The sequence below is a fragment of the Guptibacillus hwajinpoensis genome (assembly GCF_001039475.1).
Lineage (GTDB): Bacteria > Bacillota > Bacilli > Bacillales > Guptibacillaceae > Guptibacillus > Guptibacillus hwajinpoensis.
The window spans coordinates 57,672-114,718 of the sequence record NZ_LELK01000001.1 but is presented as its reverse complement, the minus strand read 5'-3'; the positions used below and the strand labels follow the sequence as shown (position 1 = coordinate 114,718).

Annotated in this window: 67 protein-coding genes, 1 tRNA gene, 2 pseudogenes, 2 riboswitches and 1 other annotated feature (2 of these 73 cut by a window edge); of the genes and pseudogenes, 10 read left to right on the top strand and 60 right to left on the bottom strand. The window is 39.5% G+C overall.

The genetic code is table 11. From position 1 onward, the window contains the following. The 20 genes from nusB to AB986_RS00555 form a co-directional block, all read right to left on the bottom strand. Positions 1-139 carry the 5' end (the start) of a transcription antitermination factor NusB gene (gene nusB / locus AB986_RS00650; protein WP_048308962.1) on the bottom strand. It extends 248 nt beyond the left edge of the window, so the window shows 139 of its 387 coding nt (coding positions 1-139); its start codon is at positions 137-139; the stop codon falls past the left edge of the window. Between the two features lie 128 nt (positions 140-267). Then, positions 268-663, bottom strand: coding sequence for an Asp23/Gls24 family envelope stress response protein (locus AB986_RS00645; protein WP_048308960.1), 396 nt, complete (start codon positions 661-663; stop codon positions 268-270). 10 nt (positions 664-673) lie between these two features. Next, on the bottom strand, positions 674-2,041 hold the full coding sequence (accC, locus tag AB986_RS00640; protein ID WP_048308959.1) for an acetyl-CoA carboxylase biotin carboxylase subunit: 1,368 nt from the start codon (positions 2,039-2,041) through the stop codon (positions 674-676). Between the two features lie 11 nt (positions 2,042-2,052). Next, positions 2,053-2,538 (bottom strand): acetyl-CoA carboxylase biotin carboxyl carrier protein, encoded by a 486-nt coding sequence (gene accB, locus AB986_RS00635; RefSeq protein ID WP_048308958.1) that lies wholly within the window; start codon positions 2,536-2,538, stop codon positions 2,053-2,055. A gap of 364 nt (positions 2,539-2,902) precedes the next feature. Next, positions 2,903-3,457, bottom strand: coding sequence for a SpoIIIAH-like family protein (locus AB986_RS00630; protein WP_048308956.1), 555 nt, complete (start codon positions 3,455-3,457; stop codon positions 2,903-2,905). Position 3,458: 1 nt separating this feature from the next. Continuing rightward, positions 3,459-4,097, bottom strand: coding sequence for a stage III sporulation protein AG (spoIIIAG, locus tag AB986_RS00625; RefSeq protein WP_048308954.1), 639 nt, complete (start codon positions 4,095-4,097; stop codon positions 3,459-3,461). A gap of 5 nt (positions 4,098-4,102) precedes the next feature. Further along, the gene (gene spoIIIAF, locus AB986_RS00620; RefSeq protein WP_048308953.1) at positions 4,103-4,717 is read right to left on the bottom strand and encodes a stage III sporulation protein AF; all 615 of its coding nucleotides are present in this window, start codon (positions 4,715-4,717) and stop codon (positions 4,103-4,105) included. Between the two features lie 11 nt (positions 4,718-4,728). Beyond that, entirely contained in the window at positions 4,729-5,901 is a 1,173-nt protein-coding gene (spoIIIAE, locus tag AB986_RS00615; protein WP_048310753.1) for a stage III sporulation protein AE, read from the bottom strand. 33 nt (positions 5,902-5,934) lie between these two features. After that, positions 5,935-6,324, bottom strand: coding sequence for a stage III sporulation protein AD (gene spoIIIAD, locus AB986_RS00610; RefSeq protein ID WP_048310752.1), 390 nt, complete (start codon positions 6,322-6,324; stop codon positions 5,935-5,937). Between the two features lie 12 nt (positions 6,325-6,336). Then, positions 6,337-6,543 (bottom strand): stage III sporulation protein AC, encoded by a 207-nt coding sequence (gene spoIIIAC, locus AB986_RS00605; RefSeq protein WP_048308951.1) that lies wholly within the window; start codon positions 6,541-6,543, stop codon positions 6,337-6,339. 19 nt (positions 6,544-6,562) lie between these two features. Next, positions 6,563-7,075 (bottom strand): stage III sporulation protein SpoIIIAB, encoded by a 513-nt coding sequence (spoIIIAB, locus tag AB986_RS00600; protein ID WP_048308950.1) that lies wholly within the window; start codon positions 7,073-7,075, stop codon positions 6,563-6,565. A 1-nt stretch (position 7,076) separates the two neighbouring features. Then, entirely contained in the window at positions 7,077-8,012 is a 936-nt protein-coding gene (spoIIIAA, locus tag AB986_RS00595) for a stage III sporulation protein AA (protein ID WP_048308948.1), read from the bottom strand. A 75-nt stretch (positions 8,013-8,087) separates the two neighbouring features. Beyond that, a complete protein-coding gene (locus tag AB986_RS00590; protein WP_048308947.1) occupies positions 8,088-8,348 on the bottom strand; it encodes a DUF2619 domain-containing protein in 261 nt (86 codons plus the stop codon). A 100-nt stretch (positions 8,349-8,448) separates the two neighbouring features. Beyond that, entirely contained in the window at positions 8,449-9,102 is a 654-nt protein-coding gene (locus AB986_RS00585) for a TetR/AcrR family transcriptional regulator (RefSeq protein WP_084006356.1), read from the bottom strand. 15 nt (positions 9,103-9,117) lie between these two features. Then, a complete protein-coding gene (locus AB986_RS00580; protein ID WP_048308946.1) occupies positions 9,118-10,137 on the bottom strand; it encodes an ABC transporter permease in 1,020 nt (339 codons plus the stop codon). A 4-nt stretch (positions 10,138-10,141) separates the two neighbouring features. Continuing rightward, the gene (locus tag AB986_RS00575; protein WP_394174715.1) at positions 10,142-10,834 is read right to left on the bottom strand and encodes an ABC transporter ATP-binding protein; all 693 of its coding nucleotides are present in this window, start codon (positions 10,832-10,834) and stop codon (positions 10,142-10,144) included. Between the two features lie 273 nt (positions 10,835-11,107). Then, positions 11,108-11,665: an elongation factor P gene (efp, locus tag AB986_RS00570; protein ID WP_048308944.1), complete on the bottom strand. Its 558-nt coding sequence runs from the start codon at positions 11,663-11,665 to the stop codon at positions 11,108-11,110. Between the two features lie 18 nt (positions 11,666-11,683). Further along, the gene (locus tag AB986_RS00565; RefSeq protein WP_048308943.1) at positions 11,684-12,751 is read right to left on the bottom strand and encodes a M24 family metallopeptidase; all 1,068 of its coding nucleotides are present in this window, start codon (positions 12,749-12,751) and stop codon (positions 11,684-11,686) included. 20 nt (positions 12,752-12,771) lie between these two features. Next, positions 12,772-13,191, bottom strand: a complete 420-nt coding sequence (gene aroQ / locus AB986_RS00560; protein ID WP_048308941.1) for a type II 3-dehydroquinate dehydratase — start codon at positions 13,189-13,191, stop codon at positions 12,772-12,774. A 100-nt stretch (positions 13,192-13,291) separates the two neighbouring features. Further along, positions 13,292-13,822, bottom strand: coding sequence for a YqhR family membrane protein (locus AB986_RS00555; protein WP_048308939.1), 531 nt, complete (start codon positions 13,820-13,822; stop codon positions 13,292-13,294). A 222-nt stretch (positions 13,823-14,044) separates the two neighbouring features. Between AB986_RS00555 and AB986_RS00550 the strand changes: the two genes are divergently transcribed. Both AB986_RS00550 and AB986_RS00545 read left to right on the top strand, forming a co-directional pair. Then, a complete protein-coding gene (locus AB986_RS00550) occupies positions 14,045-14,992 on the top strand; it encodes a DUF1385 domain-containing protein (RefSeq protein ID WP_152670897.1) in 948 nt (315 codons plus the stop codon). Between the two features lie 22 nt (positions 14,993-15,014). Continuing rightward, the gene (locus AB986_RS00545) at positions 15,015-15,404 is read left to right on the top strand and encodes an SA1362 family protein (protein WP_053215987.1); all 390 of its coding nucleotides are present in this window, start codon (positions 15,015-15,017) and stop codon (positions 15,402-15,404) included. Positions 15,405-15,438: 34 nt separating this feature from the next. Here AB986_RS00545 and AB986_RS00540 read toward each other — a convergent pair whose 3' ends face one another. From AB986_RS00540 to AB986_RS00520, 5 genes and pseudogenes are all read right to left on the bottom strand, one after another. Beyond that, positions 15,439-16,341 (bottom strand): patatin-like phospholipase family protein, encoded by a 903-nt coding sequence (locus tag AB986_RS00540; protein ID WP_048308938.1) that lies wholly within the window; start codon positions 16,339-16,341, stop codon positions 15,439-15,441. Positions 16,342-16,421: 80 nt separating this feature from the next. Further along, complete coding sequence (mntR, locus tag AB986_RS00535) at positions 16,422-16,853, bottom strand: transcriptional regulator MntR (protein WP_048308937.1); 432 nt, start codon at positions 16,851-16,853, stop codon at positions 16,422-16,424. A gap of 234 nt (positions 16,854-17,087) precedes the next feature. Further along, positions 17,088-18,860 (bottom strand): annotated as a pseudogene (locus AB986_RS00530) (vitamin B12-dependent ribonucleotide reductase); the annotation flags it as partial. 401 nt (positions 18,861-19,261) lie between these two features. Beyond that, positions 19,262-20,053: pseudogene (locus tag AB986_RS00525) on the bottom strand (ribonucleotide reductase N-terminal alpha domain-containing protein); the annotation flags it as partial. Between the two features lie 412 nt (positions 20,054-20,465). Beyond that, positions 20,466-21,296 (bottom strand): lipoate--protein ligase family protein, encoded by an 831-nt coding sequence (locus tag AB986_RS00520; RefSeq protein ID WP_048308936.1) that lies wholly within the window; start codon positions 21,294-21,296, stop codon positions 20,466-20,468. A 264-nt stretch (positions 21,297-21,560) separates the two neighbouring features. Here AB986_RS00520 and AB986_RS00515 point away from each other — a divergent pair, with 264 nt between their 5' ends. Further along, on the top strand, positions 21,561-21,941 hold the full coding sequence (locus tag AB986_RS00515; protein ID WP_048308935.1) for a rhodanese-like domain-containing protein: 381 nt from the start codon (positions 21,561-21,563) through the stop codon (positions 21,939-21,941). 238 nt (positions 21,942-22,179) lie between these two features. Here the strand turns inward: AB986_RS00515 and gcvPB are convergent, their stop codons facing one another. Genes gcvPB through gcvT form a run of 3 tightly spaced genes read right to left on the bottom strand, consistent with a single transcriptional unit; the run spans position 22,180 to position 26,109 of the window. Beyond that, positions 22,180-23,643 carry an aminomethyl-transferring glycine dehydrogenase subunit GcvPB gene (gene gcvPB, locus AB986_RS00510; protein WP_048308934.1) on the bottom strand — a complete coding sequence of 488 codons (1,464 nt, stop codon included), beginning with the start codon at positions 23,641-23,643 and terminating at the stop codon, positions 22,180-22,182. Then, on the bottom strand, positions 23,640-24,983 hold the full coding sequence (gcvPA, locus tag AB986_RS00505) for an aminomethyl-transferring glycine dehydrogenase subunit GcvPA (protein WP_048308933.1): 1,344 nt from the start codon (positions 24,981-24,983) through the stop codon (positions 23,640-23,642). Before gcvPA ends, gcvPB begins: the two co-directional genes overlap by 4 nt. Positions 24,984-25,008: 25 nt before the next feature. Further along, complete coding sequence (gcvT, locus tag AB986_RS00500; RefSeq protein ID WP_048308931.1) at positions 25,009-26,109, bottom strand: glycine cleavage system aminomethyltransferase GcvT; 1,101 nt, start codon at positions 26,107-26,109, stop codon at positions 25,009-25,011. 154 nt (positions 26,110-26,263) lie between these two features. Next, a riboswitch (glycine riboswitch) is annotated at positions 26,264-26,352 on the bottom strand. Between the two features lie 209 nt (positions 26,353-26,561). Here gcvT and AB986_RS00495 point away from each other — a divergent pair. Together AB986_RS00495 and AB986_RS00490 are read left to right on the top strand one after the other, a co-directional pair. Beyond that, the gene (locus AB986_RS00495; RefSeq protein WP_048308930.1) at positions 26,562-28,241 is read left to right on the top strand and encodes a DEAD/DEAH box helicase; all 1,680 of its coding nucleotides are present in this window, start codon (positions 26,562-26,564) and stop codon (positions 28,239-28,241) included. Next, positions 28,219-29,016: a YqhG family protein gene (locus AB986_RS00490; RefSeq protein WP_048308929.1), complete on the top strand. Its 798-nt coding sequence runs from the start codon at positions 28,219-28,221 to the stop codon at positions 29,014-29,016. Before AB986_RS00495 ends, AB986_RS00490 begins: the two co-directional genes overlap by 23 nt. A 25-nt stretch (positions 29,017-29,041) precedes the next feature. Here the strand turns inward: AB986_RS00490 and AB986_RS00485 are convergent, their stop codons facing one another. The 10 genes from AB986_RS00485 to AB986_RS00440 form a co-directional block, all read right to left on the bottom strand. Continuing rightward, entirely contained in the window at positions 29,042-29,224 is a 183-nt protein-coding gene (locus AB986_RS00485) for a YqzE family protein (protein WP_048308928.1), read from the bottom strand. Between the two features lie 57 nt (positions 29,225-29,281). Further along, positions 29,282-29,779, bottom strand: a complete 498-nt coding sequence (locus AB986_RS00480) for a shikimate kinase (protein ID WP_048308926.1) — start codon at positions 29,777-29,779, stop codon at positions 29,282-29,284. Beyond that, positions 29,776-30,201: a competence type IV pilus minor pilin ComGG gene (gene comGG, locus AB986_RS00475; protein WP_084006353.1), complete on the bottom strand. Its 426-nt coding sequence runs from the start codon at positions 30,199-30,201 to the stop codon at positions 29,776-29,778. The genes AB986_RS00480 and comGG overlap by 4 nt, the downstream gene beginning before the upstream one ends. Continuing rightward, positions 30,152-30,577 carry a competence type IV pilus minor pilin ComGF gene (locus tag AB986_RS00470; RefSeq protein ID WP_048308924.1) on the bottom strand — a complete coding sequence of 142 codons (426 nt, stop codon included), beginning with the start codon at positions 30,575-30,577 and terminating at the stop codon, positions 30,152-30,154. Before AB986_RS00470 ends, comGG begins: the two co-directional genes overlap by 50 nt. Continuing rightward, positions 30,567-30,890, bottom strand: coding sequence for a hypothetical protein (locus AB986_RS22165; RefSeq protein ID WP_048308923.1), 324 nt, complete (start codon positions 30,888-30,890; stop codon positions 30,567-30,569). The genes AB986_RS00470 and AB986_RS22165 overlap by 11 nt, the downstream gene beginning before the upstream one ends. Then, positions 30,874-31,329, bottom strand: coding sequence for a competence type IV pilus minor pilin ComGD (gene comGD, locus AB986_RS00460; protein ID WP_048308922.1), 456 nt, complete (start codon positions 31,327-31,329; stop codon positions 30,874-30,876). Before comGD ends, AB986_RS22165 begins: the two co-directional genes overlap by 17 nt. Then, on the bottom strand, positions 31,310-31,645 hold the full coding sequence (gene comGC / locus AB986_RS00455) for a competence type IV pilus major pilin ComGC (protein WP_048308921.1): 336 nt from the start codon (positions 31,643-31,645) through the stop codon (positions 31,310-31,312). Before comGC ends, comGD begins: the two co-directional genes overlap by 20 nt. 13 nt (positions 31,646-31,658) lie before the next feature. After that, positions 31,659-32,687 carry a competence type IV pilus assembly protein ComGB gene (gene comGB, locus AB986_RS00450; RefSeq protein WP_048308920.1) on the bottom strand — a complete coding sequence of 343 codons (1,029 nt, stop codon included), beginning with the start codon at positions 32,685-32,687 and terminating at the stop codon, positions 31,659-31,661. Next, a complete protein-coding gene (comGA, locus tag AB986_RS00445; protein ID WP_152670896.1) occupies positions 32,662-33,744 on the bottom strand; it encodes a competence type IV pilus ATPase ComGA in 1,083 nt (360 codons plus the stop codon). Before comGA ends, comGB begins: the two co-directional genes overlap by 26 nt. 110 nt (positions 33,745-33,854) lie before the next feature. Then, positions 33,855-34,721 carry an alpha/beta fold hydrolase gene (locus AB986_RS00440; protein ID WP_048308919.1) on the bottom strand — a complete coding sequence of 289 codons (867 nt, stop codon included), beginning with the start codon at positions 34,719-34,721 and terminating at the stop codon, positions 33,855-33,857. 317 nt (positions 34,722-35,038) lie between these two features. Between AB986_RS00440 and AB986_RS00435 the strand changes: the two genes are divergently transcribed. Further along, positions 35,039-35,113, top strand: a tRNA-Gln gene (locus AB986_RS00435). A gap of 6 nt (positions 35,114-35,119) precedes the next feature. Here AB986_RS00435 and AB986_RS00430 read toward each other — a convergent pair. After that, entirely contained in the window at positions 35,120-35,503 is a 384-nt protein-coding gene (locus tag AB986_RS00430) for a Spx/MgsR family RNA polymerase-binding regulatory protein (protein WP_048308918.1), read from the bottom strand. 247 nt (positions 35,504-35,750) lie between these two features. Between AB986_RS00430 and AB986_RS00425 the strand changes: the two genes are divergently transcribed. Next, positions 35,751-35,996, top strand: coding sequence for a DUF2626 domain-containing protein (locus tag AB986_RS00425; RefSeq protein ID WP_048308917.1), 246 nt, complete (start codon positions 35,751-35,753; stop codon positions 35,994-35,996). A 39-nt stretch (positions 35,997-36,035) separates the two neighbouring features. Here AB986_RS00425 and AB986_RS00420 read toward each other — a convergent pair whose 3' ends face one another. Both AB986_RS00420 and AB986_RS00415 read right to left on the bottom strand, forming a co-directional pair. After that, positions 36,036-37,043, bottom strand: coding sequence for an SAM-dependent methyltransferase (locus AB986_RS00420; protein ID WP_236690286.1), 1,008 nt, complete (start codon positions 37,041-37,043; stop codon positions 36,036-36,038). A gap of 75 nt (positions 37,044-37,118) precedes the next feature. Further along, positions 37,119-37,760, bottom strand: a complete 642-nt coding sequence (locus AB986_RS00415; RefSeq protein ID WP_048308915.1) for an MBL fold metallo-hydrolase — start codon at positions 37,758-37,760, stop codon at positions 37,119-37,121. 76 nt (positions 37,761-37,836) lie between these two features. Between AB986_RS00415 and AB986_RS21030 the strand changes: the two genes are divergently transcribed. Together AB986_RS21030 and AB986_RS00405 are read left to right on the top strand one after the other, a co-directional pair. After that, positions 37,837-38,313: a hypothetical protein gene (locus AB986_RS21030; protein ID WP_053215986.1), complete on the top strand. Its 477-nt coding sequence runs from the start codon at positions 37,837-37,839 to the stop codon at positions 38,311-38,313. Positions 38,314-38,460: 147 nt separating this feature from the next. Continuing rightward, a complete protein-coding gene (locus AB986_RS00405; protein WP_048308914.1) occupies positions 38,461-38,646 on the top strand; it encodes a DUF2759 domain-containing protein in 186 nt (61 codons plus the stop codon). A 27-nt stretch (positions 38,647-38,673) separates the two neighbouring features. Here AB986_RS00405 and AB986_RS00400 read toward each other — a convergent pair whose 3' ends face one another. The 15 genes from AB986_RS00400 to AB986_RS00330 form a co-directional block, all read right to left on the bottom strand. Then, positions 38,674-38,979, bottom strand: coding sequence for an MTH1187 family thiamine-binding protein (locus tag AB986_RS00400; protein WP_048308913.1), 306 nt, complete (start codon positions 38,977-38,979; stop codon positions 38,674-38,676). Then, positions 38,979-39,752: an ABC transporter permease gene (locus AB986_RS00395; RefSeq protein ID WP_053215985.1), complete on the bottom strand. Its 774-nt coding sequence runs from the start codon at positions 39,750-39,752 to the stop codon at positions 38,979-38,981. The genes AB986_RS00400 and AB986_RS00395 overlap by 1 nt, the downstream gene beginning before the upstream one ends. Positions 39,753-39,755: 3 nt before the next feature. Further along, positions 39,756-40,451 carry an ABC transporter ATP-binding protein gene (locus AB986_RS00390; protein ID WP_048308912.1) on the bottom strand — a complete coding sequence of 232 codons (696 nt, stop codon included), beginning with the start codon at positions 40,449-40,451 and terminating at the stop codon, positions 39,756-39,758. Positions 40,452-40,822: 371 nt separating this feature from the next. Further along, the gene (gene thiD, locus AB986_RS00385) at positions 40,823-41,635 is read right to left on the bottom strand and encodes a bifunctional hydroxymethylpyrimidine kinase/phosphomethylpyrimidine kinase (RefSeq protein WP_048308911.1); all 813 of its coding nucleotides are present in this window, start codon (positions 41,633-41,635) and stop codon (positions 40,823-40,825) included. Positions 41,636-41,655: 20 nt separating this feature from the next. Continuing rightward, complete coding sequence (gene thiO / locus AB986_RS00380) at positions 41,656-42,741, bottom strand: glycine oxidase ThiO (RefSeq protein WP_048308910.1); 1,086 nt, start codon at positions 42,739-42,741, stop codon at positions 41,656-41,658. A gap of 135 nt (positions 42,742-42,876) precedes the next feature. Beyond that, positions 42,877-43,638, bottom strand: a complete 762-nt coding sequence (locus tag AB986_RS00375; RefSeq protein WP_048308909.1) for a thiazole synthase — start codon at positions 43,636-43,638, stop codon at positions 42,877-42,879. 5 nt (positions 43,639-43,643) lie between these two features. Beyond that, on the bottom strand, positions 43,644-43,841 hold the full coding sequence (gene thiS / locus AB986_RS00370) for a sulfur carrier protein ThiS (RefSeq protein ID WP_048308908.1): 198 nt from the start codon (positions 43,839-43,841) through the stop codon (positions 43,644-43,646). Continuing rightward, the gene (gene thiE, locus AB986_RS00365) at positions 43,838-44,473 is read right to left on the bottom strand and encodes a thiamine phosphate synthase (protein ID WP_048308907.1); all 636 of its coding nucleotides are present in this window, start codon (positions 44,471-44,473) and stop codon (positions 43,838-43,840) included. Before thiE ends, thiS begins: the two co-directional genes overlap by 4 nt. A 320-nt stretch (positions 44,474-44,793) precedes the next feature. After that, positions 44,794-44,908: riboswitch (TPP riboswitch) on the bottom strand. Between the two features lie 55 nt (positions 44,909-44,963). After that, positions 44,964-46,151 (bottom strand): M14 family metallopeptidase, encoded by a 1,188-nt coding sequence (locus AB986_RS00360; protein ID WP_048308906.1) that lies wholly within the window; start codon positions 46,149-46,151, stop codon positions 44,964-44,966. 116 nt (positions 46,152-46,267) lie between these two features. Further along, positions 46,268-48,139: an LTA synthase family protein gene (locus AB986_RS00355; RefSeq protein ID WP_048308905.1), complete on the bottom strand. Its 1,872-nt coding sequence runs from the start codon at positions 48,137-48,139 to the stop codon at positions 46,268-46,270. A gap of 293 nt (positions 48,140-48,432) precedes the next feature. Continuing rightward, a complete protein-coding gene (locus AB986_RS00350; protein WP_048308904.1) occupies positions 48,433-49,404 on the bottom strand; it encodes an ROK family glucokinase in 972 nt (323 codons plus the stop codon). A 27-nt stretch (positions 49,405-49,431) separates the two neighbouring features. Further along, positions 49,432-50,181, bottom strand: coding sequence for an oxygen-insensitive NADPH nitroreductase (gene nfsA, locus AB986_RS00345; protein WP_048308903.1), 750 nt, complete (start codon positions 50,179-50,181; stop codon positions 49,432-49,434). Beyond that, on the bottom strand, positions 50,165-50,377 hold the full coding sequence (locus AB986_RS00340) for a YqgQ family protein (RefSeq protein ID WP_048308902.1): 213 nt from the start codon (positions 50,375-50,377) through the stop codon (positions 50,165-50,167). Before AB986_RS00340 ends, nfsA begins: the two co-directional genes overlap by 17 nt. Positions 50,378-50,476: 99 nt before the next feature. Then, complete coding sequence (locus AB986_RS00335; RefSeq protein ID WP_048308901.1) at positions 50,477-51,940, bottom strand: spore germination protein; 1,464 nt, start codon at positions 51,938-51,940, stop codon at positions 50,477-50,479. A 106-nt stretch (positions 51,941-52,046) separates the two neighbouring features. Beyond that, positions 52,047-53,099: a M42 family metallopeptidase gene (locus AB986_RS00330; RefSeq protein ID WP_048310741.1), complete on the bottom strand. Its 1,053-nt coding sequence runs from the start codon at positions 53,097-53,099 to the stop codon at positions 52,047-52,049. Between the two features lie 112 nt (positions 53,100-53,211). Between AB986_RS00330 and AB986_RS00325 the strand changes: the two genes are divergently transcribed. Further along, positions 53,212-54,102, top strand: coding sequence for a hypothetical protein (locus AB986_RS00325; RefSeq protein WP_048308900.1), 891 nt, complete (start codon positions 53,212-53,214; stop codon positions 54,100-54,102). A gap of 19 nt (positions 54,103-54,121) precedes the next feature. Here the strand turns inward: AB986_RS00325 and AB986_RS00320 are convergent, their stop codons facing one another. From AB986_RS00320 to AB986_RS00310, 4 genes are all read right to left on the bottom strand, one after another. Further along, entirely contained in the window at positions 54,122-54,826 is a 705-nt protein-coding gene (locus AB986_RS00320; protein ID WP_048308899.1) for an HAD family hydrolase, read from the bottom strand. A 94-nt stretch (positions 54,827-54,920) separates the two neighbouring features. Beyond that, a complete protein-coding gene (locus AB986_RS22160) occupies positions 54,921-55,094 on the bottom strand; it encodes a hypothetical protein (protein ID WP_161797308.1) in 174 nt (57 codons plus the stop codon). A gap of 71 nt (positions 55,095-55,165) precedes the next feature. Further along, positions 55,166-56,533: a Na+/H+ antiporter NhaC gene (nhaC, locus tag AB986_RS00315; RefSeq protein WP_236690285.1), complete on the bottom strand. Its 1,368-nt coding sequence runs from the start codon at positions 56,531-56,533 to the stop codon at positions 55,166-55,168. An 85-nt stretch (positions 56,534-56,618) separates the two neighbouring features. Beyond that, positions 56,619-56,813, bottom strand: a binding site (T-box leader). A 113-nt stretch (positions 56,814-56,926) separates the two neighbouring features. Further along, a protein-coding gene (locus AB986_RS00310; RefSeq protein ID WP_048308898.1) for a ThiF family adenylyltransferase crosses the window boundary here: on the bottom strand, positions 56,927-57,047 show its 3' end. The gene runs 899 nt beyond the window's last position; 121 of the gene's 1,020 nt are visible here — the last part of the coding sequence; its start codon lies beyond the right edge, outside the window; it ends in the stop codon at positions 56,927-56,929.

The window sequence follows — 57,047 nt, the reverse complement described above, 5'->3', positions numbered from 1 at the left end:
CGAAGACAAGCTCAGATAGAAACTCGTCACCTTCTCCCTCATTTAATACGTGCTCTAACGCCTCACGTGGATCGGTGTCTGTCACATCTATTTGAAACAATACCTGGATGGCTTTTTCTCTTGCATGTCTTCTTTTCATTGCTATACTCCTTTTACGCTAATATTGCTATACCAATTGATAATAGCATATTGTAGCAGACAAATACAGGTTTTCCACTGTTCAATTCCATTCTCCAAATTAAAAAGCAGGGGGAATGCCCCCCCTGCTTATTCTTCGTTTTCAGTCTCTTTTTTATCAAATGTGATGCCTACAACGCTGACGTTAACTGCACTAATTTCAAGTGCTGTCATCGTTAGTAGAGCCTGTCGAATGTTTTCTTGTACTTTCTCACATACTTCTGGGATTGATAATCCGTAGCTTACCACCACATAAGCATCAAGAATAATACCATCTTCATCAAGCTCAACCTTGACGCCTTTTCGATGGTCTTTACGACCAAAACGCTCGACGACACCTGAAGCGAAATTACCCCTCATTTCAGCTACACCGCCTACTTCAGAAGCTGCGATGCTACCGATGACTTCGATAACCTCTGGAGAAATCTCGACTTTTCCAAGTCCAGTATCGTGCTCTTCCATTTCAAATGATTGAAGTTCATTCATTTTGAACACCTCACTTAGAATTCGTTGATTGTTCTGTTAAATCATACTTCTCTAGGAATTTCGTATTGAAATCTCCACTAACAAATTTCTCATGGTTCATTAAACGCATATGAAACGGTATTGTTGTTTTAACGCCTTCAACTACAAATTCCCCAAGCGCACGCTTCATTCTTGCAATTGCTTCTTCACGCGTATCCGCGTAAGTAATCAATTTTGCAACCATTGAATCGTAGAAAGGCAAAATGTCATATCCAGGATAAACAGCTGAATCAACTCGAACACCGAATCCACCTGGAGGAAGATACATTTCTACTTTACCAGGAGATGGCATGAACTTTTTGTCAGGATCTTCTGCATTGATTCGGCACTCAATGGCCCACCCTTTGAATGTAACATCTTCCTGTTTAAAGCGAAGTGTTTCATCAGAAGCTGCCCTTATCTGTTCTTTAATCAAGTCAATTCCAGTTACCATCTCTGTCACAGGGTGCTCGACTTGAATTCGAGTATTCATTTCCATAAAGTAAAAATTCCCTGTTGGCTCAAAAATAAACTCTACAGTACCTGCACCGGAATAATTAACGGCTTTAGCAGCACGTACTGCTGCGTCACCCATTTTTTGTCTAATCTTCTCGTCAAGAGCTGGAGAAGGCGTTTCTTCTACAAGTTTCTGTAATCGTCTCTGAATTGAACAGTCACGTTCTCCAAGGTGAATCGCATTTCCGTGGTTATCAGCGAGAACCTGAATTTCCACGTGACGGAAATCTTCAATAAATTTCTCAATGTAAACCCCAGGATTCCCAAATGCTTGGGAAGCTTCTTGTTGCGTGATATTAATCCCTTTGATTAGTTCTTTCTCGTCCTTAGCGATGCGGATTCCTTTACCACCACCACCGGCAGTAGCTTTGATGATAACTGGATAACCCATTTCGTTTGCGAGGGCTACGCCTTCGTCTGCGTCCTTGATAATTCCTTCAGAACCAGGAACGATCGGAACCCCAGCTTCCTTCATTGTTGTTCTAGCCACATCTTTTGTTCCCATACGATTAATCGCTTCAGGGCTAGGACCAACAAATGTTACATTGCATTCTCTACAAAGTTCTGCAAAATCGGCGTTTTCAGAAAGAAAACCATAACCTGGATGAATAGCATCCACACCAGTAACCGTAGCAATGCTCATAATATTTGTGAAGTTAAGATAGCTGTCTTTCGCTGCAGTTGGCCCAATACAGTAAGCTTCGTCTGCAAGTCGTACGTGCAATGCCTCTTTATCAGCTTGAGAGTAAACCGCTACAGTCTCAATTCCTAGTTCTTCACAAGCTCGAATAATTCTAACCGCGATCTCTCCTCGGTTGGCTACAAGTAATTTCTTAATTTCCATAATACGATCACCTATGCTTTCACTAAAAACAGAGGCTGTCCGTATTCAACCAGTTGTCCATCTTCAACTAGCATCTCTACGACTTCTCCATTTACCTCTGCCTCTATTTCATTGAAAAGCTTCATTGCTTCAATGATGCAGACAACACTACTTTCTGAAACCTTTTCTCCTGTTTTCACATAAACATCTGAGTCAGGATTAGGGCGAGCGTAGAAAGTACCTACCATCGGCGATTCAATTTTATGTAAAGATTCGTCCACTTGCTTATTTGTTGCTTCTTCTTTCGGTTGTTCAGGAGTAGTAACTGCAGGCTTAGCCGGCTCTTGCACTTCTTTGGCTACAGGCTGTTGGGTTGGTTGTTCCACCGGTGCCTGTGCGTACTGAACTTCATTTTTCTTCAGGACAATTTTTGATCCGTCGTTTTCGTATTCGAATTCATCGATGCTTGATTGATCAATTAATTTGATCAACTCGCGAATTTCTTGAACTTTTAACAAAGTTTCCACTCCCTGTCTCTTTTTTTGCGCTTGCATTTGTGAGGAGGTTTATTCTGTGCAGAAGACACGCTCCAAGTACTATCAATTATAGCATAATTTCAATTGACATTAGTATCTCCTTCAAAAGGCACAAAGAATCAAAACCCTATGTTATGACCATTATATACAAGCTGGTCCTAAGCCTAATCATCATATCATATCTTCAGTTTAGAAGGTAGAATGCATATATTAAGCGTTTTCTCAATAAGTGTAACAAAAAAAGCGTTTACATTTCTATAAAAGTAAACGAATGTTTCTTCTTTTAGTATGATTATACAGGTAAGAATCAGAGATAAATAAAAAAAGATGGAGAAATTCTCCATCTTTATTTCGCTACTGGTTGAAATTCCACTGCAATTTGGTGCCCATCTCCAAGTTGTTCCTGAGCAAGTACCATGATATTGTTAGCTTCTTCATTAGATAGTTGATCCGCTTTTACAATAACTCTCACTTTATCGTTTTCGAGTGTATACACAACAGCATCACTATAACCTTCAGACTTTATTACATTCTCAAGTACCGATTCTTGCTGAGATAACGCCATTAGTTCCTGACGTTGTTCATGTGCTTCGTTCCTAAGATCAGCAGAAGCTTCACTTGCGATAACGGCCGTATAATCTTCAATTGCCGCATCTCTTTGCTCTTGAATTTCAAGTCTTAATGCTGCAAAAGCTTCATCGCTTGATAGGCTTGATGAAACAACATCGCCTTCAGCATTTGTTTCTTCCGCTTCATTACTTGTTGCTTCATCTTGACTTTGCTCTTGATCTCCTACAAAAGCTACATTATCAGTACCAGGTGTCATAATATAGTAGGCCGATAGAACAATAATTAAACTTAGCATTGTTAGTAACCAAACCGTTTGCTTTTTTAAGACCATCTCATGATTCCCCCTTTAGTTTCTTCGGTAAGACCATGACGCGATGACTTTTTACATCAAGTAGCCTCGTCACTGCATCTACTATCATTTTCTTCGTTTCCATATTTTCTGCACCTACTGCAACAACGACAACTCCTCTAACAACTGGCTTTTTTGTTCTAACTATGATTGGTTCCTGTCCTTTATCACTTTGTACAACCACAACCTGCTCTTCACTGGATTGCTCTTCAATTTTTCGTGATCCACCCTCTTTAGGAGATTCATAAGTATATTTATCAGTAGAAGTGCTATTTTTCTCAACAATTTTTTCTTCAGTAGAATCTAAATTTACTATTACTGTTGCTTCAGATACGCCTGCAACTTCATCAAGCGCTTCTTTCAATTGCGTTTCGTATAAATCCTCGTATTCTGACATTGTCGACGGATTAGACTTATTCTGACCGAAAGCAGGTTCACTATCAGACGAGCTTGCCTGTTCCGAAAACACTTCCTGGACCGAATCAGGTGAAGAAAAGAAGTTTCCGGCAAACATAAAGATGATTCCAAGTGCTGCTGCTATAATTAAATAGATAGAGGGCATGCCTTTTTTCTTTTTTGGTTGCTTTAGTTGATCGAGCCAGCTAGTTGGTTTTTCATCCATGTACCCTATTCTCCTCCTTTCACCTGAACTCCGACCTGCTTAGGATATAACGCCCATTCATCTGCTAGAAAATAAGCTACTTTCTTAGAAGTGCTATCAGTAGAATCAAAATCTTCTAGTTCATTTTCTTCGATCTGAAAGGAAACAGATACAGCTTCAATTTCACTTACGGATTGATCACGAGCCGCTTCTTCCACCATCACTGCAATTTGATCAATATTCTTCTCGCCTTCTTCTTCGGTGAGATGAAGCGCAATATTACTTATTTGAAGATTAAATCGCTCTCTCAACTCCTTTTCAACCTGACTTTTCAATTGGACAGCCATTTGTTCTTCAATATATGCAGCATTCGATGCTTGTATTTCACTTTTCTTTGATTCAATTGTATTTTCTAGTTGTGTACTTCGATCAAAATCGTTTAATGTAGCAGATCTTAGCATTGTATTGAAATCTTTCGAAAAAATTGTAAGAACAGGCGAAAGGATGACTGCCATTAACATCAACCCGATAACCATCTTGACATATCGCTGCATACTGGAGTTCGGAAGTAAAAGTTCGAGAACCGTCGCAAGCAGGATGAGTACAATAATATTTGTTACCCAACCTGTAAGAACACCCATTTAATCTCCTCCTATCTCACCATTAGCGTTATGTTTCCTGATGCAATAATGATTGTTACAGCGAGAAAAAACATAAGCGATACGATCGCTAGAGCTGCAAAGATAAACAAAATGCTTTTTGAAATAACATTCAAAGATTGAATAATTGGTCCTCCACCTAGGGGTTGGATGACCGCTGCTGCAATATTGTAAATCAACACGAGAGAAAGCACTTTTAAGGCAGGAAAAGCACAAATCATTAAAAGGATCACTACACCAGCTAGTCCCACTGTATTTTTTAATAGTACAGAAGCACTTAAAACCGTATCTGTAGCATCAGTAAACATTCTTCCTACGACAGGTATGAAGTTTCCAGTTACAAACTTTGCTGTTCGTATTGTAATCCCATCGGCCACAGCAGTTGTTGCACCCTGAACAGATATAACACCAAGAAAGATTGCAAAAAAGACTCCAAGGGTTCCAATTGCTATATTACGAATGAGATTAGACAGTTGCGTCACTTTATAATGTTCACTTATTGTACTAACGATGGCTAGTACTGCTGCTAAAAATAGCATAGGTAGTACAAATTTCTGAATTAGTAATCCACCAGTATTTACAAGGAAAAGAACGATTGGATGAAAAAAGGCAACTGACGCAACACCACCAACAGAAGCCATAAGAGCTAATAACAAAGGAATTAACGCTAGAAGGAATCCCATCATATTTGCTATTGCATTCTCTGTATATTGAATGGCAACATGAAAGCTGTTTAAAGCAAGAATGATTAGAACCATGTACGTAATTCCATATGCAACTGTACTAACCGCTTTGTGTTCAAACGCATTTTGCATATTCTGCAAAAGGATACTAAAGATCGCGAGTAAGATTAGGCTACCGAGAAGCTTTCCATGTACAAGTAGTTCATGAAACAAGAACTTTACTAATCCTAATAAATAGGCTTTAAGTGATAGTTTCTTCTCACCTTTAACAAATTCCATAAACGAGCCTTTTTGGCTTTCTGGTAAAAAGCCACCGTACTCTTCAATTACTTCATTCCAATATGCTTGTATATCTTGTAAACCAAGTGAAGTTAACTGCTTGTCTACAAATTGATCAGGCATCGGTTTGTCTTGACCTGTCTGTGCAGAAACTGAGCTTGCAAAACTAAAAAGGGAAAAAAAGAGGAACAGTAGCATCAACATGATTTTTTGTTTGTGCACGTCTTTCCCCCTCCCTTATGCTGGCAATAACTTGAGAACAGTCTCAATGATTAATGTCAAAATAGGAATCGCCATTGTTAAAATCAACAGCTTTCCTGCGAGTTCGATTTTGGAAGCAATCGCACCCTGTCCCGCATCTCTTACAATTTGAGCTCCGAACTCTGCTATATATGCAATACCTATGATCTTCAAAACTGTTTCTACGTAAACAAGGTCCACGTTTGCCTTTGCTGCTAAACTCTCTAGCATTTGAATAATATGTTGAATTTCTCCTATTAAATAGAGAAATATTAAAGCACCTGTGAACACAGTAATGGTAAATGCAAACACAGGCTTTTGCTCTTTCACAACAATGACAAGGAAGGTTGCGATTAAACCAAGGCCAACAATTTGAATAATATCAATCGCAGACACCCCCTACCCTTGAAAAAGAAAAACGCCCCGTATTTTCTGAAAAAGGTCATCAATTATCGTAATCACCATATAAAGTACAACGATAAATCCAATTAATGTTACCCAGTGGGCGTATTCTTCCTTCCCCATTTGTTTGAGAATTGTATGAAGCATGGCAACAATAATTCCAATACCAGCAATTTGAAAAATTGTATTTACATCATGATTCATCCGCATTTCCTCCCAGTGGCTAAATCAAAAGTATGACAAGTAGAATGCCTCCGAGAACCCCAAGACTCTTAAACATTCGTTCATACTTTGTTTGATTATTTCTTGCTTCATGCTCTTCACGTTCAAGATGAATCAATGCAAGCTTAAGCTGTTTCTGCTCGTGCTCACGATCTTGCTGTCCAATTGTTGCACCAAGCTGCTTCATGATTTCTTTCTCTTCTTGTTTGAAAGCAGTATATTTCCAAACCTCATCCATACTTTCAATCCAGGCTTCATAAGCAGTTGAATGTCCTGCATCAAGCTTTTTCCTAAAGGAATCAAAAAACCACGACACAGGATGTCCAACCTGTCTGCATATATGACCACACGCCATACTGAGAGGCGTCATTCCATAAACGATTTCAGCTTCTAACGACTGAAGTGCCGCTTTTAATTGTCTGAGCTGTCGCGAGCGCTCACTTACAGTTCTAGACCATTCGATCCCTGCCCAGGTGCTAGCTAATATGATGAGAATTGCTCCAAGTAGCTTCATGCTACATCACCTTTTTACTTCTGACTTCTTTCCCTGTTTTATCTTTAATCGCTTTAATGGTACCAGGTCCGTCAGAACGAGATAGCTCAACAATTCGTTCAAAAACACCAGAACGTATTAATTCTTGAATGCTTGGTCTGCGATACAAGTCTTCTAATGTATGACCATGTATAGTGACAACGAGTTGAATACCTGCATTAATCGCTTCAATAATTGCTTCACTATCCTCACGGCGTCCTATTTCATCAACTATGATAATATCTGGACTCATAGAGCGAATCATCATCATCATTCCTTCCGCTTTAGGACAGGAATCTAGAACGTCTACACGATGACCAAGCCGATGTTGTGGAATTCCCTGCACACACCCTGCAATTTCAGATCGTTCATCTACAACTCCTATTTTTGATGACTGAATTCTTCTCATCTCATCTCCTTCGCCCATAATACGAGTTAAATCACGTAGCATAGTTGTTTTACCTGATTGTGGTGGACCAAGAATGATCGTGTTCATCCACCCTCCTGCATAAAGATATGAGATAAGGGGTGTTGCTATGCCAAGCTTTTGCCTGGCAATTCTCACATTGAAAGAGGCGATGTCTCTAATGGCTTTAACATGTCCATTCGTAGTAATGACTTTCCCAGCGAGCCCGACTCGATGACCCCCTTGAATTGTGACAAACCCTTTCTTCAACTCTTCTTCTAAGGCATATAACGAATATTGACTTAGTTTATTAATCATTTGCGTCGCATCATTTTTAGAGACATAGTACTCACTACCGTTTAAGAGAGGGAAAACGGGTTTACCGGCAATCATAATCTCGAGCGGACGATTAATGCGCATTCGAATTTCTTCCATCGATTCTTTATCCGTTCGAGAGAATTCCTGAATAATTCTTTTCACACCTTCTGGCAGGAGACGAAGGATTTCCTCCACATATGTCCCCCCTTTCTATGCTTGTTTCTCCCTACACTAGTATTCCTGACCCATTCTGTTTATGTCTCAACTTATTTATGAGAGCGTTCCGACAAGAATGAAAGCAACTCCTATCATTATCAGAAGAATTTTTCCAATTGATAAATCACCTGCAAGACCGACTAACCCTGCTGTCATCGTGACTAGTAAGATAATTGGTCCTACTATAGCAAGAATGGCATTGATCATCATCGCGCTTTTAATGTCATTCATAAGAAGGATAAGAATGGCAGCTGTAAGTTCAATGACGCCTGAAATAAGTCGAAGAACTCCCATAACTAGAACTGTATGAAGCATCCTAAGCCTCCCCTGCCTGTTTGTACAACTTATGAACTAAGAGCTCATTTAAGAATGAACCTTTCCCATAAAAAAACACCTGGCTTGTTTGGCCAGGTGTTCATCTTGCTTTTACTCCATTCATAATAAATTGAATTGTCATTTCTATTTCTTCTTCTTCATTCCACTCATGCTCCGGCAAGAATATATAACGAGCCAAGAAAAAACCGAGAATAGATGAAATCGTGAGCCTTACTACTGAAGATGGTGGCATTTGAACTAGTTCATCTTTTTCCTGAAAATGACTCACGATATTTGCAAATCGTGCATAGAGATCTTTTGCGACATGTTCAATAAATTGCCCTCGAAGTTCTTCATGAAAGGGAATCTCTTGAACTAAGATTCTTACGATTGACAAATGCTTCTGTATAAATGCCTGCCTGTTACGGACCATGGCTTCAAGAAACTCTTCGTAGAACTCATAATCTTTTTCTAATACCTTCTCAAGGTCTTTTACAATAAAAGGTGCAACAAGATTCCCCATAACAGGTGTTACAATTGCTAATAGTAACTCTTTTTTCGTTTTGTAATGTCTAAAAATAGTCCCTTCCGCAACACCAGCACGTTTTGCAATTTCACTTGTTGAAGAAGCTGCGAAGCCTTTTTCAGAGAACATCTCAATCGCTGCTTCAACGATTCTTTTCTGCTTATCAGTCAACTCTCCGGATTCTCCCCCAGTTAGAAGCGAATCGACTTTACTGTTATTCATTTTCATCTTTTCCTCCTGGGACTATATGCGTCGATGTTTTTTAAGTGCAATAATATTCAAGATAATAAATAGCAGGGAGAAGCCAATTAAAACAACCACATCGACCCATATGTCTGATATTCCTTGTCCTTTAATCATAACATCCCGAAGAGCTTCGGCTCCATAATAGAGAGGAGTTAACGGTCCGATCCAACTCAAGTAATCTGATATTGTATCAAGATTAAACAACCCTGAGAAAAACAGCTGCGGAACAACTACCAATGGAATGAATTGAATCATCTGTAATTCATTCTTTGCAAATGAAGATAGCAAAATACCTAGCGTTAATGCACTAAGGGCTAGCATTAGCGTTATTATAAGGACATAAAAGAAAGAACCCTCCATCTTCAAGTCGATGACATAAATACTATAAAGAGCTATAATAGCGGATTGAATCATCGTAAATAAGCCAAAACCAATCACGTATCCTAATACAAGCTCCCATCGTTTAATCGGGCTTGCAAGAAGACGGAGAAGAGTACCTTGGGTGCGTTCTCTTAAGAATGATACTCCTGCAATTAGGAAAACAAAGAAGAAGATAAAAAACCCTACTAGAACAGGACCAAAATGATCAAAGGTAGTCATCTCACTAGAACCATATACATACTGAATAGCCATATTGGCTTCCGTTTGTTCTGAACCCATACTTGACCTAATTCGCTCAACAATCGCTTTATTTATGGTTGGGTCGCTTCCTTCAAGGTGAATTTCATTTTCTGATCTACCGAAGTTAAGGATCGCATCATAATCGTTTTCTTTTATTTCCCTTTTAACATCCTCCGTAGCCTCTAACTTAGTGACCGTTACATTATTCCCTTCAATTCTTTCAATCATTGCATTCGGCACATTTACTGCCCCTATTTTAAGCTTAAGTTCTTCTCCATTAAAAACAAGTGATAACATCGTTAACACAAGTATAGGCGCAATAATCATTAGAGCCATCGTTCGCTTATCATGAATAAACTGCCGTAAAATCCGAATAACTAATGCAAGTATTCTCATATCATTACCCCCCGTAAGTAAGAAAAGCTTGCTCAATAGTTGTGGTTTGCGTGTTTGTTTTTAATTGATCTGGTGATCCTACTGCAATTAATTTGCCTTCACGTATCAACCCTAATCTCGTACAGCGATCAGCTTCATCCATAACATGGGTAGTAACAAGAATAAGAACACCTTTCTTTCGCAACTCTTCAAAGGTATCCCATATCTTTTGACGGAGCGCTGGATCGATTCCTACTGTTGGCTCATCAAGTAGAAGAATATCCGGATTATGCAGTAACGCAATGGCAAGAGACAGTCTTCTTTTCATCCCACCTGAATAAGCTTCTACTTTCTTATTGAGATGCTGTTCAAGGTCCACTAGCTTCATGACATCTTGAATTCGCTCTTTGCATTCAGCGCGTTTAACCCCACTAATGCTAGCAAAAAATTCTAAGTTTTCTTTAGCTGTTAACTCAACATATAGAGCATCCGATTGTGCCATATAACCAATTCGCTTCATCAATTTCAGATCTGGCATTCGTTCCTCAAAAACTTGAACACTTCCTTCTGTTGCTTCTTCAATACCGCAAAGAAGTTTAACTAATGTAGTCTTACCGGAACCAGAAGGTCCAAGAAGCCCAAAAATCTCCCCCCTTTGAAGCGAAAGTTCAATACCATCAAGAATAGTCGCTTTTCCATACCGTTTTGTTATACTCAATTGAATTGGATGGGAAATGATAACCTACCTCCTTATGAATGAGTGAGTACTCACTTTTAATATTAATTTCATCACCTACATTTGTAAAGTGAGTAATCACTCATTTAAGTATTAAATAAAAGCTCTTTTCTAAAAGATTGTTGCTTTGGAAAAAATTTAAAAAACCACACTTAGCTAATTGGAGCGGAAATTGACCCACTCTTTCAGCAACAATGTATACGAAAAGAGCCTAAATAAAAAAACCGCTCGAAATGAGCGGTTTAAACGTTCTTACTATCCACGGGAAACATATTCCCCTTTTGAAGTATCAATAATTAGTACGTCACCTTGATTAACGAAAAATGGCACTTGAACAGTTAATCCAGTTTCAACAGTCGCTGGCTTCGTTCCACCTGAAGCAGTATCGCCTTTAATTCCTGGCTCGGTTTCAGTTACAAGAAGTTCAACCGTGTTAGGGAGTTCAACACCAATCGTTTCCTCACCATACGTACGAATCGAAATTTCCATATTTTCTTTCAAAAACTTTAACTCATATTCGATTTGCTCCGCAGGGAGTTCAACTTGTTCGTACGAGCTTGTATCCATAAACGTATGCATATCTCCACTTGCGTAAAGATACTGCATTTTACGATTTTCGATATGAGCCTTTGCTACTTTTTCTCCTGCTCGGAACGTTTTTTCTTGAATGCCGCCAGTTCGAAGATTACGTAGCTTCGTTCTTACGAATGCAGCTCCTTTACCAGGCTTAACATGCTGGAAGTCCATAACTGTCCAGATGCCGTTTTCTACTTCAATTGTTAGTCCTGTTTTAAGATCGTTAACAGATATCATAGGTAGTCCCCCTCTTTATTATTCGCCGAGGATCAGCAATTCCTTAGTGGAATGAGATAGCTTTTCGTTTCCTGACTCGGTGATTACAGTATCATCTTCAATTCTAACGCCGCCTTTACCAGACAAGTAAATGCCTGGTTCTACGGTTACGACCATTCCTGGCTCGAGCACGGTATCTGATTTCGCAGAAAGACCAGGACCCTCATGGACTTCGAGTCCAATACCGTGACCAAGTGAGTGGCCGAAGAAATCTCCAAAACCATTCGCAGCAATATGATCACGAGAAATGGCGTCTGCTTCTTTCCCGCTCATTCCTGGTTTAATTTGCTCCATCGCTTTTAGCTGAGCTTCAAGAACTGTGTGATATACACCCTTCAGTTCTTCTCCTGGATCTCCAACAGCTACTGTACGAGTAATGTCAGAGCAGTATCCTTTGTAGTAAGCACCAAAATCAAGGGTAATCAGTTCATTCTTTGCAATAACCTTATCACTCGCAACACCGTGTGGTAGTGCTGAGCGAATACCCGACGCAACTATAATATCAAAAGAAGATGATGTAGCGCCATTTTTTCTCATAAAGAATTCTAGTTCATTCGAAACATCGAGTTCTGTTATACCAGTTCGAATGTAGCTTGTGATATGTTGGAAAGCTGCATCTGCAATTTCAGTTGCTTCCTTCAAAACCTTTAATTCATTCGAATCTTTAAACATGCGTTGCTTCTCAAGTAATCCACTGATTGGAATCAGTGTTCCCTCAACTTTGCTTTCATACGCTTTAAAAATCTGATATGTAAGCTGCGTTTCTTCAAAACCAAGCTTCTTAACACCTAGTTGATTTGCAACTTTTGCAACTTCATCCACTATAGGACCTTTGTGCTGAATGATGTCAAAGCCTTTCGCCTGCTCCTCTGCTTGATCCATGTAACGGAAGTCTGTAACAAACTTTGCTTCCTTCTCTGTTATAAGAACTACACCAGAACTGCCTGTAAAATGAGAAATGTACCTGCGGTTGCTTGTAGAAGTAATTAACATTGCATCAATATCATATTCTTTAAATGACTGACGTAGTTTCTCAATACGCTCCATTTATTCGTCCTCCTTCTGGATTATAGAAATGACCTTAGAGCTAGCTCATACCCTTGTGTTCCAAACCCTACGATTTGTCCTTTTGTAACTGGTGAAATGACAGATGTATGTCGGAATGGTTCACGGCTATGTACATTTGAAATATGTACCTCAACGACTTGGACAGACACACTAGCAATTGCATCGCGAATCGCATAACTATAATGAGTAAAAGCACCAGGATTAATAACGATACCCGCTGCATCCTCTGCTTCATGGATCCAATCGATTAAATCACCTTCATGATTTGATTGTCGAAATACAATCGAGATCTCATTTTCATTCGCTACTTCAGCTAATCGAAGTTCAACCGTTTCGAGGGTTTCCCTTCCATATATCCCTGGCTCGCGTTTGCCAAGCCTATTTAAATTCGGTCCGTTAAGCACATAGAAAGTTTTCATCCCTGTCCCCTTTACCATGACTTATTCTAAAAATGATCGCGATTGTCCTTATATCGTTCAAAAAAAAAAGAGAATGTTCCATGAACATTCTACCATAGCTTCATTTGTTTGAATAGGATGTGCTATCCCGCTGGTTTTCATGATATTCGAACGAAATTGAATAACCAATAAATACTCCATACAATAGATATAGACAGAGAGTAGTAATCATTGTATTTTTATCAAGCTTCATAATTGAAGGAAGTTCTGGAAACATCGGATTTAGTAAATAGAAAACAATTACCCAAAGAACTAGACCATATCCAATTCCAGCAAGCATATTATTGATTTTCACAAGCGTTACCTTGTAAAGAAATGCTACAAGAATTGAAACGAGACCGATTGCCAATATACCAATCCACTGGCCAAGTTGTTCATTCTTCCACTCTCCAAGTGCCCATGGTGATAGTATAAGTGATGGAGGTACTTTCGTGAACTTAAAAAGGTATGTTAAGTACCCTATCAAACTCCAGAACACCCCTCCCACAACACCTATAGTGACAACTTTTGATGTGAAAGTAAGAGGTTGTTCTTTCTTATCTTGCTCCAGTTGCTCTTGATCGTTTTGATCCTGTTGTGTCTCTTTTTCCATATCATTCACCTCACGGCATAGCTTCTCCAAATTATTTGTGAATTATTTATTACAAAATGACATGTTGAAAAGATTAAAATACATTTTGTTGGGGAAAATGATTATTAGAATCTCTTACCTAGAGGTTTTTGACTATATCTTGTAGAATGTAAGTTAAGTACATTAGCATTTGCTAGAATATCGTTATACATTCTACTTAACATTATAGGTTGGTGAGAGATATTGTCAGATACAAACAAGCCTGCATATGGTGGGCAAGCAGTTGTTGAAGGTGTGATGTTTCAAGGAAAGCATACATCTGTAACTGCTATACGGCGAAAGGACGATTCAATTGATTATCTAGAAGTCCCTAAGCAGCCGAAACCAATACGAACAAAACTCAAGAAAATTCCTTTTATCCGTGGTGTAGTCGCTATTATTGATGCTAGTGGAAATGGCACTAAGCATTTAAATTTCTCAACTGAGCGCTATGATGTCGATCCATCTGAAGATGAAGAAGTACTAGGTAAAGAAGAACCTTCTAAGCTTACTTTGCTATTAGGTGCCGCAGCAATAGGGGTTATCTCCTTTGCATTTGTGAAAACAATCTTTACACTTTTACCCGCACTAGCTGCTGCTTCATTGGAATTTATCTTCCCAGGGCATGTCGTGCAGAACCTCATTGAAGGATTTATCAAACTCGTTCTTCTCCTAGGTTATATTTACTTCATCTCGTTGACCCCCATTGTTAAGCGAGTGTTCCAATACCATGGAGCAGAGCATAAAGTGATTAATGCCTATGAAGCTGGTCTTCCCATTACAATTGAAAATGTTCAGAAACAATCTCGCTTGCACTACAGATGTGGTAGTAGTTTCATCTTATTTACTGTTGTAATTGGGGTATTTATATACCTGTTAGTACCTACAGATCCTTTATGGGTAAGGTTAGTTTATCGTGTTGTTCTTATTCCTGTTGTACTAGGAGTCTCATTCGAAGTACTGCAGTTAACAAACAAATTAAGAAATGTACCTATTCTAAAAGTACTTGGTTATCCTGGTCTTTGGGTCCAGTTACTCACAACTAAGAACCCTGATGACAAGCAAGTTGATGTGGCAATCCATTCATTTAACGAATTGCTTTCTCGCGATAAAATACGAGAGGAAGATGATTCAAACACTAAAGTTGTTTAATGACGAACAGGAGGTGAATCATTTGTCGCGCCGTGTTGTTCAACCTCTGATTTATATGGTTATTGGTCTTGCTGCTCTCGGTTTCATTTGGAAACTGTTCACAGATCCAATGGGTCTTTTCACACAGCTATTGATTACCGCCGCGATTGCTGCTCTTGTCATTTTCCTTGTTAGGAAGTTCATGACAAAGAGAATGGGGAAACAATCAACGTCCTATCAAAAAGCCGCAAAGCAATCATCCAAAATGCAGAAAAAGAAAAGTGCACCACGTAGAAATGCGCCTCACCTGCGCGTTATACCATCTAAACGACTCATGCCTAAAAAACGATCTTTGCAAGACGATAAAAAGCAAAATCCCTTTACAGTCATTGAAGGCCGCAAAGGGAAAAAGAAAAACAGAGCTCTATTTTAGAAGAACGCTAGCTGACTCCATTCAGCTAGCGTTTTTATGTGAAATCAGGTAGTTTCCTCCACGTATCCAGGAACTTCGATGTACGATCTTTTCCTAGTTGAATTAACTTTTTTTGCCCTTGTCTTTCCAACTTGAATTCTGTCGTCACATCTTGATTGACAGGAATAAAGACGATATTCTGAGCTTTTTGCTCATCAATATACCTTGCATCATGTGCTTGTTTCATTGTTTCAAACAGTGCATGATACATATCTACTGCGTTCGAGATTTTATGTTCCGATACGTGTTCGAAATTTGCACTTAATTGAAATCCTAGTACTGGCCGCACTGCTTTCTGTTTATCTTCGGGCTGAAAAACCCACAATGGAAAGTTACTTAATATACCGCCATCTACGATGTAATGTTTTTTGCCATCAATAGTATAGAGTGGTTGTGGTTTAAAAAAGAATGGTAAACTCGCACTCAACCGCACTGCTTTTGCAACAGAAAACTGCTCTGGTACAAATCCATATTGCTCAAGATCATCAGGGATGACGACTAGGCGGCCTTTTGTGATATCAGACACAATAATTTTCAGAGACCCTTCAGGTAAGTCACCAAACGTCTCTATCCCTTTTTTCTTCAAAAGTTCCCCAACCCAACTTTCTAAGTCTTTTCCCGAGTAAAGCCCTAAATTCCAATAAAGCATCAGCCATCTCATAAGAGGAAAAGTGAAGCCAGGATTTCGTTCTAATAATGTTGTTAAATCAGTATCGAGTAATATTTTCTCAAGTTCATTGCCCTTGTAACCAGCTATAATAAGAGCTGCCATCAAGGCCCCAGCGCTTGTTCCAGCCGTTCGCTTAAATGTGAGACCTCGTTTTTCGACGGCTTGAAGTGCTCCTACGAGTGCAATTCCCTTTACGCCACCACCGGAAAATACGCCGTCAATAAACACATGCCCGCCCCCCTTTCCACCTTATTACAGCGTAAGCTCAGCAAATGACTTTTAGTACACAAAAAGAGCAATCCGAATAATTATTCGGATTGCTCTTCATTTTGACGCTGCACTTCACGCAGCTCTTCTACACGTTTACCCGTCTCTTCAAAATATTGAACAAGATCGCCTATTCGATCAATTGCATCCCAACTGAGATGATGTTCAATACCTTCAACATCTTCGTATATATTTTCCTCATTGACCCCGATAACACTTAGAAATTGTTCAAGCAAAGCATGGCGATCAACGAGACGCTTGCCAAGCTTTTTTCCTTTAGGAGTAAGCATAAAGCCGCGATATTTTTCGTATACGACATATTTACCTTTATCTAATTTTTGAATCATTTTCGTTACCGAGGAGGGATGTACCTCTAGTGCTTCCGCGATGTCGGATACGCGGGCATAACCTTTTCCGTCTATTAGTGCATAAATACGTTCGATATAATCTTCCATACTTGGAGTAGTGGCCATTGGATTCCCTCCATCTTTTATTCCATTTAAGCCAGACAATAAAAGCATACACCATAGTATGGGCTGATACAAGGAAAGGTTCCATCGCTTTTATGACTAACATAATGAGTTAAGAAAAGCATTATCCAGGCAGTACAGTAAGGAATCAAGTGCTCATTACTTAATACCTAGGATTTGAAACAACACAAAAAATTGAAGGATTGACCTCTTCGGCAATCCTTCAATCTTATTATTTTATAGTCCGCATTTTAACTGTGCACTACAGTTATCACACGTGTTACATCCACCAATTTCTTTAACCTGTCCTTTTCTACAAACCGGACAAGTATTACCTACTTCTGAACCAATCGTAACGTCTGTTGCACGAAGGTCGGTAATGGTGTCTACAAGAACAACTTGCTTTTTCTCTTGCATCCCATCATCGAATTCAAGCTGTTCAAACGAATTTTCTTCCGCTTTAAGTGTTAGAACTTGAGAATCACGACTGCCATCTACATAAACAGTTCCACCTTTTGCGCCACCGTTATAAAGACGCTCATATACAGCTTCGACTTGCTTAACTGTGTAGCCTTTAGGTGCATTAACTGTTTTGGAAATAGAACTATCAACCCAACGCTGAATAACGCATTGTGTATCAGCATGATCTTCAGGCGCAAGCTCCATTGCAGAAACAAACCATTCAGGTAGCTTTTCTGTGTCAGCATCTGGATTTCTTTCGAAGTACTCTGCTAAAATATCAGCTTTAACTTCAATGAATTTACCGAGTCTTCCACTTCTGTAGTAAGAGAAGGAGAAATAAGGCTCAAGTCCAGTTGATACGCCTACCATTGTACCTGTGCTTCCTGTTGGGGCAACTGTCAAAAGGTGTGAATTTCGGATTCCATAATCCAGAATACTTTCGCGTACATCATTCGGCATTTGTTGCATGTAGCCCGTGTTTACAAATGCTTCACGAAGACGATTAGTTTCTTCTAGTGTTGAGCCCTCAAGGAATGGGAAACTGCCTTTTTCTTTCGCTAAGTCAACAGATGCACGATACGCCGTTGTTGCAATTGTTTCAAAGATTTGATCAGTTAACTCATTACCTTCTTTTGATCCATAAACCGTTTCACAATAAATAAGAAGGTCATGCAGCCCCATTACACCTAGACCCACTCTTCGTTCACCGAGAGCCTGTTTTTCATTCTCGTCTAGGAAATACGGTGTTGCGTTTATGACGTTATCCTGCATACGTACGCCAACTTCAACAGTTTCCTTTAACTTATCAAAGTCAACTGTTTTCGTTTCTTTGTTTGCCATTTCTGCAAGGTTTACTGCTGCTAAGTTACAAACCGAATACGGAGCGAGAGGTTGCTCTCCACAAGGGTTTGTCGCAACTACCTTTTGTCCGTAAGATGTAGCATTGGTTTTTTCATTCGCATTATCGATAAAGAAAATACCTGGCTCAGCAGAATAAGTAGCACAAATATTAATTAGATCCCACAGGTCTTTCGCCTTTACTTTACGGTAAGTTCTAACAGGGAAACCTTGATCCTTCCAATCGCGAACATCACCAGATTCATGCCAATTCTCATTGTAAAGAGCCATCTGCTCCTTAGAATAGTTCTCAACATCTGGGAACCGTAGTTCATATTCTCCATCAGTCTCTACAGCATCCATGAAATCTTTCGTAAGGCAAACTGAAATGTTAGCACCTGTCAAAAAGTCAGGGTTATGGACAGAATACGTGCCGCCTGTAAGAAGCTTTTCTTGCGCATCTTGCATTACCTTCTCTTCAAATCCACCAGTACCGGGAATGCTTCGATAATTTAGGATACTCTGGTACATTGATCTTTCTGATTCGGATAACGGAGTGAATTTCAATTTATCTTCGGCAAGCTTTTTAATTTGCTCGTCTTTCGTATTCTCAACAAGAAAACGAAGAATACGCGGATTTTGCATCTTAGAAATAATAAATTCAATAATATCTGGATGCCAGTCAGCTAGCATAATCATTTGAGCTCCACGCAATTGTTACTCACTATAATTAGTGGGGATGGTCATTTCTGCCATCCTCTCATGCTTTCACATGAGATCAGACTATATCATCAAAGAAAGAAATTATTAGCTTGTATCATTTCTTCTTTGTCTCGCGCCTCATAGCCCCGTTGCCGATTACTATGATTTACTCCTTCCATTATCTCCAAGATAGTTCCCACCTTATTTAGGATGACTCTATTATATTGGATTTTAGGAAGTTTCAATAGTCGTTGAACCTTTATCTTTGTTTCCAAAGATACTTGGCTGCTGATTGCCCAATCTTTCTTCTTTTTTAACCATCACGCTCACTGTCGCCAGTCACGTTGTGGTGAAGAAAGCTCTGAGGGTGTTCCAGCAATTCACGAGATTTTATTCCCGCCATGGACTTAACGGGACCCACCTTGTTCAACAAGATGTGTTAACTTCGCAATGTCATCAAGCCAGGAAACGGACCCTGAAGACTTGCCGTTAACTCCTCTTGCAAGCGTATTTCGAGGTCTCAGCGTTGAGCCGTTTGTTCCAACTCCACCGCCCCTGCTCATTATTTCCATCACCTGTTTGCGGTGTTCCGAAATGCCCTCTCTTGAATCTTGCGGGAATGGCATAACATAACAATTGAAGTAGGTTACTTCTGTATCAGCTCCTGCTCCGTAAAGAACACGACCTGCTGGAACAAAGTTGAGAGAAGAAAGTTCATTATAGAACCGGCCTTCCCAATATTTCTTTTCCCCTTCTGTTTTCTCTACATCAGCAAGACCACGTGCATTTCTGCGTGCGATCTGCTCGTAAAAAACTTCAAGTGGCTTCTCAATCACATCAAGTGATCGAATAATCATCCCAGACTCACGTTCTTCTTCAGTATCTAGCACACCGACATAATCTTCGTGTACTGCTACAGTCGCTTTATTTGATTCATAATGAAGTTCTTCAATAAACCCAAGTCCACGAGCCGGAAACTTCGGATCTTCTTTAATTGTAAGAACGACGAAATCACCTTTTTGCAGCGTGCGTTTTTCGGTATCTTTAAACGCATAGCGATCAAGCATAACCAGACGACTAACACCTTTGTGTGTTAAATGCATGTCCTTGCTAATCGGTTGAACCTGCGTAAACATTTCAATGTCTTTATTTAACTGTTCAATGTTAATTGACCTTCTTCTTTCATCAGTTTGAATAGTCATATAACCCCTCCATTTCGACATTTATACATATATAGGTTTATCTAGATGTGTATAAAAGCAATGTTTCTTATTGATTAATAGTAGCACATGTCCATCACACAGACAATCATTTTAACCCATATATAGTATCAATTAATATTCAGACAATACTACATATAGTAAAAATGGTGAATGAAGTGAATTTGTCAACTTTCAAATACAGTGAAAACAAAAGATTTTACTCGGATATTCAAGATACACTACGAAGAACATTGAAAAAAGAGGAATTTTGTCTATTGCACATCGTGCACATCTCTGTGCACTCGACTCCACCACTTTCCAATTCATTTATTTCTTTACCTTATGTACCATCTATAAGATTAGAACATTTGTTCTTGTTAAGTCAATAGGAAAAAGCACCCTAGTTAGGTGCTTATTTGCTGTAATTCCATTCATCACTTGCATATTTTTCTTTGGCAAGTTGAACAACATAGCTCTCTTGTTCATCAGATAATTTGTATGGGACCAGGTCAATATTAAGTCCTTTTTCAAATCCAACGTAGAAAGCCTCTACCGCTTCTTCCACCGATACTTGTGTAGGACGAAGTGCATTAATTGCTACTGCTTTTTTGCGAAAGCCTCTTTGCATTCGTTCTCTTATACGATCATTTTTGAAGTTAAAGCAATCAAAAAGCTTGTCCTCATCAATATCAAGGAGAATCGACCCGTGTTGGAGAATGACACCTTTTTGTCTTGTTTGTGCGCTTCCTGCAACTTTTCTGCCTTCCACAACTAGCTCATAATAGGAGGGAGAATCGAAACAAACGCCTGATCGAGGTTCGCGAAGCTCCGCTTTTTCTTCTTCGGTCTTAGGAACAGCAAAGTATGCGTCAAGCCCTAACTTTTGAAAACCTATTAAAAGGCCTTCCGAAATCACCCGATAAGCCTCTGTCACTGTAGAAGGCATATCCGGATAGTCTTCTGTCACAATTACGCTGTATGTAACTTCTTTATCGTGCAAAACAGCTCTTCCACCAGTCGGCCTTCTTACAAAACCAAGTTCATACTCTTTAACAGCTTCTAAATTAATATCTCGTTCAACTTGTTGAAAATACCCAATTGATAAGGTTGCAGGGTTCCAACCATAGAAACGTATAACTGGTGGAATTAACCCTTCACTGTGCCATTTTAGTAACGCTTCATCAAGCGCCATATTATACTCTGGAGAACGTTTACCAGAATCAATAAATGCCCATTGTTTCATTATAGGAGCCCCTTTATTACGCTAGTATTCTAACACCTATTTTATTCTAGCAGAGGATAAAATAGATGACCATTGAACTTACTTATTTATGACTAATGAACTAGCTTACATTCCCACATTTACTTCCCTTTTGACTAAAGGATTAGAAAGACCGTACAATCGATCATTCTTTTATTTATTCCATGTTATTTTCTTTTGCGGAAAACTGAAAAGACGTGTAAACTTAAAGTTGTCGATTTTACTTGAAAGGGTGTAACACATTTTATGGAATGGATTATCGCAATCGCACTACTTGTCGCGTTTATTGTCTATATTGTCATTTCGCGATTCATGCAGAAGAAGAATGTGAAAACGTTAACTGAAGAAGAATTCCGTGCAGGGTATCGTAAAGCTCAACTAATTGATGTTCGTGAACCTAATGAGTTTGACAACGGTCATGTTCTTGGCGCTAGAAATATTCCTGTCAGTCAGCTTAAAATGCGCATTAAAGAAATACGTAAAGATCAGCCTGTCTATATGTACGATTACAACGGCGTTATTGTAGCCCGTGCTGCAAGCATTCTACGGAAACAAGGCATTAAAGATTTGTATCAACTGAAAGGCGGCTTCAAAAAATGGGGCGGCAAAGTTAAGAAGAAGAAGTAGAAAAAGCAGCTGCACATCGGCAGCTGCTTTTCTATTAGCTATGTTAGCTCATATTTTTGATTTCTCTTTGGCTCATTCGAGTGAAACATCAGTTTCACTCGCCTTTCAGCTCAGGCGATTGGTCACCGCAGGACGTAAATGAGCCAAAAATCACCACTGTCCATAAACAAAGCTTTTCTATTAAATTCAATTTCACCATCAATGAGGAGATCAAGTACCTCACTGATGTTTTTTTATATTACGCCTTTTGATAACGTAAAATCGGTTTTCTAGCTGCTGTTGTTTCATCAAGACGACCGATAACTGTCGTGTGCGGTGCTTCTTGTACAATCTCTGGATTGTCTTCTACTTCCTTTGCAATTTGAAGCAGACGATCACAAAACTCATCTAAGGTTTCTTTCGATTCTGTCTCTGTTGGTTCAATCATCATACATTCCTCTACATTAATAGGGAAGTAAATGGTTGGAGGATGATACCCAAAGTCAAGCAGTCGCTTCGCCATATCTAGCGTACGAACCCCGAGTTTCTTTTGATTCTTACCCGAGATAACAAACTCATGCTTACAATGCTGTTTATACGGAAGAACAAATGCACCTTCCAAACGTCTCATCATGTAGTTGGCGTTCAAAACAGCATTCTCCGAAACTTGCTTCAACCCTTCAGGACCCATTGTACGGATGTAAGTGTAGGCCCGAACATTAATACCAAAATTACCGTAGTAAGGTTTAACTCGACCAATTGATTGAGGTCGATCATATTCAAAACGATAAGCTCCATCCTCTTTTACTAGCACAGGTTTAGGGAGATAAGGAATTAAATCAGCCTTCACACCAACCGGACCAGACCCAGGACCGCCCCCACCGTGAGGGCCAGTGAATGTTTTATGAAGATTCAAATGCACAACATCAAAGCCCATGTCTCCAGGACGAGCTGCTCCCATGATTGCATTCATGTTCGCACCATCATAATAAAGCTTTCCGCCCGCATTATGAATAATTTCAGCCATCTCCGTAATTTGTTCTTCAAATAGACCTAGTGTATTCGGATTAGTGAGCATGAGAGCAGCCGTATCTCCGTCTACTACTCTCTTCAAGTCTTCAAGATCAACTAGACCTTTTTCATTTGATTTAACTGTTACTGCTTCAAATCCTGCAACCGTCGCTGAAGCTGGATTTGTTCCATGCGCAGAGTCAGGAACGATAACTTTTGTACGATTATAATCTCCGTTTGCTTCATGATAAGCGCGGATCATCATGAGTCCAGTCCATTCCCCATGCGCACCGGCAGCAGGCTGAAGTGTAACTTCGTCCATACCTGTGACAGCCACAAGGTTCTGTTGGAGGTTATACATCATTTCAAGTGCACCCTGCACCGTTTCTTCCTCCTGTAGTGGATGAATAAATGCAAAACCTGGGTATCTTGCTACGTCTTCATTAATCTTAGGATTGTACTTCATCGTACATGATCCTAGCGGATAGAAGCCTGAATCTACACCATGGTTACGCTTTGATAACGCAGTATAATGACGCATGAGTTGAAGTTCCGAAACTTCAGGAAGCTCTGGTTCGTTTTTGCGATTAAATTCTTCCGGTAGCCATTCGTCAAGATCAACATCAGGAACATCAAGTTCCGGAAGACTATACGAAATTCGTCCTGGCTCACTCAGTTCAAAAATCAAAGCCTGGTCTTTAGTTGTTTTCATTGTGCTCCCCCCACTTCTTCTGCAAATGCATCAATTTCATCTTTCGTACGATTCTCCGTTACTGCAATCAACATGTGGTTTGCAAGCTCTGGATAGTCACGACCAAGATCATACCCACCAATAAAGCCTTTTTGGATTAACTTACGATTAAGTTCTTTAACGGAACCATTTAATTTAACGACGAATTCATTGAAGTAAACACCATCAAACACTGTTTCAATACCGGCTTTCTTCAATTGCGCCTTTGCATAATGAGCCTTTTTGATATTTTGCTCAGCCATCTTTCGAACACCTTCTTTACCAAGCGCACTCATCGCTACTGAAGAAGCTAGTGCATTTAATGCCTGATTGGAACAAATGTTAGAAGTCGCTTTATCACGTCGTATATGCTGCTCACGTGCCTGAAGGGTAAGAACAAACCCGCGTTGTCCTTCATCATCAGTCGTTTGCCCAATTAATCGACCTGGGACCTTACGCATAAGTTTTTTCGTTACAGCAAAGTACCCACAGTGAGGTCCACCAAACTGTGCAGGAATGCCAAACGGTTGACAGTCTCCTACAACAATATCTGCTCCCATTTCGCCTGGCGGTGTTAAACGTCCAAGTGCAAGGGGGTTACTTGATACAACAAACATTGCTTTTTGTTCATGAACAAGCTTCTCTATCTCTGGTAACGGCTCTAACTGACCGAAGAAGTTTGGATATTGAATCATTACACAAGCTGTGTTTTCGTCAATTTCACTCTGAAGCTTATCAAGATCCGTTAAACCATCTACAGTGTCTACTTCTGTAACAGAAAGGTGCTGCCCTCTTGCATATGTGTCAATAACCGCGCGAGCTTCAGGATGCACAGCCTTGGAAACGATAATCTTCTTTTTCTTCGTCTGACCTGCACTTAAAAGACCTGCTTCTGCTAGAGCAGTTGGTCCATCGTACATAGATGAGTTCGCAACTTCCATTCCTGTAAGCTCACTAATCATTGTTTGGAACTCAAAAATGGCCTGTAATTCTCCCTGCGAAATTTCGGGCTGGTACGGTGTGTACGCCGTGTAGAATTCAGAGCGGCGAATAACATGGTCAACAACAGATGGAATGGCATGATCATAAACACCAGCACCCAAGAATGATACGTTCTCTTGAGTATTGGCATTTTTGGAAGCGAGTTTAGACATATAGCGAATAAGCTCTGGTTCAAAAAGCTGTTTCTCTACATTAAGTACACCTTTAAAACGGATAGATTCTGGAATATCTTCAAAAAGTTCCTGAACAGATTTTACTCCAATGGTTTCAAGCATTTCCTTGCGATCTTGATCAGTTGTTGGCAGGTAACGATGTTTCATCTCTCTTCTCCTCCTCGGTATTCCTTTATTTCTCTCGCTTATAGAATGGTGATGGAACGACTTTTGCACTTACTCGTTTTTTTCTGATTTCGACATCTAGTTCTGTACCAATGTCTGTGTACTCTTTCTTAAGTAAAGCAAGACCAACGTTTTTCTTTAATGTAGGTGACTGCGTTCCTGTTGTTACTTCACCAATAAGCTCTTCACCTTTATATACCGGATAATGCGTGCGTGGAATACCTCGATCAATCATTTCAATTCCAACGAGTTTTCGTTTAAGTCCGTTTTCCTTTTGAGCCACAAGTGCACTTTTGCCAATAAATTCTGCTTCTTTACCGGTCTTAACAGCAAAGCCAATTCCAGCTTCAAGCGGAGAGATATCCTTTGTTAATTCTTGACCATACAGAGCGAGCTTTGCTTCAAAACGTAACGTATCTCGTGAACCGAGACCACAAGGTAGAATGTGTTCAGGCTCTCCAGTAGCTAGAATGACGTTCCACAGAGCGGGTGCATCTTCCCAAGCTGTGTAAAGTTCAAATCCGTCTTCTCCTGTATATCCCGTTCTTGAGACAAGTGTATTAATACCATCAAGCTTTACATCACTTTGGAACTTAAAGAAACCAATTGAACTTAAATCTGTACTAGTAAGACGTTGTAAAATCGCTTCCGCTTGAGGCCCCTGTATAGCAAGTTGTGCCATCTCACTTGAAATATTCTTAATGGAAACACCAGCTTCAAGGTGCTTTTCCAACCATTCATAATCTTTCTCTGTATTCGCCGCGTTCACAACGAGTAGATAGTGATCTTCTGCATGTTTATAAACAAGCAGATCGTCAACAGTTCCACCATCTTCGTAGCACATCGCTGTATATTGAGCACCATTTATCTTTAGTTTACTAACATCGTTCGTCATCATCTTCTGAAGGTAAGCAAGTGCCTGCTCTCCTCTTACTTCAACTTCTCCCATATGCGAGACATCGAAGAGACCCGCGCGAGTTCGAACAGCTTCATGTTCTTCTTTAATGCTCGAAAATTGGACAGGAAGTGCCCAACCTCCAAAGTCAATCGTTTTTGCTCCCATTGCTTGATAGGTTTCATATAATGGTGTTTTTAATAAGGAATTCATCTTATTACCTCCCTGAGTCGTTTATCAGTACAAAAAAAGGACAGAGAAACCCGCTGTAAAAAGCGCAGTTTCTCTGTCCCGTTGACCTGAAAGTTTCTTCTCACAATAGCGAGAATTACATCTTTGGCGGCTATTATAGCTCTCTCCAGAGGTGCGTCTAGCAAGAGTCTTTTTGCCTGAGAGATTCACAAATTTGCTTGCTCCTTCGGCGCTGCATACAGCAGTCTCTCCTCTTGCTTTCATTCGCCTATTTTCAGTTTTAAGGTATTGGATTACTTTGTTTGATTCATACTAGTAATGCTTTCGATTTCAATCCTACCACTACCTGAGTAAGGTTGGCAACAATCTTTTTAAGATTGTAAGTATTTGTACGAATAAATTAAAAGCGAACGTTAATACATATTTATTATTTATCATTCGTAATTAACCTCTTGCAAGAAAGGGTTTTCATAATGAGGACAGAACTACATTTCGATCAAGAATGGACGAATAATTTTATCAAGCAAATAGAAGAAGATGGCCCATGGGCAAATTGGGAGCTTTTTAAACTTGCTATTGAAGCAGAAAAACATACCGCAATCCCATCTTTTACGGGTTTACAGGCGCCAGCACACCTACCGCACCTAACTCCTCACCCCTATCAACTCGAAGCTGCACGTCGAGTTGTCGAAGAAATGAATGGAAAGGCAATTTTGGCTGACGAGGTAGGTTTAGGGAAAACCATTGAAGCTGGTCTTATCATTAAAGAATATATGATTAGAGGACTAGTCAAAAAGGTTTTGATTCTCGTTCCAGCATCGCTTGTTTCACAGTGGGCTATTGAGTTAAATCAAAAGTTCTATATTCCTGCGGTTGTTCAACGTAAAAGCTACGTTTGGGATCAGTGTGATGTAATTGTTTCTTCCATTGATACAGCAAAACGTGAGCCACACCGTTCTATTGTATATGACCAGCAATACGATATGGTTATTATTGATGAAGCCCATAGACTGAAAAACAGTCGAACAAAAAACTATGAGTTTGTTCAACACCTTCCTAAAAAATTCTGCCTTCTCTTAACAGCAACACCCGTCCAGAATCGTTTGGATGAAGTATTTAATCTCGTCTCCCTTCTTAAACCAGGTCATCTAGGAAGCTATGAGAACTTCGAGAAAGATTATAAAGGCAAAGAAAAAAGTATAGAAGATGAGGAAAGACTGAAAGCATTAATTCAGAAAGTGATGGTGCGAAACCGTCGTGAAGATACAGGTATGGACTGGCCTGAACGTATTGTTGAAACGGTTCCAATTACGTTAAGCCCTGAAGAAGAGGATCTTTATCGATCCGTTGAGGCTTTAAAGAAAGAACCTGTCGCAACAAGAAGCCAATTCTCAATTATTACCTTATTAAGAGAAATCTGTTCAAGTCGAGAGGCCGCGTACATGACACTTAAGAAAATGCTAGAGAAAGAAAACGTCACTGATCAAGCTCGCTCATTAATGACTGAGCTAATCAAAAAGATTGAGGGTGTTCCAACAAACTCGAAAGCTCAAAAAGCTCTTGAGCTCATCCAATCAATCGAAGGTAAAGTGATCATCTTTACAGAATACCGTGCAACCCAACTCTATCTTCAATGGTTCCTAAAAGAACACGGGATCACTTCTGTTCCATTCAGAGGTGGCTTTAAACGTGGCAAAAAGGATTGGATGAAAGAACTATTTAAGAATCATGCAAAGGTTCTTATTGCAACAGAAGCTGGTGGTGAAGGTATCAACCTTCAATTCTGTCAGCATGTTATCAATTATGACCTTCCTTGGAATCCAATGAGAATTGAACAGCGAATTGGCCGAATCCATCGGCTTGGACAGGAAAGCGACGTTCACATTTACAATTTTGCTACAAAACATACAGTGGAAGAGCATATCCTAACTCTGCTTTATGAAAAAATCCAACTTTTTGAAAGCGTAATTGGACAGTTAGATGAAATTCTAACACGACTCGGCATGCGTGATATCGAAAAGCACATTTCTGATATATTACTTCACTCTGAAAGTGAAGGTGAAATCCGCATTAAGATGGAAAATATTAAGGAATTAATTAACTACCAGCAGAATCAGAAGGAGGATACGGATGCGACAAGAAAATATTCATAATTACCTGCGCTCGTATTTCGTGGCCAACGATTGTGCCATTCTGAACGAAAGGCCCGGAGTCCTTTCCGTTCAATTAACGGTTCAACTTGATAAAGAATTGATGAACCGCCCTTTCTATTGGCATTACTTAGAGAAAATTGGTGGCACTCCACGGCCCATGTCACTTTCTCTCATTACAAACCAGCAAAGCGAGGAGAAAGGTGAGTTTATTCATTTCGGTGCTCCAAGGCTTCATCAGATCTTTTCTTCAACTAAAAAGCTCGCGTCGTCTATTCGGCTTTATGAAGAAATTCCAACAACACCGCACCAACAACTCCCCCTCCATCCATGGCTTGGGCTCAATATAAAGGTCTCTTATCAATGCGATCGAAAAAAGCACCGACTGTTATCACTCGGTTTGCATCTTGTTAGTGGCGCAGTCGTAAGTGACTTTCATGATTTACTTCTCTCAAAATCACTTACACCAAAGATTCCAGATTACACCTTTACTATTAGTCCTATCATTAAACCATCAAGTGGTTTAACGCGTCTGGAAGGCGTTGTTGACATGCTTGTCTCACAAGAAGAACACAGTTGGGCAGATGAGGCGAAAAAAAGGTGGGCAGCTGATCAACTTCTCCTCGATCAGTTCTACGATGGCAGTACCGAAGTGGAAAGCTACCATGTAGAGAAAGAAGCACTTAGGAAACAGTACGAGCCTGTTATTACTGTCGAAATCGTTAATGGAGGCATTTTCTATCTTGGGCCAGGCGTTGAATTACAAAAAAACCCATAAAAAAAGCTCGGACATTTGTCCGAGCTTAATGATTATTCTTCTTCACAAACATCGAAATTGCCATAGGAATGATGCCAAACCAACGAAACAAAAAAGGCTGTTTCGAAGCTTTTCGTTCAGCTCGCTGATTCTGTCTCTCTTCTTTAGGCTGATCAATATAAGAAACCACTTGCTGTGTCATGTATTTTACTAAATCATTTGATGACATTGTACTCATCCTTTTATAGGTATAGTCTATATTCAGGATGCCCAACTTCTGACCTATTTAACCAATAATGTCTTGTATTTCTTCAGCAATCTCACTAACAGAACGATTAGTTGTATCAATTTCAAAATGAGCTTCCCGATACAATGAAAGTCGTTCAGAAAAAATCGACTCGATTTTGGCTTTTCTATTGTCCCCCTTAAGCAAAGGTCTAGAAGAATCACCTTCAAGACGCTTCAAAATCTCCTCAGGGTCACAATGTAAGTAAATAACAATCCCATGTTTCTTCATAAATTCTCGGTTTTGTTCTTTGAGAATAATTCCTCCACCGGTACTAATAATAATATTCTTATTCGGAATTGACTCCAGAGACTGAGATTCATACTTACGAAAAGCTTCTTCACCTTCTGATGCGAAAATATCAGGAATGGCTTTACCTGTTACTTCCTCAATGTGATCATCCGTATCAATGGTTGGTACGGTTAACTCGAATGACAACTTTTCTGCAATTGTCGTTTTGCCAGAACCCATAAATCCTGTTAAGTATATCGCCCTCATCCTAATTCTTCTCCCCACTTTGTAACTTTTCCCTTTACTACATTATAGTAAAACGTAGCTGCTATACGCGTGCCTGTTTCCGTTGCTCCATTTAACTTTACTCGCAATTCATCTGTCGATTGAAATGAAATAACCGAGGTAACTGTACCTTCTTCATAAGTATAAGTCTGTTCAGTAGCTGTACTTCCGCTTTTCGTTATATATGAAATTGTATCTTTCATACCCAGGACAAGCAAGGATTCCTTTCGATCCTGCTCTTCTTCTCGATTCAAGAACTCTCTTTCGTTTTCTGTGATGATGCACAAATGTAAGATAAAGCCAATAGTAAGTGTACTCATTAGCATGACCATTGCAGTCATATACCCTAACTCATTAAGCCTCATCTGCAATTTGAAAAACCATGCGCTGCTCACTTTCTCCATTCTGTAGCTCCACCTCAATTGTTACTTTCTTCCCTAATAGATTAACCTTTACCCTACGAATATCCTGCAGTACAACCTCATGCCCAGTGCCATTTACTCTTCTTCTGATTGATGAGCCATACCGTTCATATAGTACCCGCGCACCATCCGTTTTCAATAGTTCTACCTTATCACCCACGATTGTTATTTGAGAAGCTTCCCTTACTTCCTTACAGAAAAGACGGAAAAACAACTGCGCTTCCTGATGCTGAAGATCAACACCTGTACTTTTTACTGCTGCATTCATTAAAAGAGGCATTACGCTCACAATAGCTATAAGAATTGTCACTGTAAGCATTAACTCAAGCAACGTCATGCCCTTCTCATTATTTCGCATATGGTAAACTCCTACAAATGACTGTATTTCTTTTTGGAGCAACTTGAAAGGAGACACAAAGCTTGTTTGAAATTTCTTTGAATGTATACGTAACATCATTTTTTACTTGCTCATTCGGGGGCTTATTTTCTTCTAACACAAGTTCATTCCAAAATTGTCCGAGTAGAATCGTAGCCTCTTTTCTTTCTCTAATGATTGAGCGCTCTTCATAGACATGGGCATAAAGCGGGAGGACACTTGCGGACAAAACACTTAAAAGTGACAAAGCCGTTAATGCATCAAGTAGTGTGTAGCCTTTACAGTTCCTCAACATAGAAACGACCGGCGCCAACCTGAACAACAAGCTTGTACTCCCCTCCTTCCGCATTGATAAAAAGTGTTCCTGCTTTTTGAACATTCCCATTTGCACCAAATACGATCTGATACCCAAGCGTCCCCTTCTCAATTGAAATGTGTTTTGGGATTTCACGTGTTTTAATAACATTTGAAACGTTACTTTGGATACTATACGAGTGGGTATCAGGTGAGATGGAAAATCTGTGTGATTTTCCATCTGCAAAAGATACTTCCTGTGTGTAGCGAATATCCGCTTGCATCTCTTCAAGAAAATGACGAGTTGATGAGGCTGTTTGGGTTGGTGAAATTTGAAGGAAGACAAGTGAAAGAAGAATAGAAAATGCGGAGAGTACAATTATCATTTCAATTAGTGTGTAACCATTTGAAGAAAATCTGTTAAGTAGTCGGTTTTGCAACTGATGTCACTTTCCCGTTCGTTATCGTTAAAGTTTCTCCACCAGGGCATGTTGCTTCATCCATATCTAAATATCCATCGCTAACTAACACATCCATTGAAGCAGGATATGTTTTTTTATCCGCTTTATATGCGGCCACTTGAGTTTGAGCAACCTTAACAGTCGCTTCACAACTCTTACCTTCAACGACCTCGTTGTTTTTCGTTAAACTCGGAACGGCAATTAGTAATAATACGGAAATGATCATAATAACAATCATCATTTCAATAAGCGTAAATCCCTTTTCTTGTTTAACGAAATGAACTAATTTCCTCATATTCAATCTCCTTCTAAATGGATTGTAAATAATAAAACATCGGCAATAAAATGGACATAAACATCAACATAACGACAATACCAACACCAACAAAGCTAACGGGTTGCAGTATAACAAATCCTTTCTTTACTAACTCCTGAAATCTTTCACCTACCACCTCCCCATATAGAATTAATTCACGTCCAAGGTTTCCACTAGCTTGACCATGCATGAGAATCTCTCTAAATTCAGGAACATACAATCGAGTGTTTTCAAATAAGACTTCGAGTCGCTCTCCACGCATTAACGAACTTGAGACGCGCTCAGCTTCCTCTTGAAAGAAAATAAAATGAGATTGTTTTTTAAGTAAGACATATGCTTCAGAAATGGAGAGGCCACTATGAAGAAGGAGTCCAAGGTGAAGAGACGTGTGGTGTGTGAGGTAAAGGGGAATGAAAAGGTGTGCCAATGGGAGTTTGCTATAGAAGAGCATTTTGTTAACAGCTGAAGTTCGCTTATTCTTCAGTAAGGAGGAGAGATAATAGAAGATACAAAGAAGAAAGATAATCCCCACAATAGCAGGCATAAAACGTACAAGCTCCATGAAGATTCTTGATACAAGCGGTAATGGAACATCGAGGGATTCATACAGCGCGTTAAACTGAGGCAATAAATATTTTCCTACCACAAATAACATAATTGCGGTCATCCAAAAGAGAAAGATTGGATAAGCTAGCGTGCTTCGAAGCCGCTTTTGCCATTCGCTCCTCGTTTTCATTAATTGTCCTGAGGCTGATATGCCAGTTGCAAAATCTCGTTGCTCAGACATATACAAGTACGAAAGAATATCCGGTGGGAAATGGAAATCAGAAAGCACGTCGTGAAATGAATCACCTTCTTTCAGTCTGTTCATAATTGTTTCTATGTTGAATCGTGTTTGATCATTTTGATATAGTGCGTACACTTCAAGTGCCTTTGCAAGAGAATATCCTTCTTCTAGCATTTTCCCTATGCGTGAGAGGAAATCCGCTTTCCGATCAAGCTTCCAATTGGATCGTTTCACGATTCCATAACCCCAGTTCTTTTTCTACAGTTTCTTTTTGGATATAGCCAAGCGCATAAGCTCGAAGAATTAAGTCCTTAATGGTGGATTGACCTGGGATGGATAAGGTTTCTGGCTCATTGAGAGCTTTTTGTAGATGCAATCCTGCAAGGATTTCAACAACAGCAAGCTTTCTACGACTGCGACGCTTTAAGCATTCTAAAGAACACACCTTACAGTAGGGACATTTTAGAGGCACAAGTCTTTGTGTAGCAACACCTTTTAAGGTTTGGGCAATGTAATGAAGTGGGATTCCAAATTCAAGAAGCCTTGGAATGCATTCAAGCGTGCTACCCGTATGAAGAGTCGATACGACTAGATGACCAGTCATACTCGCTCTTATCGCGAGTTGTGCGGTTTGTTCATCTCTTATTTCACCGACTACTAGAATATCTGGATCATGTCTAAGTCCAGCTTTAAAGCCTTCGTAATAGGAAAGACCCGCTTTCTCGTTTACCTCCATTTGGATAAAATCAGGATTTCTTTTCTCAATAGGATCTTCAATTGTGAGAACACGTCTATGCCGTTTAATGCTTAAGGTTTGGAGAAGTGAATACATAGTCGTTGTTTTTCCAGAACCAGTTGGACCTGTAATCATAAATAGGCCACTGTTGCAGCTCACTATTTGGAGGAGTCGATTTGCTGTTGAGGGGTAAAGAAATAGCTCTTTAAATGTATGGGTTTCATCTTGAGGAAGAATTCGAACGACGAGACTTTCGTGGTACGGGGTGGGGATCGTGGATAAACGAAGATGAAGCTTACGTGGATAGAGAATCATATCCATAGCGCCATTCTGAGGGCGACGCTTTTCACCAATGTCCATCCCACTTAGAAACTTAAAATGAGACAAGAGCTTTTCACATACCATTAACGGTAGCCACATCGCATCATATAGTCGATGATCGACGCGAAACTGAATAAGCGCTCCCTTCTCCTTCGGATGAAAATGGACGTCTGATGCACCAACTTCCATCGCTTGTTTAATGATTTCTTGACCTTTTTCTTCAATGTTCAGCAATTACACACCTTCCTTCTCATTCGATTGACGGCAAAATCAGTGAAGATTTCGGAACCGTAAGAAGAAGGATTCGCCAGCTCTTCGACAATTCCTTCTTAGTACCAAAAAAATTATGCTTGATTTGGAAAGAGCCCATTAACTGTATCCATAAACTCATCGATCACTTCCATAAATGCCTGTTCTTCTTCAAGAAATGGATAATGATTGCTTTCGTTAAAAATAGCAAGTTGAGCTTTTGGTATTTCTCTTGCCATTTCTTCTGAAAATACTACGGGACACTGAACATCATGCTTACCGCACAGAATTAAAGTTGGAGCAGTCACTTGGTGAAGTTGCTTTGTAACATCAAATTGCAGAATTTCTCTTGCAAAGAAATCCATTCGAGTTGCTGCCATCTTTTTATGTATCGATTTATCGAAATAATTTCTATACTGTTCAGGTTTATAAAGGGAGAGCTTTGTTCGCTCTGTTGAAATGAACTGACGTTTTTCGTAATCAAGTGATGGATCTTTCAACGCTTCTATGTAATCTTGCATTATATAGTGATCAGGATGCTCTTTGTGATAAATACATGCAGGCGATGATGACCCATATTCTCTTGCTGCTCCTCCAACTGCAATCAGTGCATTAAGCGATGAGGAAGCATGGATACCATATACGCAAGCTAACATTCCACCTGTAGAATGCCCAGCAAATACCCATTGACTTATTTGCAGTGCTACTCGAATACTCTCAAGATCAAAGACCGTCTCAATCATAAATAGTTCATGTGGTGCTTTTGCACAATCTGACCTACCAGCTTCTCTTAAATTCACTAAATACACCGTATGAGACTCGCTAAAAATGTCCGCAAAATAATCCCCGCTCTCGTTAAATTCCGAGTACAAATGCGTTACACAGAGTGGAGGCCCCTCTCCCTTTATGAAGACTTCAAACGTACCTCGATCTGTTTCAACGAAGTTCTGATTCCATGTCACTTTCTCATCTCTCCAATCCCCATAAGTTATAAGTCTAGAATAACTCACTTGAGATTGATACTCTCGGACTTTTTTCATTCTCATCCATTTTTACCGCACACAAAAAAGCGACACGCGGAGTATTTTCCACATATCGCTGTGACATGGATTATGTTTTTATCTTATTCATTAACTCTATAGGACATTCCATTAAAGTACATTTGCAAATAAGATCATTACTCCACCACGTTATGATCAAACAATATAAGTTATTAAAACTATATAACCCTTTGTATAAGATCTTTATTTATGATTATACTAACAGGGAAATGAACTCTTGGGCTATGGCCAAGCGGTAAGGCAACGGATTTTGATTCCGTCATGCGCTGGTTCGAATCCAGCTAGCCCAGCCATTTCCTTTACGAAACAACTGCTAGTCTCTTTTTGCGTTGCTTTAAGTTTTGTAAACCTGACTTGTTGTAGCCAACAATTAGCTTTTTACCATTTGTTACAATAGGTCTTCTAAGTAATTTCGGTTCATTGTGCATTAGTTCTAGCATTTCTGATAGAGTAAGATCTTCAATTTCAATATCAAGCCCTTTAAAAGAACTGCTTCTTCTAGCAAGGATTTCTTCAATTCCTTCTGTAGACAGTGTAATGATTTCTTTCAACTCTTCAATTGAAGGTGTATCTTTAAATAAATGACGCTCTTCAAAATCAACACCATTTTCTTTTAACCATGCTTTTGTTTTCCTACAAGATGTGCAACTTGGATAAGTATAAAACAATAATTTATCTTCCAATTTAAATCCTCCCCGATTTGTTTTCCGTTGATAACTAACTTTACCCATATTATACATCAGTTAAACAAACATTGTACAAGAAAAAGATTTGTATTTTTGTGAACGATTTGGGATAATAAATTGGAACCCTTTTCAAGGTTACTTAATAAAAGACATGATTTTGCCAAGACTAGCATTTACTTTTAGACAAGAACTCATATATAATACGATATGTATGGGGAATGAACGAGCAAGGGAGGAACCTTTTATGCCTAGAATGTACCGAGTTTTAGCTTTCTGGACCGGCATTTTCTCACTAATGGGCTTTGTTGGTGGGATGCCTGTATTAGGATTGCTGTTCCTTGGCCAGGCCGGCATGTTTTTCGCGTTAAGTTATTTGAACTTAACAGAACGTACTTATTTGTATATTTTTGGTGTATACTTAACATTATTTATGGTCGGGTTTTCATACTGGTCTGTGTTCATGATGACACCTGGTTCAGGCGGACATTAATTAGAACACTAGAAAGACGATGCTTATGGCATCGTCTTTTTAATGTCTATTTTTCTCTTGCACCATAACTTGAAATTGGTTAGATTCAATAAGCCATCTAACAGCTCGATTCTGCTTCTGTTCAAGTGAAAATGGCTTGTCTGGATTAGAAGTACGAAGATAATTCCACAGACCATGTTTAGAAAGAAACGTTCCCTGCGGTTCACAAGAAAGCCAGTTAATCCCGTGTTGTTCGCCAACCTTACGAACGGTGTCAATTGGGATATGCGTTGTTAAGTCCATTTGGCCAGGAGATAAAAGGGAATCGGTTATAAGTTTGTGATTGCGATAGCCCCTCAAGCTTCCATTCATCCTAGCAGGTTCTCTCCATTCTTCATCTCTATAACCATAATCAATGGTATATATTTTTCCACTCCCTAACCATTCACCAGTACGATGCAACCATTCCGTCATCATTAATGGCACTTCAAATCGTTGATTTTCAGAGATTGGATACCCATATTCTCTTATCCATCTTTGGATTTCTACATCTGTACATGGTTTGTACACCTCAATAAGATGATCTCTATCATCAATACCAACACATACTTCCAATAGCTCACCATCATATTTTTCTACTACTCGAACTGGAAATGCATCTAACAATTCGTTTGAGAAAAGAAGACCGTTTAATTTCGGCAATACCTGCTGAAGGTTCGTAAGCGAAGAAAAAATTCGAACATTAGCTGAATCTATACGTTCCTTTATTAAACGATGATGATACGGACTTGATTCAATTACAAAATAAATGAGCTTATTGTATAACAAGGCATCAATTTTCTTTAGTTCTTTCAGAAAACTTTGTATAAATCTTCCGTCTCCTGATCCTACGTCGACAATAATGGGATCGATTAGCTGGTTTGAAAAATCCTTACTCATCACGCTTGCCATCACACGAGCAAATACATCATGAACGGTTGTAGACGTATAAAAATCACCATCTCGCCCTACTTTTTGTTTATCTGAACGATAGTACCCAAACTGCTCGTGATATAAAGCTAGCGACATGTATCTTTCATAAGTAATGGCATTTTCATCGCTATCCCTGATTTCATTCTTTATTATTTCTAGAAGCTCCATTAGTTATAATGAGAAGCCATTAAGAAAAGGATTGCCTACCATTTCTTGTTCAATTGTTGTCACAGGTCCATGTCCTGAAGCGACAATTGTTTGCTCGGGCAGTTCAAGAAGTCGATTATGTATACTGTCTAAAAGCTGTTTTTGATTCCCACCTGGAAGATCAGTTCGACCAATACTACCTGCGAATAACGCATCTCCCGAGAATACAATTGCTGCTTCTTTGAAATAGAATGAGACGCTGCCAGGAGAATGCCCAGGTGTCTCTAGGACTTCAAACGTAAAAGAACCGATCGTCATTTCACCTTCACGATCAATGAGATGATCTGCAGGTTTTCCCTCAACATTTTCAACAACAGGAAATAACTTCGAACCGTTTAATGAAGCATCGGAAAGCCACTTTTCTTCATACTGGTGGATATATACCGGAATTTTATAAGTCTCTCGCATTAAATCAACCGCACCAATGTGATCAAAATGAGCATGAGTTAAGAGAATAGCGATAGGCTTTAACTCTAATTTCTCAATCTTACGCTTAATCCGGCCCCCTTCTGCACCAGGATCAATTAGCAGTGCTTCGTTCTTCTCATTCCACAACAGTCCTGCGTTCGCTTGAACAGGACCGACAGGCATTTGCTTCCATTCCATTGTCATCGCCTCCATTGAAAGATTATGCTTCTTATTCTACACTATACAAAAGGTTGTACAAAAGGAGATGTTCGCAATGAACACTGTTTACGGAGTTGAAATGAAACCACCTATAGGTAAGTTACCTGGATTTACAGCTCAACTTGTTAGAAAAACAGCAGAGCTCGCAACAGTAATTGATCGTGATAAGCAACTTGTAATCATATCGAATAAACAGGAAGCGATGGCTCTTAAAGATTACTATATCTCAAAAGATGTATATGAAGAATTCTACCCACTTCTTGTCCTTTCAAAATTAACAGTACAAAAGGCCATTTTCACAGATTACGGATTTGTATCTCAAAATAATGACTATTACCTCTACAAGAATATGGTGGCAGGTTTCACAATAAACCATGGAGAAGATGAGGAAATAAAAATGGCTCTGATTCAGTTCGAGGAACATGTTATCGCACAAGATCAAGAAGTTTTGTATATTGATCAAAGTTACATTGAGTTAATAGAGGGAATTGCTCGTGCATACGGTCTTCAACTTACATTTATGACGGAATAACACCTCGACAAACGAAAAGAAAACGGTTAAAATAAGAAAGGACTTATAGTACATACCCTTCAAGTTAGAAAAATTTCAGATTTAACCATGCCATAGCATATTTCCGGGTATACTGATTATGAACGCATGGATAGGGAGGTATTCCGAATGGGTTTAGCCATTATTTTTGCAGTTGTTACGATTTTTTGCGTATGGGGCGTATTCCGCTCACTTCGTGAAAAGAACTTTATGGGCCTTGCTTTTGCAGGACTAACAGTTCTAGTCTTTGGTGCCTTTACTGTTGCTACTATGATCGATATTCTTTTCGGATCTGGGGGCGGCGGAGGCCACTAAAAAAAACAGCCATTATGGCTGTTTTTTTTATGTTAAATGCTTCTTTACAGAATCAAGTTTATCATCCATTTTCACTTTCTTATCACGTCGATCATCAATTCGGATATTCGTTGCAACCCGATCAATTCCAGCTTGAAATGGCGCTTCATGTATAGCTTGTACAACCTCGAGAAGATCTTTTAAATCTCCTTCAATTAGTGTACTCATTGGTGTTAATCGATAAGAAATTCGATCGGTGTAGGAATCAAGTATTTTCTGTACATCAGCTACATACTTACTAACACTCGGGCTTTCTGTACCTATTGGAATTACTGTAACGTCTACAATTGCCATTAGTCATTACCTCCTTCAATAGTTTGCAACTGCATATTTTGGTTAAAGAAAAAGCGATAGGTCACAAGTGAAATAATCATCGCACATATCGAAACAGTTGAAAAGACACTAATTGAAATCACAATTTGATATCGAATCGCCTCAATAGGCGAAGCTCCTCCAAGTATTAGACCAGTCATCATACCAGGAAGTTGAACAAGCCCTATCGTTTTCAACCTATCTACATTAGGGATCATCGCTGCACGAATGGTCTTTCTAATAATCATTTGGGATGCTTGAGAAGCATTTGCTCCGAGTGACAGCGCAGCAAGAACCTTACCCTGGTTGCTGTGAAACTCATTTTTCATTCGTTCAAATGCAAGTCCTGCCGCTACCATGCTATTTCCGATAATCATTCCACTCATAGGAATAACCTGTTCAGAACGAAATGGAATAATATCAAATACAATCCATAGGGAAAGAACAAAAACTTCAATTAAGATTAATGAGCTTAATGATAAAAGAAAGGCATGTGGAATACCCTGACCTCTCCTACTAGCTTGAAATGAAGCAATCACTAACATAACAGCTACCCACAACCCTATACCCTGCCAATCAGGTATAGAAAACAAGAATGTTAGAATATAGCCAATCAAGAACAGTTGAACTACACCACGAAGCGACGACCATATAGCCGATTTCCCAATTCCAAGCGAATACAAATATGAAAGCGATACGGGAATCATGACAAAAAGAATCATCGTTAACAAAGATAAATTAGAAATATTCGTCATGCGTTAAGCCTCAATAAATTTCTTCAGCGCATTAGAGTTTGGATGACGAAATAATTCACTCGTTTCGCCTTTTTCTTCCAAACGCCCTTCATTCATAAACAGAGTGTAGCTCCCTAATCGCTCCGCCTGCTTCAAATCATGTGTAATCATTAAAATGGTCTTCCCCTCTTCATCAACGAGCCTATGTAATAACTTTTCCATCCACTCAACCGTACGCATATCTAAGGCACTTGTCACCTCATCAAGAAGTAGCACTTCAGGATCATTTGCGAGCGTTCTAGCAAATGCTACTCTTTGTTGCTCACCACCCGATAGATGACTAACATCTTTCGTCAAAATATCTACAGGTAACTGCACTTTCTCAAGTAGTTCTGATCCAAGATTTTGACTCCATTTCTTTTTAAGACGAGGACCAAATTTTAAGTTATCTTCTACAGTCCCATCAAATAAATGAGCTTGTTGAAATACCATACCAATATTGCGTCTTAACTCATTAATAGGATACTGCTCGATTTTTTTACTCTTGAAATAAATTTCTCCCTCATCAGGATCTTCAAGTCTATTTAGCAGCATTAATAAACTGCTCTTTCCAGAACCTGATGGACCGATCATAGTGGTAAGTGTTTCTTCCATCAATTCGAAATGGACATCGTCCACTCGTTCATTTTTCACATTTCTTGCTTCCATAATTGTTTTCATCGGGCAACCTTTCTATTAAATGGGTTTCTCTTATCGTTTATATCATATTACGTTTCTATACACCATTCTAAAGGGTTTTAAGAATTTTCTTTAAAAGGCTCTTTTCGTAGACATTGTTGCTATAGGTGATCAATTTCCGCTCCAGAATGCTCGCTTTGGGCGGGCGGTGAGCCTCCTCGTCGCTAACGCTCCTGCGGGGTCTCACCTGTCCCGCTAGTCCCGCAGGAGTCGAGCTTTCTTCCGCTCCAATTAGCGAAGTCAGGTTCTTTTAAGAAAATCCTTTCATAACAACAATCTTTTAGAAAAGAGCCTTTAGAAAAGAGCCATTTCAAAACAGGCATATAAAAAACCCTGCAATGAATGCAGGGTTGCTATATGCGTGTCGATACAAAATGACGATAGGCGGCGTGATTTGTAGGTCCGATGCCTTCTCCAATGGATAAAGAGTGTGTAATTGCCGCTGTGATGAAATCTTTTGCAATCGAAACAGCTTCCGGCAACGATTGACCTTTTGCAAGTTCTGCTGCGATACATGCGGAATACGTACACCCAGTTCCGTGTGTATGCTTCGTATCAATTCGCTTCGCTTCGTAATGATAAAATCGACCTTGATCGTACAACACATCAATAGAAGTAGCACCTTCCAAATGACCGCCTTTTATTAATACACTTTCTGCTCCACTTTGATGTAATAACTTAGCCGCTTGTTCCATCTCGTCAACTGACCTAATTGATTGTCCATTTAGTAGCTCAGATGCCTCAGGAAGATTTGGAGTAATCACTTTCCCAATTGGAAGCAACTTTTCCTTTAGAGCAAGAATGGCTTCTTTTTGAAGAAGAGATGCCCCACCCTTCGCAATCATTACAGGGTCAATTACCAAATTAGGTACTTGGTACGCTTTTATGATTTCCGAAACAGCAACAATCAGTTCGCTCGAGAAAAGCATGCCTGTTTTCACTGAATCTGCTCCAATATCTGAAAGCACTGCGTTAAGTTGTGAACGAACCGCCTCTACTGTTTGAGGATATACATCGTGAACGCCAAGCGTATTTTGTGCTGTTATAGCTGTAATAACGCTTGTACCAAAAACATCTCGTTCTTGAAATGTTTTTAAGTCTGCCTGTATTCCAGCTCCACCTCCACTATCGGACCCTGCTATCGTTAGTGTTTTTCTCATTCCCATCCTCTCCCATTCTATGTATACTAAAAACGTTCTGGTCTGAAATTACCTATCGCTAAATCATGTGTCTTTCCATCTATTTCATCTGCAACTATCTTTGCGGTAACAGGACTAAGCAAAATGCCATTTCGGTAGTGGCCTGTTGCTAGAATAACTTTCGGGCTATCTTGCAACCTCCCAATAAGGGGGAACCCATCTTGTGTTGCAGGTCTCAAACCAGCCCACGTATGGAATGGTGTTTCAGATAGTAACTTTGGTACAATTTTTTTACTCCATTTCTCAAGACGGCGAATTCCATGTGTTGTTACGTCAGTATTAAATCCCGCTATATCCTCAGAAGCCCCTGACACTAGTGACCCGTTTTCTTTTGATACAAGATAACCCTGACTTGTAAAGATGATATGCTTGAGGGAAGGACCTTCATAAGCACAAATTTGTCCCCTAATTGGAAATATAGGTAGAGAAAAACCAAGTTTCTCTTCCCATTTCATTGCCCAGGCCCCGGTTGCTATGACTGTATAATCAGCTTCTATTTCATAATGTTCCGTAATAACCTCATTATCTTCTCCTAGCGTAGCTTCACCTGCATGTTCAATTACGCAAACGCCTGTATTTCGACAAGCTTGTAATAGAGCCGAGACATAGTCAGGTGCATAGATATGTGATTCTTCTGGACACCATAGCCCAGCCACTATTTCGCCAGATAACTCAGGTTCTTTTTGTCTAACTTCGTCCCCACTCAAAATAAATGATTCAACCCCAAATTTCTTTTGCCAGCTTTTCTTTGTTTCAAGTGATAGTCGATCAGCTTCATGAAAGATACAATAAAGACTTCCACTTTCGTTATATTCAAAATCTATTTGTGCAGATTGTTTAATTTCATTCTGCCATGCTGGAAAGAGCTGAAGACTTCGTTGACAAAGTCTAAAAAAATCATCGGGATCCTCTTCAATCTCAGAATAAGGAGCAAGCATACCTGCAGCTGCTCCTGAAGCTTGTCCACCACATTCCCCGGCTTCAACGATGGTCAGTTCATGTCCTCTCTTCTGACACTCATATGCAATTGAAAGTCCAATAACACCACCACCTACAATCGTTATCCTTGCCATCTAACTCCCCCTTCGCTTTTTTCAAAAAGGCTCTTTTCGTAAACAATGTTGCTATTGCGATTATTTCCGCTCCAATCACTCAGTGTGGTTTTTTCAATATTTGTTACAAAAGCAACAATTTTTCACAAAACAGCCTTAAAGAATTGGACTGCTTGCGGTTGCATACTTCTTCTTTGGAATTCGGCCAGCTAAATAAGATAATCTTCCTGCATAGATGGCATATTTCACAGCTTCAGCCATTTTTACTGGATTTCTTGCTTTGGCAATTGCAGTATTAAGAAGCACACCTTCCGCACCTAGCTCCATCGCTTTCGTCACATCCGAAGCATTACCTAGTCCTGCATCTACGATGACTGGAACCGTAAGCTGTTCTGTAATCATCTCGATGTTATAGGGGTTTAAGATCCCAAGTCCGGTCCCAATTGGTGACCCACCTGGCATAACTGCTGCTGCTCCAGCTTCCTGCAGTTTATAGCAAAGGCCAGGATCATCTGACGTATACGGTAGAACGATAAATCCCTCATTAGCAAGTACTTCTGTCGCCTTCAACGTTTCGATAGGATCAGGCATGAGGGTTTTCTCGTTATTGCTTATCTCAACTTTAATCCAATCACTCAATCCAGATGCCTTTGCTAAGCGTGCTATTCTAATTGCTTCCTCCGCTGTTGTTGCACCCGAGGTATTCGGCAAATAACGAAATGATTTCCCTTCAATATGCTGTAGAATAGCATCTTCACCAGGCTCATTTAAATTCACCCTTCTAATAGCGAATGTAAGAACTTCAGCTTCTGATGCTTCTATTGCTTGATTCTGAATATAGGGATTTGGATACCTACCTGTTCCTAGAAAAAGACGAGATGATAACTGAATCCCAGCAATCGTTAATTTATCCCCCATTAGTGTCACCCTCCCCCAACAAAATGAACTAACTCAATTTTCATGCCTTCCTCAACGTTTGTATTTGCCCATTTAGATCGATCAATGATTGTTCCATCTATTTCTGTGACGACTAACCCTTCTTGAAGTCCAAAGGACGAAACAACCTCTTTTAATGTTGTTACTTCAAGATGATAGGGTTCACCATTAATTAATAGATTCATAACTGAATCACCTTTTCTCCAATTTTCTGAATGAACATTTCGCACGTCCCTTTCACATCTTCACTCCCGACTACTTCACTAATCACACAGATGCGGTTCGCGCCAGAATTGACGACATCAGCTACGTTATGCAGTTTAATTCCACCTATCGCAACAAATGGAATGCTGATTTCAGAAACAACTTCATCAAGATAAGATGTTGTAACAGGATCAACCACATCGCTCTTGCTATTTGTCGGGAATATCGGGCCGGCACCTATATAATCCGCCCCTCCTTGTTCAGCCTCTCGAGCTTCTTGAATACGGTGAGTAGAAATGCCAATTATTTTGTCTTTTCCAACGATGTCTCGCGCAAGATGTAGGGGCATGTCATCCTGACCAAGATGAATACCATCCGCATCAACGGCAAGCGCAATGTCAATATGATCATTCACAATAAATGGAACGTCGTATTTTCTTGTTAACTCTCTAAGTTTTCTTGCTTTGTCTAGTACAACTCGTTTTGAATTCGTCTTATCACGAAGCTGAATGATATCTGCTCCACCCTTAATCGCTTCTTCCATCACTTCTACAACACCACGTGTTGGATGAAATTCTTCTCCTGTAATCACATATAATCGAAAATCTTTCATAAGTAGCCTCCTTAAGGATATTAAAATAGTGAGCTCGTATTAAAAATTAAATTAAAAGGCTCTTTCGTATACTTTGTTGCTATAAGGGTTAATTTCCGCTACAGGATGCTCGCTTTCCGCGGGGCGGGCGGTGGGCCTCCTCGTCGCTAACGCTCCTGTGGGGTCTCACCTGTCCCGCTAGTCCCGCAGGAGTCGAGCATCCTTCCGCTCCAATTTGCGAAGTCAGGTTCTTTTGCGAAAATATTTCCAAAAGCAACAACCTTTTAGAAAAAAGCCAATTATAAAAACAAAAAACCCCATTCCACGTATGGAATGGGGGTAGAAAACACTACCGACTTCCCTACGCTGGTACAAACCAGATCAGGTTCAAGGGTAAAGGAAATAAGGTTTCCTTTTCTCAGCCTTCCCAAAATGAAGGCACCCCTAGTCTTAAACAATATGAAATTAGTTTTATTATTACAGAAAATAGCCCAAATGACAACCGACGCTATTACATGTATAGCGAGGATAGAAAAATTCCAATCGTATCCTGATAAATTTTACTGAATTGCGAAAGTGGAAGTGGACTTTCTCCTTTCCCTATCTCTACTGTAAAACCTGGTTTTCTAAATTCTTTAATAAACCAATCTTTATAACCCGCGTAGCTATCTACGTAGCGTACACCAGTATAGCCACTTAGACGCGAATATTCAGTAACGAGCCTTTCTGATTCAGGAGGCTCAAGTCCCTCATAACCCCAATAAATCACTTCTCCCTGTGAATGAAAAGCAAGAGCACGATCGAACTTTTTTCGTCTAGATAAATCTGCTAGAGCAATCGCTTCCGGTTCAGTTAGAGGAGCCTTCCCAGGATAATTTCTTGGAGATGGCTTAGTTGGCTTACGTTGAGCCTCTACTTCCCACTTAGCAGGATATTGATTATTTAGATCTACGCCCCGAACATTTGCTTTCCACCGATTGAATTGATTACTACCGTTATTGATCTCGTCTACCAAAGTACGATAAGGCTCTTCTTCAGGTAATCCATTTATGACAATATCAACTCCATCTGGATTGACCATCGGAACTAGAGACAATGATGTAGATTCGTAGAGGGGAGGAAGTGACACACCACTTAACATTTGACTGTTTGTGAGTTCGCGAGCATAATCATCTATAAACTTCATCAGGAGCGCAGAAGTGAGCCATTCATTCGCATGGAAAGAAGCATTCATGTGTACCTTTTTGTTTCCCTTTCCAACCACTAATTCTGGCAGCGGCTTTCCCATAACCGATTCACCGATTACACCTTGTTTGATAAAGGGGTATACGGCATGAATCTTACGTACATCTGTAACTAAGGTGTTGTAGTCATAGTTCTGGATTGGATTCACGAGAGACCATGTTACACGAATAGGAATATTTACTTTCTCGCCCGGCTTTAATGCGAACGGATTTGCATCATTAAGTAAAAGCACACCGTCAAGCGGTGCTTGATACCAACCAGCAATTTTCCATAAGGTATCACCTGGCTTTATTGTATAGCTTTTCGTCACATATCCAGGAATTTGAATCACTTCACCAATCATGAGCTGATTAGGATTATCTAGATTATTACTATCTAATATAAGCTTGAGCGGTATTTGAAATACGCGGCTGTATTTCCAGAGGCTGTCCCCACTTTTCACTCTTATTTGCATTCCTTATCCCCCCGCAATTATTGCCTTCATACTATAATATGAGACTTGTATGCGAGTGTATGCGTTGATATAAAAGAAAAACCATGCCTTATAAAGGCATGGTTAGGATAGCAGATTTAATTGTTTTCTGTCTCAGGTGTTTGATCATCATGTTTTCCTAAGAAACGGAGTAAATCTCCGTAAACAATTTTGTCAGAGTAGGCTAGGTCAGTTTTCGCTTTTTCCATGTATGGTTCACAGTCAGCCTTATCCGTTTCTTCTCCTGTTTCTTTGTCGTAACAGACGTTGTTTGTATACAGATGGTCTTCAGTAATAAAGCTTCCATCTCGAAGGATAGTGAAATTATCCTGTTCTTCAGCAAATAGATCATTACCGAATTTAATCATATCCTTCGTATCAATCCCAAGAAGATGCATGATTGTTGGTTTCAGATCAATTTGTCCAGAAACTTGCTCCATTACTTTCCCTTCTTGGCCAGGAATATGAATAACCAACGGTACTTTCTGAAGCTCAGTCGTTTCGAACGGTGTAATTTCTTTGCCTAGAAATTCTCCCATTGCTTTATTATGGTTCTGAGAAATACCGTAATGGTCTCCAAACATTACGAAGATCGAATCTTCGTAAAGACCTTCTTCTTTCATTCGTTCAAAGAATTTCTTCACCGCTTCATCCTGATACCTAACCGTGGTAAAGAAACGATTAACAGTTCCATCTTCTGATGTCCACTCAGGAATATATTCATCCTCTGCTTCTAGTGAGAAAGGAAAATGATTTGTTAGCGTAATGTACTTTGCATAATATGGTTCAGGCAATGTTTCAAGGTACTTAATCGATTGATCAAAGAAATACTCATCTTTTAATCCCCAACCAATTGAATTATCAGGTGTTACCGTGAAGTCATTAATATCATAAAATTTATCGTACTTAAGAGCATCATACATCACATCACGATTCCAAAAGCTTTTGTTGTTTGCATGGAATACAGCATTGTAATAACCGTTTTCACTATAGATCTCTGGAGAAGCGTTGTATTCATTTCCAGAATGCGTGAAGAATACGGCTCCACTCGGAAGTCCATAAAGCGAGTTCTCGAGAATAAACTCCGAATCAGATGTTTTCCCCTGTGCAGTTTGATGATAGAAATTAGGGAAATAATAACTTTCATCAATTAAATCATTTAGGAAAGGTGTGATTTCTTTACCATCAATTTCTTCATTCACTACGAAACTCTGAGTAGATTCTAATGAAACGAGAATGATGTTCTTTCCTTCTGCTTTACCAAACATTTCAGGATTTGGCTCTATATGATTTGCTTTCACATAGTTCTCAATATCAACTATTTCACTTCCATCAGCGAATGCTCGCTGTGCTTTCGCTTTCGATTGAAGGACAGCATCGTAAACATGATAATTATATGTGCCAATGTACTTGATTAACATTTCACGATCAAATGTACGCGTTAGAAGCTGCGGACGTTCTGTTTCAGCAAGTCCAACGTTAATTGCGAAAAGTGCTATTGCACTTGCAAAAACAATGGCAATTTCTTTCTTTTTCACTGCATACACTTTTGTTTTGCGAACGAATAGGTATACAGCAAGAATCAACACGTCAAAGAACAATAAGAAGTCAAAACCGCTTACGAGCTCTGCAATACTGTTACCAAGTTCACCCATGTTATTTGTTTGGAATAACAGAGGTATTGTAATGAAATCTGTAAATTCTCGATAGTAGACAACGTTAGCAAAAAGAATAAACGAACCAATAAAATTGATAACTAGTAGAACTCTGTTGCGATATTTTGGTGAGGCGAACAATGCAAAACCGAGGAATAACAAAACAGAACTAATTGGATTCAGTAGAAGGATAAATCCTTCCATTTTATTTTCGGGTTCAATGTTAAATGCGAATTCATACACTAGATACGTTTTTAACCATAGCATAAAGGCTACGATGAAAAAGAATGAATACTTGTTTTGTAGCTTTTTCATATTTTTTAAAGTACCTCCTTAGTTGGATATAAGGAAAAGCTACCGTGTGTTTCTTCGACCATACATAAAAGCAATTGTAGTATGTTTAAGAAATTTAATCAACTAACTTTAGTCCCTATTTTTATTATTTCTTCACTTCTAGATTCTGATTCTGTCTTCCTCGTCCATTACTTATAACGAACGAGCCCTATAAAAAGTTTCGTTTTTTCACTAACTCACAAAAAAGAAGCAGTCAATATGAATTAACCACTTCTCCAACCTTGTGACAATAAAGGCTTTGTTGTGTATCGGGACTATTTAATCAATTTTGTTTTAACGAGCCACGCTCCGCCAATGACACCCGCATCATTTCCAAGTGTAGCAATCGCAAAATCAGAACCTTCTTTAACTCGTGGTAGTGCATACTTCTCAAATTGTTCCCTTAATGGAGTTAGCAAAGATTCTCCGGCTTTCGATACGCCCCCACCAATTACAATCTTGGATGGATTTAATGAATTTGCAAGATTAGCTATTGCAAGACCCAGGTGGAATGTCACGTTTTGCACGACACTCATTGCATAAGCATCCTTTTTTTCTGAAGCTTCAAAAACATCGCGAGAAGTTAACTCATGATTGTCTTGGTATGTATCATAAAGTTTACTATCTTTATGAGATTCAAGATCCTCCATTGCTATGCGCACAATACCAGTTGCTGAAGCTACGGTTTCAAGACAACCAGTTTTACCACAATTACATGGTGCTCCACCATCGGGAATTGATGTGATGTGTCCAATTTCTCCAGCCATCCCATTTGTTCCGTGTATAATGGTGCTATTGGTTATAATACCTCCACCAACGCCTGTTCCTAGCGTAACGCATAATAAATCTTTTGCTCCATCCCCTGCACCGCGCCACATCTCACCTAGTGCTGCAATGTTGGCATCATTATCTATAATGACAGGAAGGCCGGTTTCTAACTCCAATTTATCCTTAAGTGGGAAATTTATCCATCCAATATTAACAGCGTGATAGATAAATCCTGTTTCCATTTCAATAAAACCTGGTGCTCCCATTCCAATTCCAGCAAACTGATCCTTTTTTACATCGATCTCATCTATTTTATCGTCAATTGCCCGTGCAATATGCATCGTGATATGACGACCTTCTTCTGATTTGTCGGTGGGTATTTCCCATTTATGTTGAATTTCACCATAATAATTTAGAAAGGCTAATTTAATTGTCGTGCCTCCTAAATCAACACCAATAAACCACTTCTCATCTTTCATCTCATCCACCCTTTTTCAACAGAATTATTACTTTAATGGAAACCCTTTATTCTCAAGAAACTTCTTCATGTACGTACGAACAGGGGTTGTTAGTTTATTCGCCATGAGTGATGACCATCCAGCTGTCCGCTGTCCACCTGTTCTTTCCCCGTAATATGCTGATATTGTTTGATCGTACTCTCTTAAACTTTCTTTAAACACATCGGTATTTTGCTCATATTCATCTACATGATAGATATTTTTCAGTGGTAAACGAGGTTTTACATCTGGAGCTTGATCAGGATAGCCCACACAAAGTCCAAATAACGGTACTACATAATTCGGTAGGTTTAATAGATCGCTAACCTCTTCAAGTGCGTTTCGAATTCCCCCGATATAACAAATTCCTAGACCCATTGATTCGGCTGCAACGCTTGCATTTTGAGCTGCTAGTGAAGCGTCAATCAACCCTACCATAAATTTCTCTGTTGTTTGCGTTGTTTCGGTAACAGTTGTCCCATGCATTTCAGCTGCAGCATGATGACGATGATAATCAGCACAGAAAACAAAAAAGTGACCATTTGTCTCAACATAACTTTGTTCACCGGCTAGTTTAGCCAGTTTCTTCTTTTTTTCTTGATCCTTAACTCCTATTATTGAATACGCTTGAATGTAGCTCGAGGTTGAAGCAGATTGAGCCGCTTTTACAAGTGTAAAGACTTGATCATCAGTGAGCGGTTCATCTTTAAACGCTCTGATTGAGCGATGAGCGAGCATAGTTTCAATTGTTTGATTCATGTTTGTCTCTCTCCCTGCTGATTTCATTTCGAAGTATCATTTTGGCGACAAGATAATTATCTTGTTCAAGCATCTTCATTTCATAGATCTCTTGGAGTTCTTCTTCCATTAATTCAAGATCGCCCAACCGATTCCCAGTATAGACAATCATGCCAAATCTCTTTAAAAGCTGTTGTACATCGTAGAATGTTTTCATTTTCCTCACCACACTTATTATAGCAATCCCTAACAGTAAAAAAAATGATTAAGCACAAATAGAATGCATTCACCTTTATTTGGTAAATGCATTCTATCTTTAACGATCTGGATCCTTCGGGTGAAGTACCGTCGGCCTTCTATTTTTAATCGGCATTGGAGAGCGGAAAATAACATCTCTGAACGCTCGATATGAGAATGGAATAAACGGCCATAAATAAGGAATATGAAATGACTTTGTTCGAACCAAAAGAAACATCCAGAGTGTAAATCCAACAACAAATCCAGATACTCCAAAAACTGCTGTTAAGCACAAGAGAGCAAGACGAAAGAGTCGATTGGCAAGACTTAGCTCATAAGAAGGAGTTGCGAATGTACCCATCGCAGCAAGCGCAAGATACAAAATTACTTCGTTTATAAACAAGCCAACTTCAACAGCTACTTGACCGATTAGTATGGCTGAAACGAGACCAAGCGCTGTCGCTAAAGCGGATGGCGTATGAATTGTGGCCATCCGCAATATATCAAGACCTAATTCAATCATTATAAACTGAAGAAACAGGGGAAGTGTACCGCTCTCATCAACTCCGATAAACTGCATATTCGAACCGAGTAACCTTGGATTCGTTGCAAACAAATACCAGAGAGGTAGAATGAAGATACCAATCCACACTGCAATAAATCTAACTAGTCTCATGTATGCTCCAACTACAGGCTTTTGTCTGTATTCCTCAGCGTGCTGAAGGTGGTGCCAGAATGTTGTAGGTGTGATTAATACGCTCGGCGATCCATCTACGTATATCAAAACGTGCCCTTCATAAAGGTGAATAGCTGCAGTATCAGGTCGTTCTGTATACCTTACAAGAGGATATGGATTTAGAGGGCGGCCACAAATGAACTCCTCAATTGTTTTTTCTCCCATGGGTAAACCATCTGTATCAATTTTGCTAACTGAATCCTTGATTTTTTTGACAATTTCAGGGTCTGCTATATCTTCAATATAACTAATGCAAATGTCTGTTTTTGATCTTCTGCCTACTTGCATGTATTCCATGCGCAGAGTCTTATCTCTAACTCTTCTTCTCGTCAGAGATGTATTAAATATTATTGTTTCTACAAACCCATCCCTAGCGCCTCTTGTCACTCGTTCCAAATCTGGTTCTTGCGGACCACGAACAGGGTACGTTCTCGCATCAATCATGATTATCTCGCTCATACCCTCTACAACAAGTGCCGTAGGTCCTGCAAGCACTAAGTCCATGACAATATCAAGGTCCTTTTGCCTGTCAATTTCTACGTATGGAATATGTACCTTCATTAATTTTTCGAGAGGATCTGGTTCAAGCTGATCCGGTTCAAGTCTTGATAGAAGTTTCATTAAATAATGAAGAATATCATCTTTAACAAATCCATCTATTAAAAACATGGCCATTTTTCTTCCTGCATACTCAAGGTCTAGCTGAATAACATCAAAGCTCTTTTCTACCCCGAGCTCTTCATGTAGGAAATCTATATTTTTCTCAAACGACTCGCTAACTGGATGAATGATTTCTTTATCAGACATAAGTCCCCCTCCTCATATCCATCATTCACCATTCTTTACCATTGCATACATGCAGAATAATTGGGCACAAAGAAGCCAGCCTCATAAATGAGACTGGCTCTGCACTTCAATCAATCATTGATGATCGAAGGTAGTTATAAATTAAATTAGCAGTATGCAACATCGAATCCTGATGTGTGCGTTCGTACGCATGTGATGCATCAATTCCTGGTCCAATTAGCGCATGACGAACGTCAGCACCAGCTCGGATTGCAGCAGAAGCATCTGACCCATAGTAAGGGTAGATATCTAGTTTATAAGCAATGTTATACTCCTCAGCAAGACCGACAAGATGCTTACGCAATCGATAATGATACGGACCGCTTGAATCCTTCGCACAAATGGAAACGGTGTATTCATCTGAGGTTTGACCATCGCCAAGTGCTCCCATATCAACCGCTATGTATTCAACTGTCTCATCTGGAATATTAGAATTACCACCGTAACCGATTTCTTCATTATTTGAAATCAAAAAATGAGTTGTATATGGTAGTTTGATGTTCTCTTCTTTAATCTTTTTAATGTTCGCAAGTAATAGTGCAACGCTTGCTTTGTCATCAAGATGTCGTGATTTAATAAATCCACTTTCGGTTAGTTGAACTCGGGGATCAAATGCTGTGAAATCACCAACGTGAATACCAAGTTTTTCAACATCGTCTACCGAGAATACTCGTTCATCAAGTCGAACTTCCATATTCTGCTCATCTCGTTTGACATCACCATTATTTTTATAAACATGAACAGACGTTTGATGCAAAAGAATGGTACCTGTATAACGCTTGCCAGACGATGTAATGATTTCACAGTATTCCCCCTCAATAGCGTTAAAGCGAAACCCTCCAATTAAGGAAAGACGTAGACGGCCGTCACTTTTAATTTCTTTCACCATTGCACCGAGTGTATCCACATGTGCCGTTAGCATACGGTGCTTTGAAGAATCATTTCCTTCAATCGTAGCAATAAGGCCACCTTTATTATTGCGATACGTTGGAACATTGAGTTCCTGCATTCGACCTTCTACCCAACTAATCACTTCATCAGTAAAGCCGGACGGACTTGGAATACGAACTAAATCCCTTGTTGTGTTTAGGAGCTCTTCCGCTTTAAAAAAGTCATTCATTGCATTCATCCTCTCCTTAGGCATAATCTCTCGTTCATAGGTATTCCCTCTTCATAAATTGACTCCAACCATCATAAATATGATGACAAGCTTAATGATTTGGAGGTTTGGGATGATCAAAAAAGTACAATACACAATAATGTTAGGAATGATTGGAGTTTTTGCTCTCATTCTTGTTAACACAAATAATAATCCTGTTCGAGAATCATTTACGTATTTCCCTCCCGATCCAGACGTCTCATTTGTATCTGCACGTACTTCCCTTTCTATTCTAACGCAGGAAGATGAAGATGAATACACCTTGAATTGGAAGTCAGAATCTACGCTTAGTGAAGTAGCCTACCTCCGCCAGGACTTGTCGTTTCTATATGAAGAAGGTCGCTTAATTGATACGATGTCTTCGTGGAAAGAAAATACGGCAACTATCCATCAAAAACAAGAATTTACGAGCGAAGATAGCGGTCATTATGAAGCAATTAGCTATCACTATGGTGAAATTCATTACCCTAACGACATCATTAGAAGTGCACAAGAAATGAGCTACGATCAACTTTATGTAATCGACTCACCGATGACACCACTTGAATCATTTAAAAAAGCAACAAATGAAGAAGAAAAAGAGTGGGAGTATATTCTTGATCATGCAATGATTCAACAGTCCCAATTAATTTTCAAAGCCATGGTAACAGAATATAAGATTCATCCAGAAGATTACTACATCATCCCATTAACCTCTCTTTACCGCTATCAAGATAAACCTTTACCAGGTTTATCTAAAAATGAGACAACAGATGTTATTGGGGGCTTATGGGCAGGGCTCTACAAGAACTATTTTCTAGGAATTGAGTCAACGGGTGGACGAACCGAATCGCCAATTGGCAGCACAATTCCTATGATCTTACTTCATAAGCAATCTCCGTACCTCCTAGTTTTATTTCAAAGCAAGAGCGGCAGGAATATTCAGCTGATTCAATATCTCAATGAGCCTATTTTAGATAGTTAGGAATCTTAATGAAGAAGGATTAAACATGGAATAAATCCAGCAATTGTTTATATGTAGATACTTCAGGAACGTGTTTAGTGGATTGTTCCATATCCTCATTACGTGAATTAAAATATACGGCATCGAAGCCAGCTTCTAGGGCTGGCTCTATGTCATGCTCCCATGTGTCGCCTATATAGAGGTAACTCCCCTGCTCATTCATCACATAGTTAAATAAATCAAGTTCAGGCTTAGCTAGACCCACTTCCTCAGAGATAAATATATTTTCCATTGGGAACCACTGCGGAATGTTAAGCGCTTTTATTTTTGCCATTTGCGTTTGTTTCCGTCCATTTGTAATGATACCTAAGTGTACATTTCTGAGCTGTAGACGAGATAATAGAAGTGAAGCGTCAGAATAAAGCTCTGCAAAAGAGGCTACTTTAGATTGGTATTCTTTCTGGAAGTTGAGAGCTTCTTCCTCTGAACAAGTTAAATTGAATTCGTCATTCGCACTGCAATATCTCTGTATTTGATAGGTATCCCTTGACCAGGTTCCCTTCTCATAATTATCCCAATAGTGATCACAATACGTTTTAAATACCCTAAACCACTGAGCTGGTGTAATGTTAGAACCTTTTCTTTTAAGCATTTGCTCTGCACAATGCTCGATTGTTCTTTGAAAAGCTAGTTCATGATCGTAAAGCGTATTATCTAAATCAAAGTAAATATGTGTCCACTTCATTTCTAACACCACCTCCCTTAAACCCTCTTTACCATATTATCTAACCCTTCTACCCCCTTTATTAAAACAAAAAACCTCTCCATTTGGGAGAGATTTAAGACAAAAAGGATGTGAAAAGTTTTTTTCTTACGCCAGGTACTTTCAACGTGTTTCCCACCACAAACCGTCTAATAACAGCAATCCCTAGCGCCCAGTTAAGAATTCGATATCGGTATTCATAGATCACGACTAGCAAAGATAATATTACAATGAGTTTCGATATTCTCATAAAAATCCTCCTGAAAAAGTACTTTAGTTCTACTGTTTACAGGAGGGTCTTTTTTTATCCATTTTTATAGGTTAAGCTTTACGCAACTTGAAATCATTCCAATAGCCTAGAACGATTGTAAATATAGGAGACAACCAAAGAAATATCGCAAATGGAAGATAGCTCAGGACTGCCACTCCTAGTGTCTCAGCAAAAAATGCTCCTGAAACGCCCCAAGGAATTAGCGGGTTTACTAATGTTCCTGCATCTTCAAGCGTGCGTGATAAATACTTACGATCCACATCTGCTTTATCATAAAAAGGTTCAAAGGTCTGACCAGGTAGAAGAATGGATAAATACTGCTCCCCAGTTAGCAAGTTAACACCTATTGAAGAACCGGCTGTGGCAGAAATTAAATGGCCTCTGCTACTTAGAAGTTTAGTTAATCCACTCATGAGCGATTGAATGATACCCATGACTTGGAGAACTCCTCCCAACGCTAGTGCTAGAACAATGAGGGAAACACTCCACATCATAGATTGAAGGCCACCTCTATTGATAATGCCATTAACTAGGTCACTGGACGTCTCACTTACAAACCCATTTTGCATCGTTGAAAGTATACTTGTTGCCGAGTACACGCTCTGAGTTAATATGGCTACAACAATACCAGCTAGCAATCCAGCAAATAAAGTAAGGAGTACAGGAACACGACGAACTGCAAGTACCAGGACGATTACTGGTGGAATTAATGTCCAGATCGATAAATTAAATTCACTTTTTAATACATTAATCGCATTCTGCATATCTTCGGGATTAACTGAAGTCGATAAGTTCTTACTCATCATAAAGAAGAAAATGACCGTCACGATAATAGCTGGTATTGTCGTCTTCATCATATGACGAATATGAGTGAACAAATCTACTTTTGCTACGGCTGGAGCGAAATTTGTCGTATCTGAAAGAGGAGACATTTTGTCACCAAAACACGCACCAGATATGACTGCCCCTGCAGCAAGTGCAGGATTAACTCCCATCGCCGATCCAATTCCCATCATCGCGATTCCTATTGTGCCTATTGTCGTAAAAGAACTGCCGGTAAAACTAGATACGATAATTGTTACAATAAGTGCACTTATTAAAAACCACTCTGGTTGAATAAACTGAAGGCCGCCATATAATAATGTCGGAACAGTTCCGCTTTGCATCCATACAGAAATCATCATCCCAACAATAAACAAAATTAATATAGGTTTAAGTCCAGTTGTGATACTTTCTAGAAGTCCTTTTTCAATGGTTTCCCACTTCATTCCAAGGGCTAAGCCAAGTATGCCCATCCCTACAATGCCAGCGAGCAGTGGCATATGTGGTTCTACCTTCAATACGATGATACTGAAAAGCATCCAGCTCATCAAAAGCGCTATTACAGTTAGCGCCATGGAAAATGATAATTTCTTCACTGCTATTCTCTCCCTTAATCTAAGTTGTCCTATCTATAGTGTTGCTTTCTCTATCCTTCTCCATTAAAAAAAGCCCTTCAATAATTGAAGGGACGAACGAATTCGCGGTACCACCCTTTTTGACAGTATTTACTGTCCACCTTGGATCCTCTATAGCGTGAGGACAACGACAAAGTTCATTAGATGTAAATTCACTTCTAGATGCCCTGATTCTCACCATCCATCAGGTCTCTGCTACTGCCCTCTATTAGAAGCTACTCGTCTAACTCATCACTTTTATACTTTTATGCTTTTGTGCGTTTAAGTAACATTGTTATTTTATAACCGATCTGTAACTCTGTCAAGATGTATACTTTCATAGAAAATGCATCAGCCATATGGCTGATGCATTTTCTACATTCCTATATACCTTGCGTACAAGGCTTTTGCTCTTCCACTGTCCTCTGTGCCCTGAATGAGAACACGACCGTCTGGAAATAGCACAAGTCTTTCTCCCTCTTCCAACTGAACCCTG

Coding starts and splice junctions, on each gene's coding strand:
- AB986_RS00645 (WP_048308960.1), bottom strand. CDS start 663: ATGAATGAACTTCAATCATTTGAAATGGAAGAGCACGATACTGGACTT.
- accC (WP_048308959.1), bottom strand. CDS start 2,041: ATGGAAATTAAGAAATTACTTGTAGCCAACCGAGGAGAGATCGCGGTT.
- AB986_RS00630 (WP_048308956.1), bottom strand. CDS start 3,457: ATGGTCTTAAAAAAGCAAACGGTTTGGTTACTAACAATGCTAAGTTTA.
- spoIIIAG (WP_048308954.1), bottom strand. CDS start 4,097: ATGGATGAAAAACCAACTAGCTGGCTCGATCAACTAAAGCAACCAAAA.
- spoIIIAF (WP_048308953.1), bottom strand. CDS start 4,717: ATGGGTGTTCTTACAGGTTGGGTAACAAATATTATTGTACTCATCCTG.
- spoIIIAE (WP_048310753.1), bottom strand. CDS start 5,901: ATGTTGATGCTACTGTTCCTCTTTTTTTCCCTTTTTAGTTTTGCAAGC.
- spoIIIAC (WP_048308951.1), bottom strand. CDS start 6,543: ATGAATCATGATGTAAATACAATTTTTCAAATTGCTGGTATTGGAATT.
- spoIIIAB (WP_048308950.1), bottom strand. CDS start 7,075: ATGAAGCTACTTGGAGCAATTCTCATCATATTAGCTAGCACCTGGGCA.
- AB986_RS00590 (WP_048308947.1), bottom strand. CDS start 8,348: ATGCTTCATACAGTTCTAGTTATGGGAGTTCTTCGACTTATTTCAGGC.
- AB986_RS00585 (WP_084006356.1), bottom strand. CDS start 9,102: ATGAAAATGAATAACAGTAAAGTCGATTCGCTTCTAACTGGGGGAGAA.
- AB986_RS00580 (WP_048308946.1), bottom strand. CDS start 10,137: ATGAGAATACTTGCATTAGTTATTCGGATTTTACGGCAGTTTATTCAT.
- efp (WP_048308944.1), bottom strand. CDS start 11,665: ATGATATCTGTTAACGATCTTAAAACAGGACTAACAATTGAAGTAGAA.
- AB986_RS00565 (WP_048308943.1), bottom strand. CDS start 12,751: ATGGAGCGTATTGAGAAACTACGTCAGTCATTTAAAGAATATGATATT.
- aroQ (WP_048308941.1), bottom strand. CDS start 13,191: ATGAAAACTTTCTATGTGCTTAACGGACCGAATTTAAATAGGCTTGGC.
- AB986_RS00555 (WP_048308939.1), bottom strand. CDS start 13,822: ATGGAAAAAGAGACACAACAGGATCAAAACGATCAAGAGCAACTGGAG.
- mntR (WP_048308937.1), bottom strand. CDS start 16,853: ATGGCCACTACTCCAAGTATGGAAGATTATATCGAACGTATTTATGCA.
- AB986_RS00520 (WP_048308936.1), bottom strand. CDS start 21,296: ATGAAACAATGGGCATTTATTGATTCTGGTAAACGTTCTCCAGAGTAT.
- AB986_RS00515 (WP_048308935.1), top strand. CDS start 21,561: ATGGAATGGATTATCGCAATCGCACTACTTGTCGCGTTTATTGTCTAT.
- gcvPB (WP_048308934.1), bottom strand. CDS start 23,643: ATGAAAACAACTAAAGACCAGGCTTTGATTTTTGAACTGAGTGAGCCA.
- gcvPA (WP_048308933.1), bottom strand. CDS start 24,983: ATGAAACATCGTTACCTGCCAACAACTGATCAAGATCGCAAGGAAATG.
- gcvT (WP_048308931.1), bottom strand. CDS start 26,109: ATGAATTCCTTATTAAAAACACCATTATATGAAACCTATCAAGCAATG.
- AB986_RS00495 (WP_048308930.1), top strand. CDS start 26,562: ATGAGGACAGAACTACATTTCGATCAAGAATGGACGAATAATTTTATC.
- AB986_RS00490 (WP_048308929.1), top strand. CDS start 28,219: ATGCGACAAGAAAATATTCATAATTACCTGCGCTCGTATTTCGTGGCC.
- AB986_RS00485 (WP_048308928.1), bottom strand. CDS start 29,224: ATGTCATCAAATGATTTAGTAAAATACATGACACAGCAAGTGGTTTCT.
- AB986_RS00480 (WP_048308926.1), bottom strand. CDS start 29,779: ATGAGGGCGATATACTTAACAGGATTTATGGGTTCTGGCAAAACGACA.
- comGG (WP_084006353.1), bottom strand. CDS start 30,201: ATGGAGAAAGTGAGCAGCGCATGGTTTTTCAAATTGCAGATGAGGCTT.
- AB986_RS00470 (WP_048308924.1), bottom strand. CDS start 30,577: ATGCGAAATAATGAGAAGGGCATGACGTTGCTTGAGTTAATGCTTACA.
- AB986_RS22165 (WP_048308923.1), bottom strand. CDS start 30,890: ATGTTGAGGAACTGTAAAGGCTACACACTACTTGATGCATTAACGGCT.
- comGC (WP_048308921.1), bottom strand. CDS start 31,645: ATGAGGAAATTAGTTCATTTCGTTAAACAAGAAAAGGGATTTACGCTT.
- AB986_RS00425 (WP_048308917.1), top strand. CDS start 35,751: ATGCCTAGAATGTACCGAGTTTTAGCTTTCTGGACCGGCATTTTCTCA.
- AB986_RS00420 (WP_236690286.1), bottom strand. CDS start 37,043: ATGTCGCTAGCTTTATATCACGAGCAGTTTGGGTACTATCGTTCAGAT.
- AB986_RS00415 (WP_048308915.1), bottom strand. CDS start 37,760: ATGGAATGGAAGCAAATGCCTGTCGGTCCTGTTCAAGCGAACGCAGGA.
- AB986_RS21030 (WP_053215986.1), top strand. CDS start 37,837: ATGAACACTGTTTACGGAGTTGAAATGAAACCACCTATAGGTAAGTTA.
- AB986_RS00405 (WP_048308914.1), top strand. CDS start 38,461: ATGGGTTTAGCCATTATTTTTGCAGTTGTTACGATTTTTTGCGTATGG.
- AB986_RS00400 (WP_048308913.1), bottom strand. CDS start 38,979: ATGGCAATTGTAGACGTTACAGTAATTCCAATAGGTACAGAAAGCCCG.
- AB986_RS00395 (WP_053215985.1), bottom strand. CDS start 39,752: ATGACGAATATTTCTAATTTATCTTTGTTAACGATGATTCTTTTTGTC.
- AB986_RS00390 (WP_048308912.1), bottom strand. CDS start 40,451: ATGAAAACAATTATGGAAGCAAGAAATGTGAAAAATGAACGAGTGGAC.
- thiD (WP_048308911.1), bottom strand. CDS start 41,635: ATGGGAATGAGAAAAACACTAACGATAGCAGGGTCCGATAGTGGAGGT.
- thiO (WP_048308910.1), bottom strand. CDS start 42,741: ATGGCAAGGATAACGATTGTAGGTGGTGGTGTTATTGGACTTTCAATT.
- AB986_RS00375 (WP_048308909.1), bottom strand. CDS start 43,638: ATGGGGGATAAATTAACGATTGCTGGGATTCAGTTATCATCTCGTCTT.
- thiS (WP_048308908.1), bottom strand. CDS start 43,841: ATGAATCTATTAATTAATGGTGAACCCTATCATCTTGAAGTAACAACA.
- thiE (WP_048308907.1), bottom strand. CDS start 44,473: ATGAAAGATTTTCGATTATATGTGATTACAGGAGAAGAATTTCATCCA.
- AB986_RS00360 (WP_048308906.1), bottom strand. CDS start 46,151: ATGCAAATAAGAGTGAAAAGTGGGGACAGCCTCTGGAAATACAGCCGC.
- AB986_RS00355 (WP_048308905.1), bottom strand. CDS start 48,139: ATGAAAAAGCTACAAAACAAGTATTCATTCTTTTTCATCGTAGCCTTT.
- AB986_RS00350 (WP_048308904.1), bottom strand. CDS start 49,404: ATGAAAGATGAGAAGTGGTTTATTGGTGTTGATTTAGGAGGCACGACA.
- nfsA (WP_048308903.1), bottom strand. CDS start 50,181: ATGAATCAAACAATTGAAACTATGCTCGCTCATCGCTCAATCAGAGCG.
- AB986_RS00340 (WP_048308902.1), bottom strand. CDS start 50,377: ATGAAAACATTCTACGATGTACAACAGCTTTTAAAGAGATTTGGCATG.
- AB986_RS00335 (WP_048308901.1), bottom strand. CDS start 51,940: ATGTCTGATAAAGAAATCATTCATCCAGTTAGCGAGTCGTTTGAGAAA.
- AB986_RS00330 (WP_048310741.1), bottom strand. CDS start 53,099: ATGAATGACTTTTTTAAAGCGGAAGAGCTCCTAAACACAACAAGGGAT.
- AB986_RS00325 (WP_048308900.1), top strand. CDS start 53,212: ATGATCAAAAAAGTACAATACACAATAATGTTAGGAATGATTGGAGTT.
- AB986_RS00320 (WP_048308899.1), bottom strand. CDS start 54,826: ATGAAGTGGACACATATTTACTTTGATTTAGATAATACGCTTTACGAT.
- AB986_RS22160 (WP_161797308.1), bottom strand. CDS start 55,094: ATGAGAATATCGAAACTCATTGTAATATTATCTTTGCTAGTCGTGATC.